The sequence below is a fragment of the Planococcus halocryophilus genome (assembly GCF_022489025.1).
GTDB classification, from domain to species: Bacteria; Bacillota; Bacilli; order Bacillales_A; family Planococcaceae; genus Planococcus; species Planococcus halocryophilus_A.
Genome location: NZ_JAKVTG010000003.1, coordinates 57,672 through 115,342 on the forward strand (window position 1 = coordinate 57,672; position 57,671 = coordinate 115,342).

A 57,671-nucleotide genomic window follows, 5' to 3' on the forward strand; every position below is an offset into this window, starting at 1 on the left:
TGAACCGAATTAACGTACTAGGTGTCAGCGAACCGGTTATTCAAATTGAAGGAGAAGACCGCATTCGCGTTCAATTAGCAGGCGTTGAGGATCAGTCTTCTGCGCGAGAATTGCTATCGACTGAAGCAAACTTAACGTTCCGTGATGCCGAAGACAATTTATTGCTTTCAGGGAATGACTTGAAGCAAGGAGGCGCAACTGGAACTTTCGATTCTAATGGTAACCCAATCGTGACATTAGAATTAAACGATCCGAGTAAATTTGCTGAAATCACAGAACAAGTTTCACAAATAGCGTCACCAAATAATGTACTAGTTATTTGGCTTGATTTTGAAGAAGGTGTCGATTCATACGCAGAAGAGCGGTTAAAGGCCGATTCAAAATTTGTTTCAGCTCCAAGTGTGAGTCAGCGAATTTCTTCGCCATCTGTTGAAATTTCAGGATCATTTACAGTAGAAGAAACTCAAAATCTTGCGGGTATTTTAAATGCTGGTGCGTTACCGGTTAGCTTAGAAGAAATTTATTCGACTTCTGTGGGTGCACAGTTTGGTGAACAAGCACTTGACCAAACAATGGTTGCAGCAGCAGTAGGTATTGCACTAGTGCTATTGTTCATGCTCGTATATTATCGTTTACCAGGTATGGTCGCGGTTGTTACGCTATCCGCTTATGTGTACTTGATTTTATTAGTATTTGAATGGATTGGCGGCGTACTAACTTTGCCAGGTATAGCAGCAATTATGCTTGGTGTCGGGATGGCAGTTGATGCCAATATCATCACATACGAACGTATTCGTGAAGAAATGCGTACCGGGAAATCGATTAAAGAGTCGTTCCGAGTAGGTGCACGTTCATCATTCTCGGCGATAATTGATGCCAACGTTACAACTTTATTAGCAGCAGCAGTGTTATTCTATTATGGAACTAGCTCTGTTAAAGGTTTTGCGACTTTACTTATTATTTCTATTTTAGTCAGTTTCTTAACAGCTGTTTGGGGATCGCGTTTACTGCTTGGCCTATGGGTCAACAGTGGTTTACTCGACAACAAGCCTGGCATGTTCGGATTAAAAAAATCAATCATTCATACAAAAGAAGAAGGTTTAGAAATTACGGATCTATCTACACGTTTTGATCGCTTTGATTTTGCACGTAATCGCAATAAGTTTTTCTTAGCTTCGATTGTGTTGATCGTTTCAGGAATGGCGGTTCTTGGTGTGTTCCGTCTAAATCTAGGAATCGACTTTTCAAGTGGTACGCGTGTGGAAATAGCTTCAGAAGCCGCGTTAACAAAAGAAGAAGTACAAACTTTCTTAGATGGTGCTGGATTTGAAACAGACGATATTGTTATTTCAGGTGACGATTCCAATATCGGTGTTGCTCGTTTTGCAGAAGAGTTTAGCCAAGAAGAAATTAATAACTTAAAAGCTGTAACGATGGATGAGTTTGGTGCAGAACCAAACGTCTCAACAGTATCACCGACAGTAGGACAAGAGTTAGCGAAAAATGCATTGTATGCATTATCTATTGCAGCTGTTGGTATTATCATCTATGTTGCATTCCGTTTTGAATGGCGAATGGGTGTCGCATCGATTGTTGCATTAATTCACGATGCATTCTTCATCGTTGCAGCTTTCAGTTTATTGCGTCTCGAAGTGGACATTACCTTTATCGCCGCTGTCTTAACAATTATCGGTTACTCGATCAATGATACAATCGTGACGTTTGACCGAATTCGTGAAAACATGAAGCGCATGAAGAAAATTGACACTGTCGAACAACTAGAAAAAGTGGTCAACGTATCACTTCGACAAACGCTAGGTCGTTCGGTTAACACAGTAATGACAGTGTTATTAGTGGTGATCGCCTTATTAATCTTTGGTGCACCATCAATCACAAACTTTTCGATCGCCTTACTAATCGGTTTAATCGCCGGTACCTATTCTTCGATCTTTATCGCCGCTCAGTTATGGCTGATTTTGAAAAAAGGTGAGTTGAATAAAAAAGGTCCGATTGATATCGAGAAAAAAGAACAAGAAAACAAATGGGGTTCTGACGAGCCGGTTGTTTAAGTTTGAAATAGAAATGGAACAGGGTATAGTTAGATTGACCCTGTTCTATTTTTTTAGTTGAAAGGAGAAATGACAATGAAATTACAATGGCTACTTTTAATTGGACTTGTTTTTGCAGTAATTATTGCCGTATTTGCCGTTGTCAACGTTGACGAAGTACCGGTCAATTATGTATTTGGAGAAGCCGAATGGCCGTTAATCTTGGTGATTTTAGCTTCTGCACTTCTTGGATTTTTACTCAGCAGTGTGTTGGCGATAATGCGCAACTACCAAATGCAACGCAAAGTTAAAGCGTTGCAAAAGGAAATTGCCGTTAAAGAAACATTGATCGCGACACAACAAAACGAAATTGGGGCTTACCAAAAAGCGGGCGTAGAACCGGAAGCTCAAATTGTAACAAGCGAAAAACCACCAGAAGAATCAACCGAAAATACAACTAAAGAGGAATTCTAAAAAATGAACCTTTCGATGGAGACATCGAAAGGTTTTTGTCTGTGATTTTTTACTGTATAATGAATCGGTGAGGAAGTGAATTCGATGATAGAATCTAAAAAAAGATGGCGTTTAACAACGCCAGATGAACAACAAGTCCAAGACATCCAGAACGAATTGAATATATCATCTGTGCTAGCTAAAATATTAGTGACGCGTGGTTTAAACACGGCTGAAGCAGCTCGCGCATTTATGAAAATGGACCTTAGCGGCATGCATGATCCTTATTTGATGAAAGATATGGACATTGCCGTTACGCGTATTCGCGAAGCAATTGACAAACAAGAGAAAATTGTTGTATACGGTGATTACGATGCGGATGGTGTCACGAGCACAACCGTTATGATGACTGCGTTGCAAGATTTAGGGGCCGATGTGTCCTTTATGATACCGAATCGTTTTAAACATGGGTATGGACCCAATACTGAATTGTTCCAACAAGCTTTTGACAACGGAACAAAATTAATCGTCACTGTCGATAACGGCATTTCAGGCATCGAGCAAGTTGATTTTGCTAATAACTTAGGAATGGATGTTATTATCAGTGACCACCATGATATTGGAGATCAATTACCAAATGCATTAGCGATTGTTCACCCGCGTCATCCCGAAGGACATTATCCTTTTGGCGAACTGGCTGGAGTCGGGGTCGCGTTTAAAATGGCTCACGCACTTTATGAAGAAGTTCCAGATCATTTAATCGAGTTGACAGCGATTGGTACTGTTGCCGATTTAGTGCCGCTTCACGGAGAAAACCGTTTGTTTGTAAAAGAAGGGTTGGCCGCATTAATTGATTCACCGAGTCCGGCGATTGGAGCTCTTTGTGAAGTAGCCGGCATCAAACAACAAGACATTACTGAAGAAACAATTGGCTTTATGTTTGGGCCGCGTATTAATGCTATTGGTCGCCTGCAAGATGCCGACCCAGCTGTTCAAATGTTCTTAACAGAAGACCCAGCAGAAGCGCGTTCATTAGCTTCCGGACTAGATGTGTTAAATAAAGAACGACAAGCAATTGTTAAACAAATAACAGAAGAAGCGATGCAACAAGTTGAACAACGTTATCCAGATGGTGTGCCACATGTTATCGTTGTCGCTCAAGAAGGTTGGAATCCTGGAGTAGTTGGGATTGTGGCATCAAAACTGACTGAGAAATTTTATCGTCCGTCGATAGTGTTGTCGCTCAATCCAGAGAATGGCAAAGCAAAAGGTTCAGCTCGAAGCATCGATGGCTTTCATTTGTATAACGAATTAGCCAAAAACAAAGATATTTTGCCGCATTTTGGAGGACATCCAATGGCAGCCGGTATGACCCTTGAAGCGAGTGATGTGGATGAGTTACGTGAGCGATTGATCAAGCAAGCAGAAATAAGTTTAACAGCAGAAGATTTGCTGCCTGTTGTGGACATTGATATTCCGCTTCGTTTAGATGAAATCGATATTACAGCAATTGAATCGATGCGTGCACTTGCGCCGTTTGGTATGGGCTTTGCAAAACCGAAGTTTTATCTTGAAGGTGTCCATGTGTCGTCAATCCGCAAAATTGGCGCTGCTTCAAACCACCTGAAAATAGAATTGACGCAACACGCTGCAACGCTGGATGCAGTAGGCTTTGGGCTCGGTTCTGTGGGGGATGAATTAACACCAGATGTTAAAATTGATGTGATTGGTGATTTGCAAGTGAATGAATGGAATGGACGCAAAAAGCCGCAACTAATGGTGGAAGATGTTCGTACAGACCAATGGCAATTATTCGATATTCGTGGCATTCGCCAAGTATCTCGTTGGTCAAAACTGATTCCGCAACAAAACCAAGTGTTTTTAGCTTTTAAAGAAGAAACACCTGCATTATTTCAATCATTTTTGCCACAGCCCATTTGTACAGTTGCTCAATTAGATGCTTTACCTGATAGCAAAGACCATTTAGTGCTGTTGGACTTACCAGAGTCTGAAGAACAATTGGCTGAAGTGCTATCGAAATTAAAACCAAAACGAATTTATGCACATTTTCATGCAAAGGATTCTCAGTATTTTGAGCAAATTCCGACGCGAGAACAATTTAAGTGGTTATTCGCTTTTATTAAAAAGCGGGGGTCATTTGATTTCAATAAACACTGTGACGAGTTAGCAAAACATAAAGGATGGACACGGGAATCATTATTTTTCATGCTGCAGGTGTTTTTTGAACTTGGTTTTGTTACACTTAACAATGGTATTACCGAGATCGCGCAATCGCCAAGCAAACAGGATTTATCAGAAGCTCCGATTTATAAACGTCGTGAGCAGCAGATTGCCTTAGAGCAAAAGCTTTTGTATGCATCTTTTAAAGATTTAAAAGAGTGGTTCGATACGAAAGTATCCGCCAAGGAGGAAGAAATATGGATTTAAAACAGTACATTACCATTGTTGAAGATTGGCCAAAACCAGGAATTCGTTTTAAAGACATCACGTCGTTGATGGACAACGGAACTGCCTATAAGTATGCAACAGACAAAATTGTTGAATACGCAAAAACAGTAAATGCTGAAATCATCGTAGGACCTGAAGCACGCGGATTTATCATCGGCTGCCCAGTAGCTTATGCACTTGAACTTGGCTTTGCTCCAGTGCGCAAAGAAGGCAAATTGCCACGTGAAGTGATCAAAGCCGAATACGGTCTTGAATACGGAACGGACATTTTAACGATGCATAAAGATGCCATCAAACCGGGTCAACGTGTATTGATCACGGATGATTTGCTTGCAACGGGTGGTACGATTGGTGCTACGATTAACTTGGTAGAACAGCTTGGCGGCATTGTCGTGGGCTGCGCATTTTTGATTGAATTGACTTACTTAGATGGTCGCAAAAACTTAGGCGGCTATGACGTCACGACATTAATGCAATATTAATATGAAATCTCTTTGCCTTTTGGTGAAGAGATTTTTTTCTAGCATCAAGGGTATAGATACTGTAATGATTAAAAAAGCGAGGTGTCTGGATGATGAAGTTGGAAAAAAATCACGATCCCCATTTAAATGCCGCATGGATTGACCAATTTTTGGACAATCGCACACCCCTAAAAGAAATAACCTACGAAACAGAACAATATTTTAATGCCATCAAAAAAGACTTTGCCACTAGCAAATATTCTCAGCAGAAAAAAACAATGGTGCAACGAATCTGGTCTTTATTTTCAGAGACATTTACGATAGAAGACGAACATCATTTCAAGAGCGTTGTTTCGGGGAACGAGCTTTTTCCGTCGTGGAAAGAGAGGCTAGACCAAGAATACCGAAAGCTGGAGTCGACCATTACAGATCGCGTTACTGTTACCGATTTCGGTGCAATGGGAGATGGAATGACCGATAGCACAGCTGCATTTTATAGAGCTTTTGGCAATGGAGCGGTGGAAGTAAAAGTTCCGGCAGGAGTTTATATAGTTAAAGGCTTGCGTATTCCATCTTGGACGCGTCTCGTTGGGGCAGGAAAAGGAAAGACAATCATAAAACTTCATCCAGATGCACCGCGCAGGGCACGGTTACTGACTAACCGCAATTACATAAAAGGTAACCGCAACATTTCTGTCGAGCATTTAACGTTAGACTGGCATGTAGAACGTCTGGGTGATAGGGAAAAAACGAGTACAGGCAATAATTACTCTAGTTGTTTAACTTACTCAAATCTTACGTATGGTTGGGTAAAAGATGTGGAAGCACTCAATCCAGGATTGCACTGTTTTGACATTACGGCCCCACTTTATAATTACGCAGGCGATGGTTTGCGAGGAAAAGGCGGTAGCCAATTTGTTTGGCTTGATGGCGTGAGTGGTTCAGGATTTGGTGACGACGGAGTGACGACGCATCATAGCGATTATATTTTTGTCTCAAACTCTCATTTTAGTGACCCGAGTGGACGAGCTCATAAAAAAGGGTTTTCAAATTCGAATGGATTTGAAGTTGACGACGGCTCGCGTCATGTTTGGCTTGTAAATAACTCTAGTGCACGTTGTTTTGGTGGTGTGGAAATAAAAGCCCATGCGGATTCTTCAGCAGCTACAGGTGTTCATATATCTGGCCATTTATCAGTTCACGATAATCGTTCGTTTAATTTTCGTCACATTGGTCATCATAAAAAAGACGATCCACAGTCGTTATCAGCCTTTAATATTCGTGCTCAAAAGTTAATATCAATTGAACCTACTGAAACAATTTTGTATAAATCTTCATCTCCCCGCTGTTTAGTGGTGTCAGGTTATCGTAATGTGGCCATCAACCGTTTTTTATTTATTGGCGATCCAAACTATGACTACAAAAACAAGCCGGCTATCGCTATTCAGTACCGGGCAACCTGTGTTTCATTGACCAATGGCGTTATTGAAAACTTTACGACTGCAAACGCTGATGTGTCCATTGCTGGTGGTGAACACAGTGCGAATAGTGTACGAGTGAAAAATATTTTAAGCATTGCTTCGGCGAAACAAACAGTGCTTGTTGGAGAAGGAAGCGGTTTAGTTCATTTAGAAGAAATTCGGAAACGAAGCAATCTTTTTCTTTAATCAATCGCTAATACTTGGTGTGTACAGAGCTAACTTTTAATCGCCTGTCGAAATTTGACGAAAAATTTCATTAAAGTCTTGTCAAACAGCTATCAAAGCTTTACATTTGACTACATTCCTTTTTATAATAGATAGATATACTTTTGGAAAAAATGAAAACAAGGTGGGCAATTATGTCTAAAGATCAAGTGAGAACAGCTGAAGATGTATTCGAAATGGTTGCGTCTTATATGAATGCCGATCATGTACAAACGATCAAGAAGGCATATCAAGTTGCGTATGATGCCCATATGGGACAATTCCGCAAATCGGGAGAACCATATATTGTGCATCCGGTTCAAGTAGCAGGGATTTTAGCAGATTTACAAATGGATCCCGCCACAGTAGCAGCAGGCTTTTTGCATGATGTAGTAGAAGACACGGAAGTTAGCCGTGAAGACATCGTCCATGATTTCGATGAAGAAGTAGCAATGCTGGTTGATGGTGTAACCAAGCTGAGCAAAATTAAATATTTATCAAAAGAAGAACAACAGGCGGAAAATCATCGGAAAATGTTTGTTGCTATGGCACAAGACATTCGTGTCATTTTGATCAAACTCGCCGACCGACTGCACAATCTTCGTACTTTAAAATACCAGACTGTCGAAAAACAACGCATCAAAGCAAATGAAACGCTGGAGATTTTTGCTCCGATTGCGCACCGTCTTGGAATCAATACCATTAAATGGGAACTAGAAGACACAGCGTTGCGTTATTTAAATCCGCAGCAGTATTACCGTATCGTCAATTTGATGAAAAAGAAACGGACCGAACGAGAAGATTATTTAAATAAGGTTATGGCAGAGGTTCGCGTACAACTCGATGAAGTCGAGATTAAAGCGGATCTATTTGGTCGGCCTAAACATATTTACAGCATTTACCGTAAGATGGCGATTCAAAACAAACAATTCAATGAAATTTATGATTTATTGGCCGTGCGTATTACGGTAGAAAGCATTAAAGATTGCTACGCTGTGCTTGGAATTATTCATTCAACATGGAAACCAATGCCGGGTCGTTTTAAAGATTATATCGCAATGCCAAAACAAAATTTGTACCAGTCGCTTCATACGACGGTTATTGGTCCGCAAGGCGACCCGCTTGAAGTGCAAATTCGTACAGAGGAAATGCACCGCATTGCTGAATACGGAGTAGCCGCACATTGGGCGTATAAAGAAGGCAAAATTATCGATAAACCGAAAAGTTCCGTCGATTCCCGTTTGTCGTGGTTCCGAGAAATCCTTGATTTCCAAAACGAATCCGATAATGCTGAAGAATTCATGGAATCATTGAAATACGATTTGTTTTCAGACATGGTTTATGTATTTTCACCAAAAGGCGATGTAATCGAAATGCCAGCAGGTTCTTGTTCGATTGATTTTGCATACCGAGTGCACTCGGAAATCGGCAATAAAACCATTGGCGCTAAAATAAACGGCAAGATGGCACCGCTCGATACGGAATTGCATACTGGAGATATTGTGGAAATTTTAACTTCCAAGCAGTCATTCGGCCCGAGTCGTGATTGGTTGAAAATTGCCAAATCAACACAAACCAAAAACAAGATCAAGCAATTTTTCAAAAAACAATTGCGTGAAGACAATGTGCAAAAAGGGCGCGAACTGATCGAAAAAGAAATTAAAGCACAAGAGTTTCCGTTGAAAGAAGTATTAACAAACGACAATATTAAACGTGTTTGCGAGAAGTTTAACTTCGCGGGCGAAGACGATATGTATGCGGCAGTTGGCTTTAACGGCATCACTGCCCAACAAGTCGTAAACCGTTTAGCTGAAAAAATGCGCAAAAAGCGTGAGCAAGAAGAAGCAATCGAAAAAATTACCGTTGAAATGAAATCCAACATCCCGAGAAAGCAAACAGAATCAGGCGTTATTGTTAGAGGAATTGACAATATGATGATTCGCTTGTCAAAATGTTGCAACCCGGTACCAGGAGATAACATTATTGGATTTATTACAAAAGGTCGCGGCGTATCTGTTCACCGGACCGATTGCCCGAACATTCACTCCAATGAAAACGATCGACTGATTCCAGTAGAGTGGGAAAATGAAGGCATACCTGACAATAAATCGTATCAAGTGGATATTGAAGTCCAAGCGTATGACCGCACTGGTTTGATCAATGAAGTGATGCATATGGTCAGTGAAGCGAAAACAACCATTACGGCAGTTAGTGGTCGAGCAGACAAAGATAAAATAGCTACCATCAATTTGTCGATTATGATCGCGCATATTACACATTTGAATCGCGTCACTGAAAAAATCAAATCAATTCCGGACGTCTATTCGGTTCAGCGCGTAACGAATTAAGGAGGCAATATGAGAGTAATTTTGCAACGCTCTAAACAAGCATCAGTGACAGTCGACGGCGAAACAACCGGTGCGATTAGCTCAGGTTACGTCTTGCTTGTTGGCATCACTCATGAAGATACAGAAAAAGATGCCGACTATTTGGCTGGGAAAATTGCACAACTTCGTTTGTTTGAAGACGAAGAAGGCAAAATGAATCGGTCTATTCTCGAAAATGGCGGCGAAATCTTATCAATTTCTCAATTCACATTATATGGTGACACTAAAAAAGGTCGACGCCCAAGCTTTGTCGCAGCGGCTCGCCCGGAAGTAGCCGAACCGCTTTGGCAGGCGTTTAACACAGCGCTTGAAAGTCACGGACTCGTTGTCGAAACTGGCGTTTTCGGTGCCATGATGGATGTTCAGTTAGTCAATGACGGCCCAGTGACAATAATGTTGGAGTCAAAATAGCCTATTTGGAGAGAAGTACAAGGTGAAGTTGCCTTGTGCTTCTTTTTTTGTTTGTTATGGAGAGAGGATATGCGCGGTTGGAGGTAGGATGCGCGCGGTCTGAGGGAAATACGCGCGGTGCTGAAGAAATACGCGCGCTCGCCAGAAAATACGCGCGGTACAAAAGAAATATGCGCGCTCGCCAGAAAATACGCGCGGTGCTGAAGAAATATGCACGGTCGCTAGAAAATACGCACGGTCGCCAGAAAATACGCGCGGTGCTGAAGAAATACGCACGTTCCGCGAGAAATACGCGCGCTAGCCAAAAAACGCACAAAAAAAGCACGGAGGAAGATTCCTCCGTGCCACATGTTTATTCGGCTAATTTAGCATCAAAATAATTGATAATACCCGTATAAAGACCAAGCGCTGCTTGTTCGCGGAATTGCTTGCTTGTTAAGACGCGTTCTTCATTAAAGTTGCTCAAGAAGCCAAGTTCAACCAAAACAGCGGGTTGCTTATTTTCGCGAAGTACGAGGTAATTACCTTGTTGAACGCCACGATCTTTTAAAGTGAGCTTTTTGCCAAGCTCTGAATTGAGGTACTCGGCTAATTCTTTTTGGTATTCGTGTTGATAATAAGAAGTGAATCCTGAAATGCTGCTGTCATCAGTAGCGTCGTAATGAATGCTAATAAAGGCATCCGCTCCAGCTTGATGACTACCAGAAACGCGTGTGCGTAGGTCGACATAAGTGTCAGATTGCCGTGTCATGACAACTTCTGCGCCGGCGGCATTAAGGTGATGAGACAAAATTTCAGCTGTTTTTAACGTTAGTTCTTTTTCTTGCGTTTTGCGGACGCCAACTGTGCCACCATCATTCCCGCCGTGGCCTGGATCGAGGACGATAGTTAAGCCGTTTAATGTACCTTTTTTGCGGACAGTCGTTTCGCTTTGTTGTTTAGCAAATGCATCTTCAGTCGATACAACCCATTCTGCGACAAAGGCAGTTTTGCCATCTGGCAATGTTACTTGATACCAATCATCTTGTTTTGCAAGTACGGCTAATTTATCACCTGCATTTGCGCGACTAGCTACTTCAGAAGAAGTGGTCGCTGCAGTTCGTAAGTTTGTACCATCTGTTAAAATGACGACGGATTCGTTTATGTCACTTTGTACCGTCTCAACCGTTTGATCAGACAATTGGCCATGAAACGCATAAACCCAGCCGATTTTGTCTTTAGTCAGTTCGATTTCTACCCAATTTCCTGCCATTGATAAGACGGGGAAGACTTGGCCTTTTTGCACAGTATCTTGAATTTTTGAGCTCAAGTCAGGTTTTGAGCGAACATTTAATGCATTTACCACTACTTCAAAAGAGGAGACTTTAGAAATAGCTGTTTTTTTCTCTTCTTCTGTTGACTCTGTTTCGATAGGTGCTACGGTCTCTTCAGCAAAACTAATGTATTGTTTTGAAACAAAACCGCGCGAATTCCGGAAGTTGATTTCAATCCATTCACCTGCTGTACTTACGACTTCCGCTCGGTCGCCTGCGTTCATTTTCGTTAAAACGGCAGCCGATAAATCGGGTTGTGAGCGAACGTTTAAGCCGTTAACCGAAGAAACGGCGGTTTGTCCAGTTGTTTTTTCCGCATCGCCACTTGTAGTCGTTAACCATGAAGCAATCCAGCCTTCTTGCCCATCAACTCGGACTTCCAGCCAATCGCCTTGTTTAGATACGACAGATGCCGTTTGCCCTTGTTCCAAGTCACCAGTCACGCTATAAGAAAGTCCAGGACCTGACCGAACATTAACCGTTGTGCCGGTAATTTCCACGGTGCCGGTGTCGGCAAATACGTGATTTTTATCCAACAACGGAAAGATGGCAGCTATAATTAAAATAAATGAAATAATTGCAAGTAATCCTTTGTGTTTCATGCCATACCCCCAATAAAAACTTCTCTTCAATAGTATCAAAAAACAAAGCGCTTGTGTCAAAAAGGTTGACAAGCTCTCAGTGAGTTATTAAGATTGATTTATTATACTTATATTATTTGCTGACGACGAAGAAAGTAATTGCATGAATTGGCTGAAAAGAGAGGGGAAGTCTCGGGCTGTAAACTTTCCTACAGACACCTGCGATGAAGAACACTTTCGAGGCTTTTTTCTGAAAGGCGCTTGCCGCTTAATAGGAAAAAACGGAACCGGCCGTTACCCGGAATGAGAGGATGCATCTTTTTGCATCAACTAGGGTGGAACCGCGGAAGCTAATACAAGCTCTCGTCCCTTGCGTAAAGCAAGGGGCGGGAGCTTTTTTGTATGGAAAAATAAAGGAGTGTTTCAAGAGATGAATATTCAAGCACCACGCGGCACGTATGATGTGCTGCCCGATCAATCAGCAAAATGGCAAGAAGTTGAACAAAAAATTAATGACTTGTGCAGACTTTACCAATACAAAGAAATTCGCACACCAATTTTCGAACACACGGAATTATTCCAACGCGGTGTAGGTGACACAACTGACATCGTTCAAAAAGAAATGTACACATTCCAAGACCGAGGCGATCGTTCATTAACACTACGTCCTGAAGGTACTGCATCCGTCGTTCGATCTTATGTAGAAAATAAATTATTTGGTATGCCCGATCAACCGGTCAAATTATTTTATACTGGCCCAATGTTCCGCTATGAGCGTCCGCAAGCAGGACGTATGCGTCAGTTTGTGCAATTTGGCGTGGAAGCAATCGGTTCAAAAGATCCGGCAATAGATGCTGAAGTTATTTCACTCGCGATGGAAGTTTATCGCTCTGTTGGACTTAAGCAGTTGCGTTTAGTGATCAATTCTCTTGGTGATACAGAAAGCCGCATTGCGCACAAAGAAGCATTGATCAAACACTTCGAACCGAGTATCAATGAATTTTGTAATGATTGCCAAACGCGTTTAGAGAAAAATCCATTGCGTATACTGGATTGCAAAGTAGACCGCAATCACCCGTTAATGGCAACCGCACCATCACTTACAGATTATTTGAATGAAGAATCACGTGCTTATTTTGAGGAAGTGCAATCATACCTTTCAAGCATGGATATTGAATTTGTCGTGGATCCGAATTTAGTGCGCGGCCTTGATTACTATAATCATACAGCTTTTGAAATTATGAGCGACGCTGAAGGATTTGGCGCGATTACTACTTTAGCTGGTGGGGGTCGTTATAACGGACTTGTCGAAGATTTAGGCGGGCCAGATTCACCAGGAATTGGATTTGCGATGAGTATCGAACGCCTATTATTGGCTCTTGAAATGGAAAAAGTCGTCATCGGACAATCAAATAACTTAGAAGTATACGTTGTTGCGATGGACGAAACGACTAAGAAAAAAGCCTTTGCAGTTGTTCGTGACTTACGCGTAAACGGCATTTCAGCAGATATGGATTTCACAGGGCGTAAAGTAAAAGCACAGATGAAATCTGCTGATCGCAAAGGAGCTGCATTTGTCATCGTCATCGGCGAAACAGAACTAGAAAGCGGCAAAGTGGCATTAAAAGAAATGGCGACGGGTGAGCAGCAGGAAATGTCATTCGACGAAATCGCAGCAAGCTTATTGAAAAAGAAATCACTGGAGGAATAAATATGTCAAGAACGCATTATTGTGGAGAAGTCAACGAAACGGCTATTGGACAACGTGTAACATTAAAAGGGTGGGTACAAAAACGCCGCGACCTTGGCGGATTAATCTTTGTGGATGTTCGCGACCGCTCTGGAATTGTACAAGTTGTGTTCAATCCGGAAATTTCAAAAGAAGCCGCTGCTATTGGTGAATCATTGCGCAATGAATTTGTAGTACACATTGACGGCCTGGTAGTAGAAAGAGCAACAGGTCAAATTAACGCAACGATGAAAACGGGGAAAATCGAAGTACAAGTTGATCATGCAAAAGTGATCAATGCTGCCAAAAACCCACCTTTCGCAATCGAAGACAACACTGATGTTAGCGAAGATTTGCGTTTAAAATACCGTTATTTAGACTTACGTCGCCCGGCGATGTACGAGACTTTCAAAATGCGTTCAGATGTCACCAAATCGATTCGCCGCTTTTTAGATGAAGAAGGATTTATCGAAGTGGAAACACCGATTTTGACAAAATCTACTCCAGAAGGCGCTCGCGATTATTTAGTACCAAGCCGTGTTCATGATGGTGAATTTTATGCATTGCCACAATCTCCTCAATTGTTTAAACAAATGTTGATGGTTTCTGGGTTTGATAAATATTACCAGATTGCACGCTGTTTCCGTGATGAAGATCTTCGCGCTGACCGTCAGCCAGAATTCACACAAATCGATATGGAAATGAGTTTCCAGTCAATGGAAGATATTATTGGCATGAACGAGCGCTTAATGGTTCAAATGATGAAAGATGTGAAAAAAATCGACATCGAACCAACTTTCCAGCGCATGAGTTATACAGAAGCAATGGATCGTTTTGGCTCAGACAAACCTGATGTGCGTTTTGGTCTAGAACTTGTGGATGTTTCAGATTTAGTGAAGGATTCAGCGTTCAAAGTATTTACTGGCGCAATTGAAAATGATGGTCAAGTAAAATTGATTAATATTAAAGGTCAAGCGGCAAATTATTCGCGTAAAGATATCGATGCATTAGGCGCATTTGCTGCTGTTTACGGAGCAAAAGGACTTGCTTGGTTGAAAGTGGAAGAAGAAGGCGTGAAAGGACCGATTGCTAAGTTCTTCGAAGGCGAAGCAGCAACTGCCTTAACAGACCGTGCACAAGCAGAAGCAGGCGACTTATTATTATTTGTTGCAGATAAAAAATCGGTAGTTGCAGATGCGCTTGGTGCACTTCGATTGAAATTTGGTAAAGAATTAGGGTTGATTGACAGCTCGGTTTATAAATTCTTATGGATTACGGATTGGCCACTACTTGAGTACGATGAAAAAGATGGTCGCTACTATGCAGCTCACCATCCGTTCACAATGCCGTTTGAAGAAGACTTAGACAAATTGGCAACAGATCCGCAAAGTGTTCGTGCACAAGCCTATGACTTAGTGTTAAACGGCTATGAACTAGGTGGAGGATCAGCACGGATTTACCGTCGTGAAATCCAAGAGCAAATGTTTGAAGTTCTAGGCTTTAGTAAAGAAGAAGCTAACGAACAATTTGGTTTCTTAATGGAAGCTTTTGAGTACGGAACTCCGCCACATGGCGGGATTGCATTCGGCTTAGACCGTTTAGTTATGTTGTTAGCAGGCCGCACGAATTTGCGTGACACCATCGCATTCCCTAAAACGGCGAGCGCTAGTGATTTGTTAACAGATGCACCAAGTACAGTGTCGGGTGCGCAGCTGGATGAATTAAGCTTATCGCTGAACATTCAGAATAATAAATAATATTAAACTAAAAGACTTGTCTAAATAAAAAAGCTGTGTTAATATACGGGTATAGAGAATCCTGATGTGTTCGTTTTAAGCAATTCGATTTTGACCCAACATTATGTCGTCGGGAGATCAAATTTCGCCATGGCTAACATGCCTTAACGGGAAGTTATAAGTGGTGAAGAGGTCACCCACCTGCTTTCAGCGGGTTCAAACGATGCGCAACAACAAAGACGGCACGATTGGGATTCTTAATAAAAAAATCATTTTTATCCCTTAGACAATTTATTGTTTAAGGGATTTTTTATGTGTATAATCCCTATTATGCGTATCAACTTTGAAAGGCAGTGGCTCTAATGTTACATCAGTTCTCAAGAAACGAGTTAGCAGTAGGAAAAGAAGGCATCGAGTTATTAAAAAATTCAACAGTGGCAATCCTCGGAATCGGAGGCGTAGGTTCATTCGCCGCTGAGGCATGTGCACGAAGTGGCGTAGGTACGATTATCCTTGTGGACAAGGACAACGTCGATATTACCAACATTAATCGCCAGCTTGTTGCCAATTTATCAACAGTTGGAAAATCTAAAGCAGGTGTGATGAAAGATCGCATCGCCGACATTAATACCGAATGTAACGTCATTTCGTTGCACATGTTCTATACAGAAGAAACATGTGAAGAATTTTTCAGTTACAATCCCGATTATGTTATTGATGCATCGGATACGATGATTTATAAAGTTCATTTAATGGAAGAGTGCTATAAACGTGGCATTAAAATTATTGCGAGCATGGGAGCGGCGAATAAAACCGATCCAACACGCTTTAAAATTGCGGATATTTCAAAAACACATACGGATCCATTAGCAAAAATTATTCGCAAGAAATTACGTCAATCTGGGATTCGTAAAGGTATTCCGGTTATTTTTTCAGACGAAAGCCCAATCATTGTTCGTGAAGATGTGGTGGAGAACGTTGGTAAGCCGGATGCAAGCATTCGTAAAGCGCAGATGCCGCCGTCCTCAAACGCATTTACACCTTCTGCAGTTGGTTTGATTGCTGCGAGCTGGGTAGTGAACGATATAACCAAATCCATTCCGATTACACGTGTTCGCATGAATTAATTAGCAGCCGGCTCTTTTCATGAGCCGGTTTTTCTCTGTTGTTTTAATGAAAATGAAAAAGCCATTTCCAATTCAGGAAACAGCTTTTGTCAAAGTGCATCTATAGTTTTTCATACTCTTTTTACTTTTTATTTTTCCGGAAGCTTTTTAGTTTTTCATAAATTCCGGCGAATTTCTTTTCTTCCCCAGCAATAACGGGTTTATAGAATTCAGCTTTAGTTACTTCTTTCGGTAAATAGTCTTGATCTGCCCAGCCACCAAACGAACCTACCGGCGTGTCGTGAGGATAGCGATAGCCTCCGTGACCGAGTTCTGCGCTTCCGGCATAATGCGTATCACGTAAATGCATCGGGATGTCACCGACTTCACCTTTGTTAATAGCACTAGTCGCTGCATCAATGGCTTTATAAGCAGAATTGGATTTTTCGGAAAGACACATTTCAGCCACTGCTTGTGCCAGCGGAATGCGGGCTTCTGGCAAACCGAGGCGATCAGCTGCTTGGCACGCTGCAAGAACGTGCCCTCCGACGGCTGGGTTGGCAAGTCCAATGTCTTCATAAGCCATAACGAGTAAACGCCTGGTTACTGCTGTTAAATCTCCATTTTCAAGCAAATGTGCCAAATAATACATTGCAGCGTTCACGTCGCTACCACGAACTGATTTTTGTAATGCAGAGAGCAAATTGAAAAAGTGAGATCCTTTTTTATCGCCAAACACACCAACACGTTTGATCATTTGTTCGACCATTTGATCTTCTACAATAAATTTCCCATCAATTTCATCAGATGCAATCACAATTGACTCTAGCATCGTCAACGCTTTTCGGGCATCGCCGTTTGTGCCATCTGCGATGCGCTCTACTTGTTTTTCAGAAATCTCGATTTGTTCGTTGCCAAGTCCTCGTTTTGGTTCGGTTAAAGCGGCGTTTAGGAGTTGAACGATGTCTTCGTGAGATAATCGTTTTAACTGTTTGATTTCACCGCAACGCGAACGAATCGCAGGATTAACATCGTGAAACGGGTTTTCAGTCGTCGCGCCTATCAAGACAATCGAGCCGCTTTCGACATGTGGTAACAATGCATCTTGTTGTAATTTATTAAAGCGATGGATTTCATCGAGAAATAACAACACTTTTCCAGTCATCCGAGCTTCGGTAACGACTTCTTCGACATCTTTCTTGCCAGAAGTTGTGGCATTCAAAGCGATAAAAGGTAAATTCGATGTCCCTGCGATAGCGTGAGCGATGGAAGTTTTACCGATTCCAGGTTCTCCGTAAAGTAGCATCGATGGTACATGACCATTGCTGATCATTTTATATAAGGCCGTATGCGGGCCAATCACATCTTTTTGTCCGACAACTTCGTCAATTGTTCGAGGACGCATGCGAAAAGCTAAAGGTTCATTGTGCATTAGAAAACTCCTTTCATGCATTCGTTCTATCAGTATAGCGTTTAGGATTTCAAAAGTCATTGCAAGTCCATTCGTGTCGAATTATGCTATACTGTTTTGAAGAATATACGCAGTTAAACCGGCGATTTTAAGATGTATTATTAGCATTATTCTGTTAATAAAACTAGTCGCACGTAGGGAATTATTCGAGAAGAGTAAATTCGATTTTTTATCGAGAATAATTTATTTATTTTAAACAAGTATTTATATAGTTAGCTATTTCTATTAAACAAGTATGGAGTAAACTAGCGGAGACTCCCGCGGTAAAGCGAGACAGTCAAGACCCTGCAGAAGCATAGCGACGAAGCGGCTTGGCGCTCGCCCGCAGGAAAGCGCAGCTAGTTTACGGAATACCAATCTTATGAAAATTATCAAACTTAGAGGTGTACTCATGAAAATTTCAACAAAAGGCCGTTATGGGCTTACGATTATGATCGATCTTGGAAAACATTACGGCGAAGGCCCGTTACCGCTACGTAAAATCGCAGCACAAAATGACCTTTCTGAAGCTTATTTAGAACAATTAGTCGGCCCGTTACGTAATTCGGGATTAGTTAAAAGTGTCCGTGGGGCATATGGTGGCTATATGTTAACTCGCCATCCAAAAGAAATTTCAGCTGGAGACGTCATTCGTGTTCTCGAAGGACCTATTCAGCCAGTTGAAGGCATCGAAGACGAAAAACAACCTCAGCGCGAACTGTGGGTACGCATACGTGATGCAGTGAAAAACGTTTTGGATACGACCACAATCGAAGATTTAGCAAATGCTGAAAACGATGATACTGAAAACTATATGTATTATATATAAGGAGTTTACAAATCATGAATCGAATTTATTTAGACCATGCGGCGACTTCGCCGATGCACCCGGAAGTAATCGCGACTTTTTCTGAAGCACTGGCTTCAGTTTATGGCAATCCGTCAAGCATTCATACGACTGGTAGAGCTGCACGTAAAGTGTTAGACGATGCGCGTAAATTATTAGCGAACAGTATTCACGCGGATGATAACGAAATCATTTTTACCAATGGTGGAACAGAAGCGGATAATTTAGCGATTTTCGGCACTGCTGCAAAAAAGACTGGAAAACATATTATTACAACAGTGATTGAACATCATGCGGTCTTGCATGCTTGTGAAAAGCTAGAGCACGAAGGCTATGACGTAACTTACTTAGCAGTTGGCGAAAATGGTTGCGTGCGAGCAGAAGACGTGAAAAATGCGCTTCGTGACGATACAATTCTAGTGTCGGTCATGTTGGGTAATAATGAAGTCGGAACAATCCAACCCATTGCCGAGATTGGTGAGTTGTTAAAAGATACAGCAGTGACATTCCACACTGACGCGGTTCAAGCATTTGGTATATTGCCGATTGATGTCAACTCGTTAAACGTTGATTTACTATCGGTTTCTGCGCATAAACTAAATGGACCTAAAGGTGTTGGTTTTTTATATCAACGAAAAGGAACGGCACTTTCTCCACTTCTTTACGGTGGAGAGCAAGAACGTAAACGTCGCGCGGGAACGGAAAACGTGCCGGCAATTTCAGCATTTGCTAAAGCAGCAGAACTTGCGTTAGCAACGATGGAAGAAAAAACGTCAACTTTTAAGCAATACAAAATGATTTTCAAAGACGTTTTAGATAAACAAAACGTTGAGTATAAAGAAAATGGCAGTAATTCTATGCCGCATATTTTAAATCTCAGCATTTCAGGCATTGAAATTGAGTCGTTTTTGATCAACTTGGATTTAGCGGGAATATCAGCTTCTAGCGGATCAGCATGCACAGCGGGATCAATCGATCCTTCTCATGTGCTCGTTGCCATGTATGGAGAAAAGGCTGTTGAAATTCGTAATTCCATTCGATTTAGCTTCGGCTTAGGACTAACGACTGAAACTATTGAACAAGCTGCTGAAAAGACAGCGAAAATCAGCCAACGTTTGGCATTAAAATGAAAAGGTGAATAAAATGACAAAAGCACCACAAGATACACGAGTTGTTGTCGGTATGTCCGGAGGGGTCGACTCTTCGGTTGCCGCTTATTTATTAAAAGAACAAGGCTATGACGTTATCGGTATTTTCATGAAAAACTGGGATGATACCGATGAAAATGGCGTATGTACCGCTACAGAAGATTATGAAGATGTCATTCGCGTATGTAACCAAATTGGCATTCCGTATTACGCTGTGAACTTTGAAAAGCAATATTGGGACAAAGTCTTCACGTATTTCTTAGAAGAATACAAAGCAGGCCGCACACCAAACCCAGATGTAATGTGCAATAAAGAAATTAAATTCAAAGCATTTCTAGAGCATGCATTAAGTTTAGGTGCTGATTATTTAGCGACGGGTCATTATGCACAAGTAGAGCACGCAGAAAATGGCGAAACAAAAATGTTGCGTGGTAAAGACAATAATAAAGACCAAACTTACTTTTTAAATCAGTTAGATCAACATCAATTGTCGAAAGTGATGTTCCCGATTGGTCACATGGAAAAGAAAAAAGTCCGTGAAATCGCTCTAGAAGCGGGACTTGCAACAGCCACTAAAAAAGATTCCACTGGTATTTGCTTTATTGGAGAACGTAATTTTAAAGAGTTTTTAGGTCAATATTTGCCAGCGCAACCGGGTCAAATGGAAACCTTAGAAGGCGTTAAAATGGGTTCGCATGACGGCTTAATGTATTATACAATCGGCCAACGTCAAGGTCTTGGCATCGGCGGGGCAGGAGATCCATGGTTTGTTATCGGTAAAGATTTAGAGAGAAATGTTTTGTATGTTGGGCAAAATATTCATCACGATGCTCTTTTCTCAGATAGCTTAACTGCGGTAAACTTAAGTTTCACATCAAATACAGCACCAACCGGTATTTTGGAATGCACAGCAAAATTCCGTTACCGTCAGCAAGATGTCGGCGTATCTGTGGAATTTAAAGGTGAAAGAGCAATCGTCACTTTTGCAGAACCAGTACGTGCGATTACACCTGGTCAAGCAGTGGTCTTTTATGACGGCGAAGAATGTTTAGGCGGCGGAACCATCGATCACGTTTTTAAAAACGGTGCACGATTGGAATATGTAGGCTAATGGGAGAGACAGCAATGAATTATAACGAAATTGGTATACAAGCCTTGCAAGAAGGCAATACAGAAGAAGCTATTAAAGCTTTTACGCAAGCAATCGAAGAAGAGCCGGAAAATCCGCTTGGCTATATTAATTTTGGTCATGTATTAACGTCGATGGACGAAACCGATCGTGCAGAGCGCTTTTTTCAAAAAGCCATTACGCTAGATGATACGTCTGCGACAGCTTTTTACGGCTTAGCTAACTTGTATTTCAATTCAGAGCGTTATTCAGAAGCATTAAAACTTTATGAAAAAGCGTTGCAATACGAAATTGAAGGCGCGGATGCGCATTTCATGATTGGCAAATGTTTTGAGAAAATGGAACAGCCAAAATTAGCGCTTCCTTATCTTCAACGTGCAGTCGAATTAGATGAAACAGATGTTCAAGCGCGGTTGAGTTATGGCGTTAGCTTAGCTTCAATGGAATTGTTTGAACTAGCAGAACCACAATTTTTAGAAGTGATCAGAAGAGATCCAAATCATTCGGATGCTCATTATAATTTAGGTGTTCTTTATGCAGTTTCGACAAATCGCAAAGAAGACGCTATGTATCACTTGAAACAAGCATATACGTTTGATGAGCGCAACGAAATGGCGCGCTATGCTTATGATATGATTGCAACAACATTGGAATAGCTATATGAAAAGGAGACGACAGACATGACTGGACAAATCGATTTATTTCAAGAAGAAAAACAATTTGTATTAGGGCGTCCTGTCGTCTCGATTTTTCATAACCCCCAAAATTTATTCTCCATCGCGAAAGTGAAAATCCAAGAAACTAACACCCCTTACACTGAAAAAGAAATCATTGTCTCTGGCTACTTTCCAATGTTGACACTTGAAGAACAATACCGTTTTACCGGAGTGGTGAAAAATCACCCGCGTTACGGTGTTCAATTTCAAGTAGAAACATTTACAAAAGAAGTGCCTGAAACTGAACAAGGCATTATCCATTATTTATCAAGTGATATGTTTAACGGAATTGGTCGGAAGACTGCCGAAACCATCGTTAAAAAACTAGGCAAAAATGCCATTAAAAAGATTTTAGAAGACCCGGATTCACTTGATAAAGTTCCGCGCTTATCTGATGACAAAAAAGATACAATCCGTGCAACGCTTCAAATGAACTTGGGGCTTGAACGGGTGATGATTCAATTAAATGATTGGGGCTTTGGTCCACAAATCGGGATGCGGATTTATCAAGCTTATCGAGAAGAAACCATTGATATTTTGACGAAAAACCCATTTCAATTGATTGAAGAAATCGAAGGAATTGGTTTTCAGCGTGCCGATGAATTGGGCATGAAGCTTGGTATTACAGGCAGTCACCCCGATCGTATTAAGGCATCCATTTTACATATACTCAACCAAGCTTCGTTATCAGATGGTCATGTTTATGTTGACGCGAAGACCTTAATCCCGATGGTCAAAGAAATGCTTGAAGCACGTCAACAAGCAGAAATTTCGATTGAAGCGATCTCAAAAGCCGCAATCGAGTTAAATGAAGAAGGCAAAGTGGCGGGTGAAGAAACTCGGCTTTATTTGCCTTCGCTTTACTATTCAGAAGTGGGCATTGCCACTAAACTAGAAACTTTGTTATTAGAGCAAGAATCGCGTGCGAAATTCCCAAGTTCAGAAGTTCGCAAAGCGCTTGGTGAAGCGGAAGAACGGCTCGGCGTTAATTATGCTGAAACGCAAATTGACGCAATCGAAAGTAGCATCAATTCATCGGTCATGATTTTAACAGGAGGACCGGGTACAGGGAAAACAACTGTCGTTCGTGGACTCGTAGAAATTTATGCCGAACTGCATGGATTGTCGCTCGATCCAAAAGAATATGCTAAAAAACAAGAGCCATTTCCAATCATTCTCGCAGCCCCAACAGGACGTGCAGCAAAACGTTTGAGTGAATCAACCGAGCTACCGGCCATGACAATTCACCGTTTACTCGGCTTTAACGGTCAAGAAAAAGACGAAGAAACCGAAAAAGAAATCGAAGGCAAATTGATCATCATCGACGAAATGTCGATGGTCGACACATGGCTTGCGCACCAATTGCTAAAAGCAGTACCAGAAGATGCACAATTGATTTTCGTTGGTGATCAAGATCAACTGCCACCGGTCGGACCAGGACAAGTATTGCGTGATTTACTCGAATCAAAACGGATTCCAACAGTAGAATTGACTGATATTTACAGACAATCATCAGGTTCATCGATTATTGAACTTGCACACCAAATGAAAAACGGCCAATTGCCAGAAGACATTACAGTGAAAACGGCAGATCGTTCTTTTATTAAAGCTGGTGCTGATCAAATTCCGTCTGTTGTTGAAAAAGTTGTAAAAAGTGCTTTGTCTAAAGGTCATTCCATTAAAGATATACAAGTTCTTGCGCCAATGTACAAAGGACCTGCAGGAATCGATGCCTTAAATCGACTCATTCAAGAAATGGTCAACCCAAATCCTGACGGCAAAAGAAAAGAGCTGGTGTTTGGGGACATCACCTACCGAATTGGCGATAAAATACTTCAACTTGTCAATCAACCTGAAAGCAATGTTTTTAACGGCGATATGGGCGAAGTTGTTGCCATCATGAAAGCAAAAGAAACCGTCGAAAAACAAGACATGTTAGTCGCTTCCTTTGATGGAATTGAAGTTACTTACGAACGTAGCGATTTAAACCAATTAACATTAGCTTACTGCTGTTCTATTCATAAGTCGCAAGGCTCTGAATTTTCAACAGTTATTATGCCAATTGTTCGAGGTTATATGAAAATGCTGCGCCGCAACTTGCTTTATACCGGCATCACACGAAGTAAAGACTTTCTAGTGCTGTGCGGGGACCCAGGTGCTTTCCGTTACGGCGTTGAACGGACAGACGATACGCAACGCATGACCACATTGCAAAGCCGTCTAGCAGTCTCAACAGAAGAACCGAAAACCGACCAACAAATAAAGCAACACGAAGAAACAAAGCAAAGCGGACCAGTAAGCTTAACAACCGAAAATGCCCACGCCATCCACCCAATGATCGGTATGGAAGGCGTCACCCCACAAAAGTTTATGGAAGCATAAAAGTTAGTTGTGAAGAAGATATTCCGCAAAATAGCTACGCTTTCTGCGGGCTTGCGCTGAACTAACTTGGGCTTGATGCCCGAGTGGATTTTAGCACTTCGCTTTCCCGCAGGAGTCTGCGCTATTTTGCTACATATCTTAAGATTTAACTTTTAGAAGAAAGAGCGTAAGGCGGCGACTCCTGGGGAGACAGCACGAGCTGAAGACCCTGGACTGAGCGCAGCGAGGGAAGCGGCTGAGGCCGTGCCCCCGGAAAGCGTCCGCCTGGAGCGATTTCTTCAAGTCACTATTGACATCACTCAAAGCTTTTTCTATAATTCAAATTAGAATGATAGACAAACACATTGATGGAGACAGTATAAAATCGCATTCGGACAGAAACGGGATCCTCGGCTGAAAGGTCCCGACGACATTCGATTTTAGAAAGCTACTCCGGAGTGCAGCTAATCCCTGCCGTTGAACCGCGTTAAGGTGTTCGAGAGACACAAAGCCACCAGCTTTGTGTAACTAGGGTGGTACCGCGAAATAAAGCCTTCGTCCCTTTTTTGGGATGGGGGCTTTTTATATTGTAGAGGAGGAAGAATAGATGAAAAACTTGAAAGCAGAAGACATTAGACAAATGTATATCGATTTCTTTAAAGAAAAAGGTCACGACCAGGAGCCAAGTGCGCCGCTAGTCCCTTTTGAAGATCCGTCTCTATTGTGGATCAACAGTGGAGTGGCTACATTAAAAAAATATTTTGATGGCCGTGTGATTCCAAACAACCCGCGTATCGTCAACGCACAAAAATCGATTCGTACAAACGATATTGAAAATGTTGGGAAAACGGCACGTCACCATACATTTTTCGAAATGTTAGGGAACTTCTCAATTGGTGAGTACTTTAAAACGGAAGCAATTCACTGGGCTTGGGAATTCTTAACAGACGACAAATGGATCGGTTTTGATGCTGATAAATTATCGGTAACGATTCACCCAGAGGACGAAGAAGCATACGCGATTTGGTTGAACGAAGTCGGCGTGCCAGCTGAACGTATTATTCGTTTAGAAGGGAATTTCTGGGATATCGGTGAAGGTCCAAGTGGTCCAAACTCAGAAATCTTCTACGATCGTGGCGAAAGCTATGGCAATGATATGAGCGACCCTGAATTATATCCAGGCGGAGAAAACGAACGTTATTTAGAAATCTGGAATTTGGTATTTTCGCAATTCAACCACAACCCAGATCATACGTATACGTTACTTCCAAAACAAAACATCGACACAGGAATGGGCTTAGAACGTATGGCTTGTGTTGCGCAAGATGTTCCAACTAACTACGATACCGATTTGTTTATTCCGATTATCGAAAAAACGGAAGAAATTTCTGGTAAGAAATACGGAGAAAACGCTGAAATGGACATGGCCTTCAAAGTAATTGCTGACCATATCCGTACCGTAGCATTTGCAATTGGTGACGGAGCACTGCCATCAAATGAAGGTCGTGGCTACGTATTGCGCCGATTGTTGCGTCGTGCTGTTCGGTACGCGAAAAAACTAGGTGTGGAACAACCATTTATGTATGATTTAGTCCCAGTTGTTGGAGACGTGATGAAGAGTTTTTACCCAGAAGTTAGCGACAAGCAAGATTTTATAATTCGTGTGATGAAATTGGAAGAACAACGTTTCCATGAAACACTTCACGACGGTTTAACTATTTTATCTTCTGTAATTGAAAAACAAAAAGCAGCTGGTCAAAGTGAAATTCCGGGTGAAGATGCTTTCCGTTTGTATGATACGTACGGCTTCCCGGTTGAATTAACTGAGGAATACGCAGAAGAAGAAGGCATGGCTGTTGATCACAAAGGATTCGAAACAGCGATGCAAGAACAACGTAATCGTGCACGAAATGCACGTCAAAACGTTAATTCAATGCAGTCTCAATCTGAAGTATTGGGGAATATTAAAGAAGCTAGTGAATTTATTGGCTATAGCCAAACGGTTTCAGACGCTAACGTATTATTCATCATTAAAGACGGTGAGGTTGTTGAGAGCGCACAAGAAGGCGAAGAAGTTGACGTTATATTAGATCAAACACCATTTTATGCAGAAAGTGGCGGTCAAATTGCCGATCGTGGAACATTGAGCAATGATTTAGTTCAAGTATCTGTGTTAAATGTTAAAAAAGCGCCTAACGGTCAAAACTTGCATTCTGTACGTATAGATACGGGAGAATTGACGAAATCGTCAGTGCTCGCACAGGTGGATGCTTCAGAACGTCGTCACACGGTGAAAAACCACACAGCGACACATTTATTGCATCAAGCGTTAAAAGATGTTTTAGGAACTCATGTAAATCAAGCAGGGTCATATGTTGGACCAGACCGTCTTCGTTTTGACTTTTCTCATTTTGGTCAAGTTACAAAAGAAGAACTTGAAACGATTGAACAAATCGTTAACGAAAAAGTATGGGACGGCATTGCGGTTCAAACAGGCTATCATAACTTGCAAGAAGCAAAAGAAATGGGCGCGATGGCATTGTTCGGTGAGAAATACGGAGATGTTGTACGTGTTGTAGAAATTGGTGGATTTTCTCTAGAATTATGTGGTGGCGTCCATGTATTAAATACATCTGAGATTGGCTTATTTAAAATCGTTTCTGAAGGCGGCATTGGCGCAGGTATTCGCAGAATCGAAGCAGTAACAGGTAAAGGTGCATATGAAAACTTAAAAGATAGTGAGAACGTCTTAGAAAGCGCAGCTGGATTATTAAAATCATCTCCAAGAGATATGGTTCAAAAAGTACAAACTGTTCAAGCAGAGATGAAATCATTACAGCGTGAAAATGAGTCCTTGCTTGCGAAAGTTTCTAATGCGCAATCGGCAGGAATTTTAGATGCAGCTCAAAAAGTTGGCGATATCACAGTTTTGTCGGTGAAGGTTGAAGCAAAAGACAATAACCAATTGCGTCAGATGATGGATGATTTGAAATCGAAAATGGACAAAGCGGTTATTGTACTTGGTGCGACAGATGGAGACAAAGTAATGCTGGCAGCTGGAGTTACAACAGACTTGGCTGGTGGAGATTATCATGCAGGACAAATCGTTAAACATGTGGCCGAGCAATGCGGCGGTAAAGGTGGCGGTCGTCCAGATATGGCGATGGCAGGCGCTAAAGATGCAAGTAAGTTAGACGAAGCACTAAAATCGGTTTACAGCTTAGTTAAATAGGTTTAATAAATCCACGCTATCGGTTATAATGAAAAACAGACAGCAGGAGCAATTATTTCTATTTAAAATCCGAAAGCGAGGTGCTTGTCGTGAGTTCATTTGATCGCACAATGAAATTCGATTCGTCTGATGAGTCGATGGAACAAGAAGTCAAGCAAGTAATGCTTCAGGTACATTCTGCACTTGAAGAAAAAGGCTATAACCCGATCAATCAGATTGTCGGCTATTTATTGTCAGGTGATCCGGCTTATATTCCTCGCCATCAAGATGCGCGAAATATGATTCGCAAACTGGAACGAGATGAAATTCTGGAAGAGCTTGTAAAGTTCTATATTAAAAAGAATAACGAGGAATAATGATGCGCATAATAGGACTTGATGTTGGTTCAAAAACAATCGGAGTAGCCATTAGTGATCCGATGGGGTGGACAGCCCAAGGAATTGAAACCATCAAAATAAATGAAGCAATTGAAGAATTCGGAATGCAACGCCTTGGTGAACTGATAAAGCAATATGAAGTGACCGAAGCCGTTGTTGGCTATCCGAAAAACATGAACAATTCAATTGGACCACGTGCTGAAGCATCCGAAAGATTTGCAGCTTTACTAAAAGAAGCGTATAATATACCGGTGGTGCTTTGGGACGAGCGGCTAACGACGTCGGCAGCAGAGAAGATGTTGATCTCCGCAGATGTCAGCCGTAAAAACCGTAAAAAAGTGATCGACAAGATGGCAGCAGTAATGATATTGCAAGGTTATCTTGATTTTAAAAAATAATGAGGTGACGTAAATGGAACACGGACAAGAACACATTACAGTCGTTGATGAAAACGGCAACGAGCAATTATTTGAAGTACTATTTACATTTGAGTCAGCAGACTTTGGAAAATCATATGTTTTGTATTTCCCAGTTGGCGCTGAAGAAGATGAAGAAGGCGAAATTGAAATCCATGCATCTTCTTTCACTGAAAACCCTGAATCAGATGAAACTACAGTAGGTGGCGGAGAGCTTCGCCCGGTAGAAACTGACGAAGAATGGGACATGATTGAAGAAATGTTAAACACGTTCCTTGACGAAGAAGAAGAAAACGAAGAGCTTTAAAATGTGAAGGACGGAATTGATTGTTGATTCCGTCTTTTTCTTTTGCGCACTTTTCTTGTATACTAGTAGAAGTTGTACAAAAATAGTCCGACTTCTGTAGAACAGAAAAGCTGGGGGGAAAACCCGTGGAAAAACAGACAAAGAAAGATATCATGTTTGAACGCATGAAAGAAAAGAAAAAGGAAGTGAGAGTCGTCCGACGCATTGTATTTATTATTGCGCTAGTCCTATTAATAATTATAGGAATTGCAGGCTTTCAAACTTATAATTACATCTCCAATGCATTAGAACCGGTTGATCCGGATTCTGAAGAAATCATTACGGTGGAAGTACCAATTGGTTCGAGTTTGGACGGCATTGCGGCATTACTTGAAGAAAATGGTGTAATAACCGATGCCCGGATTTACAAATACTATGTTAAGTTTAAAAACGAATCCGAGTTTCAAGCAGGCACGTATGACTTAGTGCAGTCAATGACATTGGATGAAATTACAGAGAGTTTGAAAACCGGTAAAGTTTACCACGAACCTCTCTATACCATCAATGTTCCAGAAGGCTTAACAGTAGAAGAAATTGCAGAAAATGTTATCGCTAAAAAAACCGACTATACGGCGGAAGAATTTTTAGAGAAAATTAAAGATCCTGCATATATTGAAGAATTAATGATTAAGTTTCCTGATTTGTTAACAGATGAAATACTGGGTGAAAATATTCGTTATGCACTTGAGGGGTATTTATTTCCTGCCACTTATCCTGTGTACGAAGAAAATCCACCTCTAACAGTACTCATTGAACAAATGCTTGATACGACACAAGCAAATGTGATGCAATATCAACCTATATTAGAAGAAATGGAGCGGTCTCCACATTGGTTGTTAACGTTTTCTTCACTATTAGAAGAAGAAGCAACAGCACAATCGGATCGTCAAACCATCGCGAGCGTCTTTTATAATCGTTTAGAAATCGATATGCCGTTGCAAACAGATCCAACAGTACTTTATGCAATGGGTGAACACAAAGATCGTTTGTTTAATACTGATTATGAATTTGAGCATCCTTATAGCACTTATCAAAATAAAGGGCTACCACCGGGGCCAATCGCAAATGCTGGATTATCTTCAATTGATGCAGTGCTCGACCCTGCTGAAACCGAATATTTTTATTTCTTGGCTGATAAAGAAGGCAAAAACCATTTTGCTAAAACTTATGAACAACATTTGGCTAACCGAGATAAATATATTGGCAATTAAGAACCACGAGAAGGAAGCGTCCTCGCTTTCCTTCTCTTTTTATGATAATATTTGAATTGATTTTTGCGTAGTCGAAAAGGAGCTTTCTTGTATGGTGAACAATCAATTATCTACAACGCTACAAGCGATTCAGGACTATGCCATTGCGCATCATGTACCAATCATGGAAAATCAAGGTATTGAGGAACTTGTCGAACTTCTAAAAGCTCAACAGCCTGAAAAAATTCTTGAAATTGGTGCGGCGATCGGATTTTCCGCGATTAAAATGACTGAAGCTTTGCCAACCTGTACAGTAGATACAGTTGAACGCGACGATTCTCGCTATCAAAAAGCGCTAGAATTTATCGAGCAATCAGGTTTTGGAGACCGCATACGCATTTTTCATGCAGATGCATTAGAACTCTCACTTGCTGATTTGAAGCCGGAGTATGATGCGATTTTTATAGATGCAGCAAAAGGTCAGTATGAGCGATTTTTTGATAAGTATGAAGCTTTGTTGGCAAAGGACGGCATCATATATTGTGATAATATGGCTATGCATGGCCTTTCAGATATACCACTATCGGAAGTGCCAAGAAGAAAGCGGACAATGATCCGTAATCTGGCGACTTTTAAAGAACATATGCTGAATGACGCTCGTTATGATACGGAATTATTATCATCGGGTGACGGCATTATGATTTGCAGAAAAAAATAAGCACATTAAAAAGATGTTTGCAGGGAGCTAAATGATATGTCTAAGAAACGGCCGGTCGTTATTGGAATCGCAGGGGGTTCGGGCTCGGGAAAAACGAGTGTAACGAATTCAATCTATGAAGTGTTTAAAGAAAACTCAGTTGTAGTAATCGAGCAAGACTATTACTATAAGGATCAAAGCCATTTGGCTTTTGAAGAACGTTTAGAGACGAATTATGACCATCCATTGGCATTTGATACTGACTTGCTAATCGAGCATATTAATGACTTGCTTGAACGCCGCCCAATCGAAAAACCTATTTATAATTACGCACTTCATACTCGTGCAGAAGAAACCGTAATTATTGAACCAAAAGATGTCATTATTCTAGAAGGCATATTAGTGCTTGAAGATTTACGCTTACGTGAATTAATGGACATCAAGCTGTTCGTAGATACAGATGGCGACCTTCGCATAATCCGTCGTTTATTGCGTGATATCAATGAACGTGGTCGGACAATTGATTCTGTCATTGAACAATATTTGACGGTTGTTCGTCCGATGCATAACCAATTTATAGAACCAACAAAACGTTATGCAGATGTAATTATTCCTGAAGGTGGACAAAATGAAGTAGCGATTGATTTAATGGTTACAAAAATTAAAACTATTCTTGAATAGATTGTAAAACTATAATATGATGATACGAGACTGACGGATGCAGGCATCCAGGTCAGCAGTTGAAGGAGTGGGAAGAATGGCTAACGAAAAACAATTTCCAATGACAGCTGCAGGAAAGCAGAAGTTGGAAGATGAATTAGACTTTTTGAAAACGATTAAACGTAAAGAAGTGGTAGAACGTATTAAAATCGCGCGTGACTTTGGTGATTTGTCTGAGAACGCTGAATACGATTCAGCAAAAGAAGATCAGGCTTTTGTAGAAGGTCGCATTTCAACACTGGAATCGATGATTCGCAACGCGGTTATCATAAATGAAAACGAATCAAACAAAGATATCGTGCGTTTAGGAACAACTGTTACATTTATCGAAGTTCCAGATGGCGATCAAGAATCATATACTATTGTAGGTTCAGCAGAAGCAGATCCATTAGAAGGTCGTATTTCAAATGATTCTCCAATTGCGAAAAGCATGATCGGCCGCACAATCGGTGAGCGCGTCAAAGTGTTAACACCAGGCGGAGAAATGGAAATCAAGATTCTGTCAATCATGTAAAAAAAAAGCGGCCATTCTATAAAAGGAATGGCTGTTTCTCATTAACAAAACTTTAGTTGAAACGAAATTATGGTTGAAACGTCAAATTTGTCATACGGATTTAATGGTAAACTATTTAAGAAAGGGGGACATCTAATGTCTAACGAAGAAAAGCCGTATCCCTCTCGTTTGAAGAAAAAGAAAAATCGGTCAAACACGATTTTAAATATTATGATCGGTTTGGTATTCGCATTGATTCTTATTATTGGCGTATCGATGCTATTTAGTGGAGGAAATGATCAGGCCAAAGATCCTGAAGCCGTAGTAATTTCACCTGAAACCGATGAACAAACGAGTGATTCAGGAGATAGCGAAGACGATAACGAAGAACAAGCTGAACCTACAGATGAAGAAAAAGAAGCAGCTAAAAAAGCTGATGAAGAAAAAGAAAAAGAAGAGGCTATCAAAGGTGGGACCATCACTCGTGAAGACTCAAGCGATCCAATCGTAGAAGAAACAGTGATTAACACGAGCTGGGAAGCGATAGGCACCGAGCAAAAAGGTGATCATGTTTCAGTTTATCAAAAAGATTCACAAGACTGGAATGAAAAAGTCAAAGCAGTTTCTTATGCGACAGGATTAGACGCTAATAATATGTACGTTATGATGATAAAAAATGGCGGAGGTCCACAAAAGTCAGTCGCTACTGTGCAGTCTAAAGACGAATCAGAAAAATACCGTGTCCACCTAGAATGGGTTGACGGCGAAGGCTGGAAACCAGTGAAAATGGACGTCTTAAACACCTTGAAAGGCGCCTACTAATCAGGCGTCTTTTTTTATGATTTCTACAACCAACACGTGAACAGGAAAATTCGAGAGAGATGAGGAATGGTCAAATGAAAATCGGCGTAATTGGTGCGATGGAAGAGGAAGTTCAATTATTGAGAAGTAAGTTAGAAGATGCACGATCGGAAGAAATTGCAAAATGTGAATTTACGTTAGGTACATATGATGGGCAAGAAATTGTCTTATTAAAGAGCGGCATTGGTAAAGTTAATGCTGCTATGTCAACAACAATTCTTCTTCAACAATATCAGCCGGACATTGTCATCAACATTGGTTCAGCAGGTGGATTTGATGAGGAGCTTGAAGTAGGAGCAGTAGTCATTTCAGATGAGGTTCGCCACCACGATGTAGATGTTACGGTGTTTGGTTATGAAATGGGGCAAGTGCCACAAATGCCTGCAGCTTTTACTTCTAATGAAGAATTGATAGAACTAGCGATAAAAGCGGTAAAAGATATGGGACAACATGAATATGCAGTCGGTTTAATTGCGACAGGCGATTCGTTTATGAACGACCCGGAACGCGTTGCAAAAGTACGTGAAAACTTTCCAACGATGAAAGCAGCTGAAATGGAAGCGGCTGCCGTTGCGCAAGTTTGTTATCAGTTTGACGTAGCGTTTGTGGTAATTCGTGCATTATCAGATATTGCAGGGAAAGAATCTTCTGTGTCGTTTGATGAATTTTTGCCTAAAGCTGCAAAGCATTCAACTGAAATCGTCTTTAACGTCATTAGTCAATTAGCTTCACGTATTTAATCTAGTGCATGGAATTGGCAAAAAAAAGCTGAGGACGTTTTCTCAACGTCTTCAGCTTTTTAAACTTTTTTCAATGTAAATGTACTGACCATTAATAAAGCGCAGATGATAAACAAGAACATGTATACAACTGGTGAAAACATTGAAATTCCGAAATAAGATAAAGTTACAACGGTTCCTGCGGCTGTAATTGGCAATCCTGTGAAATACCCAGTGGATTCTGAGATATTGAAGCGCGCCAAACGGAAAGCGCCGGCAGAAATATAAAACACCGTAAATACCATTCCGACAAAGCCAAAGTCCGACAACACGAGCTGGTAAATTAAAATTGCGGGTGCGACACCAAAAGATAGAATATCGCTCATTGAGTCGAGTTGTTTTCCTAAATCTGATTCTTGATTAAATTTTCTTGCCACCATACCGTCAAAGCGGTCCAAAAAAGCCGCAATAAATATAAATAGCACACTATAGCTATAAGATCCATTTAAAGTTGCCATAAGAGAAGCTCCGCCAAACAGCATATTGCCCACTGTAATAGTATTTGCGGTTTGCGACCTTAGCTTTTTTATGGTGTGATCCATTCTTTCTGTTATTAACAATGGAAAACACTCCTTCTTTTTTGAAAACTTGTTCACTCTATTATACTGTGAAAGGTAAAAAAATGGTAGACTATTTTAGCAACGGAGGCATCTCTATGAAAAAATACTTGTACCAACGTTCAATTGAACTAACGAACGGCGCTTTCACTTCAAATCTAATTCGTCAATTTGCGAAGTCCCCTAAAAGCCGCCGGTTTATTCCAGGTTATATAAAGACTTATCAAATCTCAACACAAGATATAGAAGAACCATTAGATAGCTTTCCGACTCTCCATGATTTTTTTGTGCGCAAATTAAAGATAGCCGGTCGTCCGATTTCTGAGAGTGCAGTGGTATCTCCTGTAGATGGGAAAATTGAAATTGCTGGAGATTTGCAAGAAGGCACGAAGTTTCTGGTAAAAGGCCAGCATTATTCATTGGCAGACTTGGTAGGCGATCAAGCGTTGGCTGAACAATACCAAAATGGGAAATATGCAGTTCTTTATTTGTCGCCTGCTGATTATCATCGTATTCACAGTCCGGTAAACGGCAACGTGAAAAAACAATTTGTATGTGGGAAAAAATCATATCCGGTAAATGCAGCTGGCCTGCAGTATGGAAAATCTCCACTTAGTGGAAATTACCGGATGATTACCGAATTAGAAACCGAATTTGGCAACATGCTAGTGGTTAAAGTTGGTGCGATGTTTGTTAATTCCATTAAACTTACAGAAACAGGGAACGTCTGGCAAAAAGGCAGTGAAGTAGGCTATTTTAGTTTTGGATCTACGGTTGTGCTATTTTTTGAAGAGAATTCCATCAAATTTGTCGAAGATATGTCTAATGGACAAAGGATCAAGGTGGGAGAAACGTTAGCAAATATGGTATAATCAATAGAATTAAGTTCGGGAAACAGGAGTGAGTAGCATTGTATCAAAAATTTGTACCAAGTGAGTATGTAAAAGAAGTTTTTGACATTAAGCCAGAAACTTTAGTTGAAAAGAACATTAAAGGCATCATTACGGATTTGGATAACACGCTTGTTGAGTGGGATCGTCCGGATGCAACGCCGAAATTAATTGACTGGTTGAAATCGATGAAAGATGCCGGTATTCAAGTAGTGATCGTTTCCAACAATAACGAATTGCGCGTCAAGTCGTTTGCGGATCCATTAGGTATCCCGTTTATATACCAAGCGCGTAAACCGATGGGACGTGCTTTTCGAAAAGCGCTTCGCATTATGGAAGCGAAACGCGAACAAGTGGTGGTCATTGGAGATCAAATGCTGACAGATATTTTCGGAGGCAATTTGAATAAGATGCATACTATTCTTGTATTGCCAGTAGCGCAGTCGGACGGCTTTTTTACCCGTTTTAATCGGAAAGTCGAACGCAAAATTATGAAGAAATTGAAAGAAAAAGGACAATTGATGTGGGAGGAAAAAAATTGAGTGAAATGCCAACTTGCATCGGATGCGGTGTACAGATTCAAACTGAAAACAAAGAAGAGGTAGGATACGCTCCGCCGTCTTCATTAGAAAAAGATGAAATTATTTGTCAGCGTTGTTTCCGTCTGAAAAATTACAATGAGCTTCAACCGGTATCGTTGACGGATGATGACTTTTTACGGATTTTAAATGGGCTAGGTGAACGTGATGGCCTTATCGTGAAAATAGTTGATATTTTCGACTTTAACGGTAGCTGGCTTCCGGGTCTTCACCGTTTTGTTGGGAACAATGACATTTTATTGATTGCCAATAAAGCCGATTTATTACCGAAATCAGTTAAACAACATAAATTGATTCATTGGATGAAGCAAGAAGCGAGAAAATTAGGTTTGCAACCAATTGATGTTTTGACGGTCAGTGCTCATAGAGGAACTGGAGTTCCAGAAGCGATGGAAGCAATCGAAAAATATCGCAAAGGCAAAGATGTCTATGTAGTCGGCTGTACAAATGTAGGGAAATCAACCTTTATCAACCGTGTCATTAAACAAGCAACAGGACAATCTGATGTCATTACGACATCTCATTTCCCAGGAACGACATTAGATATGATTGAAATTCCGTTAGATGATAAACGTTCATTATTTGACACACCAGGAATCATCAATCATCATCAATTAGCTCACCACTTGAAAACAGCGGATTTAAAGCAAATTATGCCGAAGAAAGAAATTAAACCGCGCGTTTTCCAGTTGAATGCAGAACAAACTTTATTTGTAGGCGGATTGGCGCGTTTTGACTTTATTAAAGGAGAGCGCTCTTCATTCACTGTTCATATCGCGAATGATTTACCCATTCATCGTACGAAATTAGACAATGCTGATGCTTTATATGCGCAGCATTTGGGCGATATGCTAGCTCCGCCTTCAGCTGAATACAAAGACGATTTCCCAGAATTGGTACGTCACGAATTTAGCATTAAAGATGCAAAAACCGATATTGTGTTTTCCGGACTTGGTTGGATCACGATCCAACATGGCAACGCGGTTGTAGCAGCTCACGCTCCTAAAGGGGTAGAAGTATTGTTACGTCCATCGTTAATCTAGGAGGTTTTCAGATGAAGAAATGGTATGCGGTAATCGGTGACCCGATATCCCATTCTCTATCCCCGTTCATGCACGAAACATGGTTTGCTGAACACGGCATTGATGCAGCTTATTTACCGATTCATGTCGAACCGTCTCAGCTAGAAAAATCATTTGCGGCGATGAAAACTTTGGGGATTAGTGGATTTAATATCACGCTCCCACATAAGCAATCCATCGTTCCCTTACTTGGGAAGCTGGAAGAAAATGCGATGCAAATGAATGCTGTTAATACGGTGAATTTGGTTGGAGCGGAATATACGGGGTCGAATACGGATGGTGACGGTTTTGTTCGTTCGTTGCTTGTTCATTCTGTCGATAAAGCTGCTAAAGTGTTATTAATTGGAGCAGGTGGTGCGGCAAGAGGTATCGCATTTGCTTTGAAACGAGCGGGGTTTACGGATGTTACCATTACGAACCGGACATACCGTCGAGCAGAAGAGCTGGCCGCTGATACAAATGCTTCGGCTATCACACTAATCGAATCAGAAGAACGTTTAGCTGACTTTGCGATTTTAATTCAAACGACATCAGTTGGTTTAGCTACTGGCGAAGCTTTGCCGATATCTTTAGAACGAGTCAAGGCAGGAACGATGGTCGCGGATATCATATACAATCCACTTGAAACACCTTTTTTGAAAAAAGCAGAAGAAAAAAATTGTATCACAGTAAATGGTGTCGGCATGTTTGTTTATCAAGGTGCAATTGCATTTGAAAAATGGACAGGCATAAAACCTAATACGGAAAAAATGATTCAATTGATTACAGAAAAACTAGGAGGCACTTATGTTAACAACTAAACAAAAAAGCTTTTTGAAAAGCGAAGCACATCATCTAGCACCCATTTTTCAGGTAGGTAAAGGCGGCGTTAGCGATGCAATGCTCGTTCAAATCAAAGAAGCATTAGAAAAGCGTGAATTAGTAAAAATCAGCATTCTTCAAAATAATGAAGATGGCAAAGATGAAGTAGCAAAAGCTCTTGCAAAAGGCACAAAATCACAATTGGTTCAATTAATTGGCCACACAGTCGTTCTTTACAAACAATCGGTTCACAACAAACGAATCGAGTTACCGGTTAAAAGATGAAAAAAGTAGGGATTTTGGGCGGAACATTTAATCCACCTCATCTCGGCCACTTAATTATGGCGAATGAAGCGCTTTTTGAAGCGGGATTAGATGAAGTTCGCTTTATGCCCAATTATATTGCACCTCATAAAGAAGTTGCAGGTGCTAGCGCTGAGCAACGGCTAGAAATGACCAAGTTGGCGACTTCGGATCATGCCCATTTTAAAGTGGAAGATTTCGAGATTAAACACGGTGGCGTTTCTTATTCGTTTGATACATTGACCAAGCTTATCGAAAAAGAACCTGATGTGGAATTTTATTTTATTATCGGGGGAGATATGATAGAGGGTTTATCGACTTGGCACCGTATTGATGAGCTGGTGAAGTTGATTCGCTTTATCGGAGTTAATCGGCCGGGTTATAATACGGAGACACCTTATCCGGTATTGATGATTCGTTCACCAGAGTTGTTGTTATCATCTACGATGTTGAGAGAGCGCGCCGCTGCCAATCGGTCACTTTTATATTTAGTGCCAGAAAAAGTGGAAGCTTATATTCGAAAGGAGCGTTTATATGGATCACAACCAAATGCTTCAGACAGTTAAAGAACGGCTTCCTGAAAAACGATATCTACATGTATTAGGTGTAGTAGACACGGCTGTTGACTTAGCTAAAGAATTTTCTGTTTCCGAGTCAAAAGCAAAAACTGCTGCGATACTGCATGATGTAGCGAAATTTTCAGATCGAGACTGGATGAAATCCATTATTGTTTCTGAAAACATGGATCCTTTATTACTCGAATATCATGCAGAACTTTGGCATGCTCCTGTAGGTGCTTATTTAGCAAAAACTGAATTTGGTGTCGAAGATGAAGATGTATTAAATGCTATCCGTTATCACACAACGGGGCGAGAAAATATGTCTGATTTGGAAAAAGTCGTCTATATTGCTGACTTAGTCGAACCAAGCCGTAAATTTTCAGGTGTTGAAGAATTGCGACAATTAAAAGAACAAGGATTGGATGTTATGATGGAAGCCTCGGTCAAACATTCCATCGAATTTTTAGAATCGAAAAATCAACCGGTATTTCCGGATTCACTGAAGTGTTTTAAGTACTTCGTGCAACAGAAAGGGAAAGTGAAAGAATGACAAAAGAAACTTTACTACAAGTAGCGGTTAACGCAGCAGAAGATAAAAAAGCAGAAGATATCGTGGTTTTGAACATGGAAGGAATTTCATTGCTAGCTGACTATTTTGTCATCTGCACAGGGAATTCTGATCGTCAAGTTCAATCAATCGCAAAAGAAATTATGGACAAAGCGCATGAAGAAGGCCACGAAGTGAAAAGTGTCGAAGGATTTGACTCTGCTCGTTGGGTCTTAGTAGATCTTGGTGACGTTGTTGCTCATGTTTTCCATAAAGATGAACGCTCGTATTATAACCTTGAACGTCTGTGGAGAGAAGCTCCGCAAATGGAAATATGAACTACGGAAAATTTGCCTCAGTCTATGATGGACTGATGGAAGATATTCCTTACGAAGAGTATGTGGAGTGGGTCGCTTCCCACGTTACGTCTGGCAAATTGCTGGATGTGGCGTGTGGAACTGGCACATTGTCACAGCTTTTTGCTGAAATGGGCTTTGTCGTAACCGCCAGTGACTTGTCTGAAGACATGCTGACGGTGGCCAATCAACGGTTCCAAAAGGCAAATCAGGCGATTCCAGTGCTGCAATTGTCTATGGATAATTTAGAGGGGTTATCTGGTTTTGATATTGTCACGATTGCAATAGACTCTCTTAATTATTTACAGAGCGAAGAACAAGTTCAGCAAACGTTTAAAGAAATTTATGACGCATTAAATCCTGGAGGTCATTTTTTCTTTGATGTCCACTCTGTTTTTAAAGTCGATGCAGTTTTTATGGACAGCCCGTTTGTTTATGATGCTGAAGAAATAGCGTATATTTGGCATACAGAGCCAGGTCAAGCGTCGCATAGCGTCATTCACGATATGACTTTTTTTGTGCGTCAAAATGACTTGTTCGAGCGCTTTGAAGAAACGCACGAACAACGTACTTTCCCCGTCGAGATATACAAAAAATGGCTAGAAGCTGCTGGATTTTCTGTAGAATCTGTTACGGCTGATTTTACAAGCCAGTCTCCTGATGACGAAAGTGAACGTGTTTTCTTTCATGCCAAAAAATGAGCTCACCATCTGCATCTTGCAGGTGGTTTTTTGTTTGTTAAAAAATAGACAAGCGTATTTCAATTATTATATAATTCAAACAGCTTCTATTTAATTGCCTTCTGAAGAAACGAGGAATGCGAGTGAAAATTTCCGAGCTTCAGAACAAGCCTGCATGGTTGCTGATCCCCGCAGTTGCCATTGTGCTGCTTTTGATTTATTTATTTTTTCCTCAACAACAGCCGGAGTCATCTTCAGCTACTGCTTTCGAATTAATCAACGCTGAATCCCCTCAGCAGACAGAAACCCCAATAAAGGAAATACCCGAAACAGCTGCACCTTTAATGATTGATGTAAAAGGCCAAGTGAATAAGCCAGGTGTCTATGAGCTAAAAGCAGGGTCCCGCATGCAAGACGCCATTCAAGCAGCTGGAGGATTTACATCCGAAGCGGATAGTCGCGCAATTAATTTAGCGTTAATTGTCGTGGACGAAACGAGTCTTTATGTACCAGCGGCTGGAGAAGAAATTGTTGTTTCAACATCGCCACAGACTGACACAGCTAGTGGTGGAGGCTTGATAAATATAAATCAAGCTACGGAAACTGAATTGATGGAACTCCCTGGCATAGGCCCTTCTAAAGCCGCTGCGATTCTTGCTTATAGAGATGAGGTAGGGAAATTTAATGCGCCTGAACAATTAACGGAAGTAACGGGCATTGGTGACAAGACATTTGAACAACTAAAAGATTTAATAGTCGCGAAATAACAAGAACGTGATAAAAGGCAGTTGACGAAAATGCCTCCTCTGCTACACTTATTTTAACTAAACAAGCAGGAGGCAATTAAATGAAGCGAATAACTTGGGATCAATTTTTTATGGCACAAAGCCATTTACTCGCACTTAGAAGCACTTGTACACGTCTTGCTGTTGGTGCAACGATTGTACGCGATCGGAGAATTATGGCTGGAGGCTATAACGGATCTATTTCAGGAGGAGACCATTGCATCGATAAAGGCTGTTACGTTGTTGATGGACATTGCGTTCGAACAATCCACGCGGAAATGAATGCGTTATTGCAATGTTCAAAGTACGGCGTCAGTGTCAATGGAGCTGATATGTATGTTAGTCATTTTCCTTGCCTGCAATGCACCAAGTCAATTATCCAATCAGGAATTGCCCGACTCTATTATGCCACTGATTACAAAAACCACGAGTATGCTATCGAATTATTTGAACAAGCTGGGGTAGAAGTGGTACAAGTAATGTTTGATGAGCGAAAGATTGACTTTTTAAGTGTCGAAAAATCAGCTCTTTATATCGAATTGCTTGATAAATTGCGTGAAAAAGGTGGAAGTGAAGAAGAATTGGCCCATTATAGTGAACGGGTGAATGAATTATTCGGAGAAATCGAAGTATAACAACAAGTCCTCTTCTCTACGTAGCAGTAGCTACGATAATGGCTACATATGCAGCGCATGAAACAGCGGTTCAACTCGTGTTCATGGCGCTGCTTTTTAGTTTGATGTATTGGAAAAGAGAAAAATGGACATTTATTGTGCTCATTCTTTTATTTGGTAGTGTTGTTTATATCGTACAAGATTTGCGTAGTGAGGATTTCACGGATTATTCACAGCCTTATTCAGGAGAACTCATTTTTCATGCGGGTACGGTAATCGATGGCGATAGTCTCAGAGGATTTGCTACATTACAAGACGGTACGATTGTTTATGCGCGTTTTCGATTAACTTCGAAAGAGCAAAAACTTCATATGGAGCGGTTAGTAGATGACTCTAAATTCCTAGTGACTGGTGTTTTTGAAGCCGCTTCACTACCTTCACATCGTTACTCTTTTAATATGAATCATTATTTACGTCATAATGGAGCAGCTTCACTACTGAAAATTGAATCGATCAATGGCGTGATGGAAAATAAAACGTGGATAAATCGTTTGTTAAAAAGAAGAGACCTCTTCAAAACTCATATTCGTGAACATTTTCCGGAAACTTTGGCAGCAGAAGCGGAAGCATTATTAATTGGCGAACGAGAGAATATGGACCCGGAAGATCAACGCATGTACCAAACGCTCGGCATTTCGCATTTGTTTGCGATTTCAGGATTGCATGTCGGCATTGCATCAGGATTGTTATATGTTCTTCTCATACGATTGCATATCCGAAAAGAGTTAGCTCTAGTCATTTTACTACTCGTTTTGCCTTTGTATGCAGTGATTGCAGGTGGAGCTCCGTCTGTTTGGCGAGCTGCTAGTATGGTAGTTGTTGTCGCAAGTGGGAAACTACTCAACATTAAGATACCACTTGCAAATATTATGTTAACTAGTATAGTAATTTTTGTTTTATGGAATCCATATGCTATGTATAAAATTGGTTTTCAGTTGTCGTATGGAGCAACATTCGGCATTATTTATTCAATGAACATGTTGCGTGCGATTAAATCACCACTTAAAGCAGGATTTGTTATTACGTTTATCTCCCAAGTGACATTGTATCCATTATTGCTGTTTCATTTTTATGAATTGTCCTTGTCTGCTTTTGTTGTGAATAGCTTATTTGTTCCGCTCTTTACTTTGCTTATTTTACCGGCAAATTTCTTACTGTTGTTTTTGACAGCTGTTTTTCCGCCAGTAGCAAACTTTGTTTTTTACTTTTATGAGCCGTTGCGAGAACATATTGACCAGCTGATGATTGCAGTAGCGAGCTTACCGTATCAATTATGGGTGCCAGGAAAACCAGGAATTGGAGCATTCGTATTGTTGATGAGCAGTGTGTACCTTTTTTATTGTGCAGTTGAACGTAAGTTTCGTTGGTGGCACCTACTGATTCTATTCGTACCGGCGATTTTGTTTACGTCACTGCCGTATATGGACCCTCGCTTAAAAGTGACTTTTTTAGATGTTGGACAAGGCGACAGTGCGGTTATTGAAATGCCTTACCGCCAAGCTGTTTATTTAGTAGATAGCGGAGGTGTTCTTCGTTTTGAGGTAGAAACTTTTAAAGAAAAAAAGCGACCATATGAAATCGGTCGGCAAGTTGTGGCACCTTACTTGAGAGGAAGAGGCATTTCATCGCTCGATGCTATGATTCTTTCTCATCCGGACGCAGATCATGCTGAAGGAGCAGAAGAAATTTTCGAAATGTTTTCAGTGAAAGAGCTGCATTTAACACCGGGATCAGCGTCAAATGCCTTAATGTTAGAGCTTGCACCGTTCGCCGCAGAAGCAAAAGTGGTATTTCCTGCTGCGGGATCAAATTGGCGTGTCGGGGAAACCGACTTTATTTATTTGTCACCAAGTGAAGCGAAATATGAAGGCAATAATGATTCGCTTGTACTTTTGATGAAGACTGGGGACTACCGAATTTTGTTTACTGGGGATTTAGAAGCTGAAGGAGAAAAAGGTTTATTAGATTCCTACGGTGGAGAACTGGCGGGACTAACAGTGCTAAAAGTGGGGCATCACGGCAGTAAAACGTCTAGCAGTGAAGAATTTTTAACAGCGCTAGCACCGAAGTTGTCGATTTTCTCTACAGGAAAAGACAATCGTTATGGTCACCCTAGTCCAGAAGTAGTCGAGCGATTTAACGAATTAGAACTAAAAACTTTAAACACTGCAGAGAACGGCACTATTACATTGCTTTATGATGAAAATGGAATTCAACTTGAAAAGATGCGCTAGGACAAAAGAAAAGCGGAAGCGCACGTGTAGCTCTGACGGGCATAAGACAGACCGGCGAAGTGGCGTTCTGTGCCGCCCAGCAGGGTTGGCTTATGACCCAAAGGGCTGTGCGCTGGAGTCTAGACAAGAAAAGTGGAAGCGCACGTGTAGCTCTGACGGGCATAAGACAGACCGGCGAAGCGGCGTTCTGTGCCGCACAGCAGGGTTGGCTTATGACCCAAAGAGCTGTGCGCTGGAGTCTAGACAAGAAAAGCGGAAGCGCCCATGTAGCTCTGACGGGCATAAGCAAGACCGGCGAAGTGGCGTTCTGTGCCGCACAGCAGGGTTGGCTTATGACCCGAAGAGCTGTGCGCTGGAGTCTAGACAAAGAAAAGCGGAAGTGCCCATGTAGCTCTAACGGGCATAAGACAGACCGGCGAAGTGGCGTTCTGTGCCGCCCAGCGTAAACGACCGAATTCACTTCAAAATAAAAAAAGGTCCTGACTATAAAAGCCGGAACCTTTTTTGTTTAATTACCGCGCAGCGAACTGTACAAGTCCAGCGATGATAAAGATAAGGGCGAAAAATCCAAAGGATACGACGAAGCCCATTCCCGCGTCGATAGCATCGTTACGTTTGGATTGTACATTCTGTTCAAATTCATTCATTGAAATCCCTCCTAATTCCTTATAATTATAAGCGAAGACTCACCAAAAATCTAGATTGAAGTAAACTTATACGGATGAATTTTCGCACCGACACATAACTGTCAAATACCCAAAGCGGTGAAAATCCGATATAGTAGAGAAAGGGGAGGCTGATAAGATGATTACTTCCGTGTGGAAATCCATACGCAGCGGACAAATAGACCCTGTTTATCTCATCGTAGGAACAGAAAGCTATTTTATTGAAAAAACCTTGGACTTGTTAAAAGATAAATTGACGGTCGGTGGCGAACTGGAGCTGACGTTTTTTGATTTAGATGAAGTGCCGGTAGAACACGTAATTGATGAAGCAGATACATTTCCGTTTTTCAGCGACCGTAAGCTGATTATTGCTCGAAATGCATCGTTTTTAAAAGCGGCAGAACGTGGCAAGGAAAAAATCAACCACGATTTAAAAGCTTTAGAGGCATGGCTTGAACATCCGCCAAGTAGTTCGGTGACGATTTTTGTAGCACCATACGAAAAACTAGATGAGCGAAAAAAAGTAACCAAGCAAATGAAACAGCATACCGTATTGATCGAAGCGAAATCGTTGCAAGCAAATGATTTGGAAACGTGGCTAATGCACGAAGCGAAAAATTTTGGCAAAGGCATTGGGATAAAAGCAGCGCAACGGTTAGTGGAGATGGCAGGGACGAATTTAACGTTACTTTCTTCAGAAATCGAAAAGATGTCTTTATACCTCGGCTCATCTGATGAAGATATTACGGTAGAGCTTGTGGAACAAATGACTGCGCGAACACTTGAACAAGATGCATTTAAAATGTTGCAAGCGTATTTAGATGGCAATGTTAGCGAGGCGCTTAGCGTGTATTATGATTTATTGCGTCAAAAAGAAGAACCGGTGGCGCTAACGGCATTACTAGCATCTCAAATTCGTTTTATGATTCAAGTTTATTATTTGCAAAAAAAAGGTTACCACGCGCAACAAATTTCTAAACAATTAAAAGCGCATCCATACCGGGTGAAGTTATTGGTAGAAAAGCGTCAGCAAATTTCAGAGAAACGATTGCTACAAGTATTAGGCGATTTAGCAGATATCGATTTGCAGCTAAAAACACTAAGTGGCAACCGCAATCGCATACTGGAATTTTTCTTAATGAAACGTGCAGGCCAGAAAAAGCCTTAATAATGAATAGCAAAAAGCCGGCTCCTCTAAAGGAACCGGCTTTTTAATGTGTTACGCTTGTTGTTTCATCAAGCGAGATTTTTTACGAGCTGCAGTGTTTTTATGGATCAAGCCTTTAGAAGATGCTTTTTCCACCTGTTGGATCGCCACTTTTACAGTATCGTTAGCGTTATCGTCTTTGTTAGTCAAAGCTGATTCAGCTTTCTTAATAGAAGAACGCATTGCTGATTTTACATGTGAGTTTTGAGCGTTTTTAGTTTCGTTCGTGCGCACACGTTTGATTGCAGATTTAATGTTTGGCATATATTTCACCTCCTAGACAATATGGAAGAGCGGATAAAATCCTAACTCTTTAATGTCTCTATACAACATGAGTTATTTTATCAAATCAACGACAGGAATGCAATAGTTACGTGCAAAGAAGTTTGCCTTGACAGTGAAATGATTTCACGGGCTTTCATTGCTCAATGCTAGCTGTACTGCTATAATTCATAGTAGTTTATATAGGAGTGAAGAGAATGAACAATGAGGAAAGATTATCCCGCCAAAGTAAAATCCGCAACTTCTCGATTATTGCGCATATCGATCATGGTAAATCGACACTTGCAGATCGGATTTTAGAAATGACTGAAGCATTAACTTCCCGAGAAATGAAAGCACAGTCTCTAGATTCGATGGATCTTGAACGAGAACGTGGCATTACGATTAAATTAAATGCTGTCCAGCTTAACTATAAAGCCAAAGACGGAGAAACGTATATTATGCATTTGATCGATACACCGGGCCATGTCGATTTTACCTACGAAGTTTCACGTAGTTTAGCGGCTTGTGAAGGAGCTGTACTGGTTGTTGATGCTGCACAAGGAATTGAAGCGCAAACATTGGCTAACGTTTATTTGGCATTAGATAACGACTTGGAAATCCTTCCGGTTATCAATAAAATCGATTTACCTGCCGCTGACCCAGAGCGCGTCCGTCAAGAAATTGAAGACGTAATCGGATTAGATGCTTCTGAAGCCGTATTAGCTTCAGCAAAAGCAGGTATTGGCATTGAAGATATTCTTGAACAAGTAGTCGCAAAAGTACCAGCTCCAGTTGGCGATCCTGAAGCACCACTTCAGGCACTGATTTTCGATTCGATTTATGATCCTTACCGCGGTGTAGTGGCGTATATTCGGATTGTTCAAGGAAGACTAAAACCAGGCGATCGCATTCAAATGATGGCTTCTGGTAAGGAATTTGAAATAATTGAAGCAGGCGTCTTTACACCACACGCAACTCTTCGTGAAGAATTGACAGTAGGGGATGTAGGCTTTTTAACAGCTGGGATTAAAAATGTGGGTGATTCAACAGTGGGTGATACCATTACATTAGCTAATAACCCTGCTGATAAAGCATTACCTGGTTACCGCCGATTAAATCCGATGGTTTATTGCGGACTTTACCCGATTGATACATCAAAATACAATGATTTGCGTGATGCTTTAGAGAAATTAGAGTTAAATGACGCAGCTTTGCAGTTTGAGCCTGAATCTTCTCAAGCACTTGGCTTTGGTTACCGCTGTGGTTTCCTAGGCTTATTGCACATGGAAATTATTCAAGAGCGTATCGAACGTGAATTTAAAATCGACTTGATCACGACAGCGCCAAGCGTAATTTACGATGTTCACATGACAGACGGAGAAGTTTTGAAAATCGATAACCCGGCGATGATGCCAGACGCTCAAAAAATCGATGTGGTTGAAGAGCCTTATGTCAAAGCGACAGTAATGGTACCCAATGAATACGTTGGTGCGGTTATGGAAATTTGTCAGCGCAAACGTGGGAACTTCTTGACGATGGATTATGTGGATGACATTCGTGTGAGCATTATTTATGAACTGCCACTAGCTGAAATTGTTTATGATTTCTTCGATCAGTTAAAATCAGGAACAAAAGGTTATGCTTCTTTTGACTATGAGTTGATTGGTTACAAAGAGTCTAAGCTTGTAAAGATGGACATCTTGTTGAATTCTGAACAAGTAGATGCATTGAGCTTTATCGTTCACCGTGACTTTGCTTATGAGCGCGGAAAAGTAATTGTTGATAAGTTGAAAAATTTAATCCCTCGCCAACAATTTGAAGTACCGATTCAAGCAGCCATCGGTCAAAAAATTGTTGCCCGACAGACCATTAGTGCGATACGTAAAAACGTTCTTGCTAAATGCTATGGCGGCGATATTTCCCGTAAACGGAAACTTCTCGACAAGCAAAAAGAAGGTAAAAAGCGTATGAAGCAAGTTGGATCTGTTGAAGTTCCACAAGAAGCATTCATGGCAATCCTGAAAATGGATGACCAATCAAAATAAAACGAAAAAAAGGAGGCGGAATTTCAGCCTCCTTTTCTTATTAGAAAAGAGGAAATAAAATGGTAAAGGGATTGTACATCCACATTCCATTCTGTCACCAAATTTGTTTTTACTGTGATTTCAATAAAGTGTATTTTAAAGACCAACCAGTCGATGCTTATATCGATTCGTTAGGTAAAGAACTAGCTCTTTGGAAAGAACAAGGTGCTTTGGATAAGCCACTAGAGACAATTTTTTTAGGAGGCGGAACACCGACATCGTTGACACCCCTACAATTGGAGAAATTGCTAGCGTATATTCATCGCTATGTGCCAATGGCTGAGAATTTGGAATGGACGTCTGAAGCCAATCCGGACGAACTAACAAAAGACAAAATGCAAGTATTGTTTGATGGTGGAGTAAACCGGTTAAGTATGGGGGTTCAGTCTTTTGATGAAGACTTACTAAAACGACTAGGTCGTACGCATAACAACTCGGACGTAAAACGAGCGGTTGATTCTGCCCGACAAGTCGGCTTTGAAAACTTAAGTTTTGACTTAATGTATGGGTTACCCGGTCAAACTATGCAGCAATGGGACGATACACTTGAACAAGCATTCGCATTCGACATGCCGCATTTTTCAGCGTATTCGTTAATCATTGAACCGAAAACGGTGTTCTATAACTTAATGACAAAAGGCAAGTTGAACACAGTGACAGAAGATTTAGAGGCAGATATGTATGAAAAGTTGATGAATGAAATGGATAAGCGTGGATTAAAGCAATACGAAATTTCTAACTTTGCCCGTCCAGGACAGGAATCACATCATAATTTATTGTATTGGGACAATGTCGAGTATATTGGTGTTGGCGCGGGTGCACATGGTTATGTGGATGGTGTTCGCTATTCAAATGCTGGACCTTTAAAAAAATACATGTCTCCATTAGATGAAGGCGAGCGTCCAATTTTAAGTACGCACGAAGTGCCGCCTCATGAAAAAATGGAAGAAGAAATGTTTTTAGGTTTACGAAAAACAGCTGGCGTTTCTTTGAATCACTTTCAAACTAAATTTCAAAAACCGATGCAAGATGTCTATGGTTCGATTTTGGATAAAGAAATTGCGCAAGGAAATTTAGAGATAGTGAGCGGTTTTATTAGGTTAACAAGAAAAGGACGATTTGTTGGCAACGAGGTTTTTCAACAATTTTTATTAGCTTAAAGCTCTTGCGTTGACATTGGTCTTTTTATTTGTTAATTTAAATGTAGTATTAGCACTCGAACACATAGAGTGCTAACAGAGGTGATGATCATGTTAACAGAACGGCAACTGCTCATTTTAAAAGTGACAGTAGATGATTATATTCAATCAGCTCAGCCGGTAGGATCGAACCAACTCTCCAAAAAGCTTGAAACTCCTTTCAGTCCCGCAACAATTCGTAACGAATTAGCGGAGTTGGAAAGAATGGGATTTTTGGAAAAAACACATACGTCTTCCGGACGCATTCCTTCTGAAAAAGGATACCGTTATTACGTCGATCATTTGTTGACGCCAAGACCGTTGCCGAAAGAGGACATTGTGCAATTGCGCTCGATTTTCGAAGAAAAACTGACAGAAACGGAAGAAGTCATCAAGCGATCTGCAATGATTCTTTCAGAACTGACCAATTACACGTCTATCTTACTCGGACCTGATGTGCGCAGACATATCGTTAAAAAGTTGTCGATTGTTCCGTTGAGCCAAGACACAGCAGTGGCGATTATCGTCACCAACACCGGACATGTAGAAAATCGCGTATTTTCGATTCCGTCAGGATTAAACCCATCGGATATTGAAAAAATGACGAATATTCTTAATGAACGGCTAGTAGGTGTGGCGCTAAACAACCTGCATCTGCGGTTGGAACAAGAAACTTTATCGATATTAAAGCAGCATGTTGAGCGCTACGGCGAGCTATTCCATACGTTTAGACAAGCAGTTTTATTGCCACATGAAGATGAAAATATCTATTACGGTGGTAAATTGAACATCTTGAAACAGCCTGATTTTCACGATCTTCAAAAAATCAGAAATTTGATGGATGTTATGGAAGAAGCAAAGCACATTCCGATGATTTTGCCTGTTGGAAGTCAAGGCCTCCACATTCGCATTGGCTCGGAAAATACGCTTACAGCAATGGAAGATTGCAGTGTCATTACGGTATCGTATGATACTGGGAAAGAACAGACGGGTACAATCGCCATAATCGGCCCGAAACGAATGGATTATAAACGAATCGTTTCGATCTTAGATTTACTAAGTGGTGACTTATCGAAAGAACTTAACCGGATGTTTAAAGGAACGTGAACAAAGGAGGAACAAAATTGCCAAAAAAAAATGCATCATTAAAAACAGAAGAACAGGTAATAGCTGAAGACGTGAAAGTAAAAGCGGCTGAAGCGGAAGAACAGTCAGAAGTGACGGCTACAGAAACGCCAGAAACTGACCTGCCTGTTGAAGAAGAGGTAGAACCAGTAAACGAAGTTGAAGAGCTCCGTGAGCAACTTGAAGCAGAGCAAAACAAATATTTGCGCCTGTTAGCCGATTATGATAATTTCAAAAGGCGCACTCAAAAAGACAAAGAAATTGCCAATAAATTCCGTTCACAATCGTTGCTAGCAGACCTCTTGCCGGTCTTGGACAATTTTGAACGTGCAATGTCGGTACCAACGAAAAGTGAAGAATCCGCTTCATTGATAAAAGGCATTGAAATGGTGCAGAAATCTTTACATGAAGCAGTAAATCGTGAAGGCTTGGAAGAGATTAAATCGGTCGGCGAACAATTTGACCCAAATTTCCATCAAGCAGTTATGCAAGAAAAAGATGATTCTGCAGAGCCGGGAGTGGTTTTACAGGAATTGCAAAAAGGCTATATCCTGAAAGATCGAGTTCTACGTCCTGCAATGGTAAAAGTAAACGAATAAAAATTAATGGAGGAATTCAAAAATGAGCAAAATTATCGGTATTGACTTAGGTACAACAAACTCAGCAGTCGCAGTATTAGAAGGCGGCGAACCAAAAATTATTCCAAATCCAGAAGGTAACCGTACAACTCCTTCTGTTGTAGCTTTCAAAAACGGCGAACGCCAAGTCGGCGAAGTAGCAAAACGCCAATCAATCACAAACCCAAACACAATTCAATCGATTAAACGTTTAATGGGTACAGAAGAAAAAGTAACTGCAGAAGGCAAAGAGTATACAGCTCAAGAAGTTTCTGCAATGATCTTACAATACATTAAAGGATACGCTGAAGAATACTTAGGCGAAAAAGTATCAAGAGCTGTTATTACGGTTCCTGCTTACTTTAACGATGCAGAACGTCAAGCAACTAAAGACGCTGGACGCATTGCAGGCCTTGAAGTAGAACGTATTATTAACGAGCCAACTGCTGCAGCTTTAGCATATGGTCTTGATAAAACAGATACAGACGAAACAATTCTTGTTTATGATCTTGGTGGCGGTACGTTCGACGTATCAATCCTTGAACTTGGCGATGGTGTATTCGAAGTAAAATCAACTGCCGGCGATAACCGTCTTGGTGGCGATGACTTTGATAAATTGATCATCGATTATTTAGTACAAGAATTTAAAAAAGAAAATGGCGTAGACTTATCGAAAGACAAAATGGCTACTCAGCGCTTGAAAGATGCTGCTGAAAAAGCGAAAAAAGACTTGTCAGGCGTTTCTTCAACACAAATTTCATTGCCATTTATCACAGCTGGAGCAGAAGGACCGCTTCACTTGGAAATTACAATGAGCCGTGCGAAATTTGACGAATTAACTTCTTCATTAGTAGAACGTACTATGGGACCTACTCGTCAAGCATTAAAAGATGCTGGAATTTCAGCTTCAGAACTTGACCGCGTAATCTTAGTTGGAGGATCTACTCGTATTCCTGCTGTACAAGAAGCAGTTAAAAAAGAAACTGGTAAAGATCCGCATAAAGGCGTGAACCCTGATGAAGTTGTAGCAATGGGTGCAGCTGTACAAGGTGGCGTTTTAACTGGAGACGTTAAAGACGTTGTCTTATTAGACGTAACTCCATTATCTCTTGGTATTGAAACAATGGGCGGTGTGTTCACGAAACTAATCGAGCGCAACACAACAATCCCAACTTCAAAATCACAAACATTCTCAACTGCTGCTGATAACCAGCCAGCTGTAGATATTCATGTATTACAAGGTGAGCGTCCAATGGCGGCAGCTAACAAAACGCTTGGTCGTTTCCAATTAGCTGATATTCCACCAGCACCGCGTGGCGTTCCACAAATCGAAGTAAGCTTTGATATCGATAAAAACGGTATTGTAAGTGTTAAAGCGAAAGATCTTGGAACACAAAAAGAACAAACGATCACAATTCAATCGAACTCATCATTATCAGATGATGAAATCGAACGCATGATCAAAGAAGCAGAAGAAAACGCTGAAGCAGATGCGAAAGTGAAAGAAGAAGTAGAACTTCGCAACGAAGCCGATCAAGCTGTTTTCCAAACTGATAAAACAATCACGGATCTTGGTGAAGTGGTTACTGAAGAAGAGAAAAAACAAGCGGAAGATGCTCGCGATGAACTAAAAGCGGCATTAGAGTCTGATAACACTGAAGATATCCGTGAGAAAAAAGATAAACTTCAAGAACTCTTGCAAGGTCTTTCTATGAAAGCTTATGAGCAAGCAGCAGCAGCTCAACAAGCTGGACAAGACGAAAATGCAACAGCTGATAACGACGATGTAGTCGACGCAGAGTTTGAAGAAGTAAACGACGACAATAAGTAATACCTTGAAAAGTCAAAGCAAAGCAACATGCTTTGGCTTTTTCAATGTCTTTGCAACGAGGATTTAAACCGTGTACAATTACTATTGATTGCTAAGGGAGAGTGACTTATGAACAAGCGAGATTATTATGAAGTGCTGGGTGTATCCAAGTCTGCTTCCAAAGAAGAGATTAAAAAAGCATACCGGACTTTATCGAAAAAATTCCACCCAGATATTAATAAAGATGCAGATGCATCTGAGAAATTCCAAGAAGTAAAAGATGCCTATGAAGTATTAAGTGACGATCAAAAACGTGCACAATACGATCAATTTGGGCATCAAGATCCGAACCAAGGCTTTGGTGGCGGAGCAGAAGGATTTGGTTTCGACGATATTTTCAGTACTTTCTTTGGTGGCGGTGCAAGACGTCGCGACCCGAACGCGCCGCGTAAAGGTGACGATTTGCAGTATTCGATGACAATCGACTTTATGGATGCTGTATTTGGTAAAGAAGCTGAAGTTGAAATTCCTAAAGATGAAACATGTGGCACGTGCGATGGCTCTGGAGCTAAACCGGGGACGAAGAAAAAAACGTGTCCATATTGCGAAGGTTCGGGTCAAACCAATGTAACCCAGGACACGCCTTTTGGTCGCATGGTCAATCGTCGTACTTGTCAACATTGTGAAGGTTCAGGACAAATTATTGAAGAGAAATGTACAACTTGTCGCGGCCAAGGAAAAGTCCGCAAAGTAAACAAAATCAAAGTCACGATTCCGGCAGGCGTTGACGATGGTCAGCAATTGCGTGTGACAGGTCAAGGTGGACCAGGTATTAACGGAGGACCGGCAGGAGATCTATACGTTGTATTCCGCGTAAAACCGCATAAGGAATTTCAACGTGAAGGCGATGATATTTATTTAGAAATATCGCTCACGTATCCGCAAGCAGCATTAGGTGATGAGATTGAAGTGCCAACAATTTCAGGGAAAGTGAAATTGAAAATTCCAGCTGGTACACAAAGTGGAGCACGATTCCGTTTGAAGGGCAAAGGAGTTAAAAATGTCCACGGCTACGGAACAGGTGATCAACATATTATTGTTCGCATAAAAACACAAACAAAACTTAGCGAGAAACAAAAACAGCTATTACGTGAATTTGCTGAAATTAGCGGAGATATTCCGGAAGAACATAGCAGTTCTCTTTTTGCAAAAATCAAACGCACAATTAAAGGCGACTCATAATAGTTGAAATGATGGACGCTCTTTTATTCATCGGCAGCTAAAGCAATTCAATTTTACAGGCAGAAGGCTCTTGCGATTTGCGAGAGTCTTACTGACTGTATAAGCGGAAAAGGAGCTGGGCACTATTGAAATGGTCAGAACTGTCGATTCATACGACAAACGAAGCAATTGAAGCAGTTTCCAATATCATGCACGAAGCAGGCGCAAGCGGTGTTGTCATTGAAGACTCAGAAGATTTAACAAAAGAACGAGAAGATCGTTTTGGTGAAATTTATTCGTTAGATCCTGAAGATTTCCCAGTAGATGGCGTTATTTTAAAAGCATATCTTCCTGTTAATAGCTTTTTAGGGGAAACTGTAGAGGCGATTAAATTGGCGATCAATAACTTAGTGACATTCGACATTAACTTGGGCAAAAACGAAGTAACCATTAGCGAAGTAAATGAAGAAGAATGGGCTACAGCTTGGAAAAAATATTATCACCCTGTGAAAATATCTAAACGGTTTACAATTGTTCCCACATGGGAAACGTATAACCCGGTTTCGAGCGACGAGTTAATCATTGAATTGGATCCTGGAATGGCTTTTGGTACAGGAACTCACCCAACAACTGTGATGAGCCTTCAAGCATTAGAGAAAATGGTCAAACCAGCTGATCGTGTTATTGATATCGGGACCGGTTCTGGTGTATTAGCAATTGGAGCAGCTTTACTGTCCGCTAAAGAAGTGTATGCACTGGATTTAGATGAAGTTGCAGTCAGGTCTGCGAATATCAACGTCAAACTAAATAAAGTTCAAGATGTTGTGACGGTAGAAGAAGGCAATTTGACGGATAAAATTGATCAACCTGGTGATGTAGTGGTTGCTAATATTTTGGCGGAAGTCATTATGTCATTTACAGATGACGCATTTAAGATTGTTAAGCCAGGTGGAGTTTATATTACATCAGGTATCATCTCGGCGAAGAAAAATGATGTAAAAGCGGCTCTTGAAGCATCTGGCTTTGTTATTGAAGATGTCATGATGATGGAAGACTGGGTTACCATCATTTCAAAAAAACCGGAATAACGGGGTGCCACGATGCAACGATATTTTATAGAAGGTAAAATTCCTGAAAATCGAATAGTGGCAATAACTGGCGATGATGCAAAGCACATCGCCAAAGTTATGCGTCAAACTGTTGGGGGCAACTTGATTGTTGTTATCGAAGACCAAGCGTACCAAGCGGAAATTGTATCAGCAGATTTTGATGTAGAAGTTGAAATTAGAAACAGAATAGAAGCACAAGTAGAGCTTCCAAAAAAAGTGACGATTGCTTGTGGGTTACCTAAAGGAGATAAGCTTGATTTAATTACTCAAAAAGCGACGGAACTTGGTATGTATGCGCTTTTGCCGTTTTCAGCAGAACGTTCGATTGTAAAATGGGACAATGCGAAAAGTGGTAAGAAAATCGGCCGTCTTCAAAAAATTGCAAAAGAAGCGGCTGAGCAATCTCATCGAACACATATTCCTGAAATACACAACATCCATAGCTTTAAGCAATTGTTAAGCAAAGCGGAAGCCTATGACGCAGTCATTGTAGCTTATGAAGAAGAGGCAAGACAGGGCGACAGAACACGGTTTGCCGAAATTATAAAATCATTGTATGATAAAGATTCAGTGTTACTTGTTTTTGGTCCTGAAGGTGGAATTTCGGATGCCGAAGTCCAGGCGCTGAAAAACTTTGGCGCAATTTTTACTTCTCTCGGTCCACGGATTCTACGGACCGAAACCGCGCCTTTATATGCACTGTCAGCTATTTCCTACGAGTTCGAATAGGTTATCAGTAGGGAATGAGTTGGGAAAACAAACGACTTCTATATAGAATGGGGATTTTTTAAAAATGACGAACATTGCATCTTATATCGACCATACTTTATTAAAGCCTGAATCAACTGAAAGCCAAGTTGTTCAGTTATGCAAAGAAGCAGCAGAATACAATTTCGCTTCTGTTTGTGTAAATCCAACTTGGGTTGAAAAAGCAGCTGCAGAATTAACAAATAGTGAAGTGAAAGTTTGTACAGTTATAGGTTTCCCTTTAGGTGCTTCTACGCCTGAGACAAAAGCTTTTGAAACAACGGACGCTATTTCTAAAGGTGCTGGGGAAATTGATATGGTATTAAATATTGGCGCATTAAAGAGCGGCAATACAGATCATGTGAAAAAAGATATTGAAGCAGTTGTCAATGCAGCTAAAGGCAAAGCAATCGTCAAAGTAATTCTTGAGACGTGCTTGTTAACGGACGAAGAAAAAGTAACCGCTTCCCAATTATCTAAAGAAGCTGGAGCAGATTTTGTTAAAACTTCTACTGGCTTTTCAACAGGTGGAGCGACAATTGAAGATGTGAAATTGATGCGTCAAACAGTTGGTCCTGATATGGGTGTTAAAGCATCAGGTGGCGTACGCAGTTTAGAAGATGTAGAAGCAATGATCAAAGCAGGAGCTACGCGTATTGGCGCAAGTTCTGGCGTTAAAATCATGCAAGGCTTAACTTCTGATTCAGATTATTAACTATTGACCTTTCATCTAGAATACGATATAATTTTTGAGTATATAACACTTGTTGCTCTTCGCTTCAACGTGTGTTCGGAGGGAGGGAAAAAGAGATGTCAAAAACTACAGTTCGTAAAAACGAATCGATTGAAGATGCTCTTCGCCGCTTCAAACGCACTGTTTCTAAATCTGGAACAATGCAAGAGGTAAGAAAGCGCGAGTACTATGATAAGCCGAGCGTGAAACGTAAACTAAAATCAGAAGCTGCGCGTAAACGTAAATTTTAATTGACTTATAAGAAGCATATAGACTTTTAAAAAATATGAACGACCAGCGAAAACCGCCAACACAATCTTGTGTTGGCGGTTTTTCTAATTGTCACATAAGTAAGCGCATTCTTTCGTTATTGCAGAAGATTTCCTCTATAATAGAAGTATAGTAAATTGAAACTTCTTCACAGTTCAACCGTATATATGGTGCAGAAGAAATTTGAAATGCGAAAGGAGAGATCCTGTTGAGCAAAGTCAAAGTCTTTATGGGTTTTGGACTTTTGCTATTATCGTTTCTACTTGTGCTCCCAGCTATCCAAGCGGATACTTCGACGGTTTACGTTATCCCAATCGAAGATGAAGTTGAAAGAGGATTGCAAGCTTTTATCGAACGGGGGATTGAAGAGGCGGAAGATGCTGGAGCCGAAGCCATCATATTTGAAATCGATACACCGGGTGGATTTGTAGATGCAGCAGATGGCATTGCTCGTCTGTTAAACAAAACAGATTTAGATACACTGGCTTTTGTTAATCAAGACGCTTTGTCTGCTGGTGCGTTTCTTGCTTTGCATAATGATGAAATTTACATGCATCCTAACGGGCGCATGGGAGCGGCACAAGTAATAAATCAGTCAGGGAATGCAGCGGCTGATAAAGCAAATAGCGCTTGGTTGTCATCTATGAAAAGTGCGGCACAAACGGCTGATCGAGATCCTCAGTATGCCTTAGCCATGGCTGATGCATCAATCGATCTTCCAGAAGTAGGCGCAGCTAAAGGGAAATTATTAACTTTAGATGCGAAAGAAGCAGAGCAAGTAGGATATTCAGAAGGAACCGTTAGTTCGTTAAGTGAGCTTTTAGCGTTAAAAGGTTTTGAGAACGCAACGGTTGTTACAATTGATGAAACGTTTTCAGAAAGCTTGGCTCGCTTTTTAACAAACCCTTTTGTCGTGCCGATTCTTTTATCATTTGCAGGACTTGGCTTATTACTTGAGCTATTCACGCCAGGAGTCGGAGTTCCAGGGTTTATCGGAATGGTATTTTTACTGTTGTTTTTTTATGGTCACTTAGTGGCCGGCTTAGCAGGATACGAATCCATCATTTTATTGATTATTGGTTTCGGACTTTTAGTAGCTGAGTTTATCATACCGGGTGGTGTGGCTGGATTTCTAGGAGTAGCAGCCATTCTCGGTAGTATCTTATTGGCGGGAGGAGACTTGAAAACCACCGCCATAGCAGTACTTATAGCAATGATAGTAGCGACAGTAGGGATGGTGATTGTAGTGAAATTTTTTGGTAAGCGACTTAGTTTGTTCAAACGTATTATCTTGACGGACGCCACCGATACAGCAAGTGGTTATGTATCGACTACAAACCGTCCAGAACTTGTCGGTAAAATTGCTCAAACACTGACGGCACTCCGTCCATCCGGTACGATTCAGTTGGATGATGAGCGGATTGATGCTGTC

Annotated in this window: 54 protein-coding genes, 1 other RNA gene and 2 other annotated features (2 of these 57 cut by a window edge); of the genes, 50 read left to right on the forward strand and 5 right to left on the reverse strand. The window is 41.0% G+C overall.

Going from position 1 to position 57,671, the window contains the following annotated elements; genetic code table 11:
• The 7 genes from secDF to dtd all read left to right on the forward strand — a co-directional run.
• Nucleotides 1-2,069: the 3' portion of a protein translocase subunit SecDF gene (secDF, locus tag MLE13_RS04900; RefSeq protein WP_240748327.1), read on the forward strand. It extends 208 nt beyond the left edge of the window; 2,069 of the gene's 2,277 nt are visible here — the last part of the coding sequence; the start codon falls outside the window, past its left edge; its stop codon occupies nt 2,067-2,069.
• 75 nt (nt 2,070-2,144) lie between these two features.
• Nucleotides 2,145-2,522, forward strand: a complete 378-nt coding sequence (locus MLE13_RS04905) for a LapA family protein (RefSeq protein WP_240748328.1) — start codon at nt 2,145-2,147, stop codon at nt 2,520-2,522.
• An 84-nt stretch (nt 2,523-2,606) separates the two neighbouring features.
• Entirely contained in the window at nt 2,607-4,949 is a 2,343-nt protein-coding gene (gene recJ / locus MLE13_RS04910; RefSeq protein WP_240748329.1) for a single-stranded-DNA-specific exonuclease RecJ, read from the forward strand.
• Nucleotides 4,940-5,452, forward strand: a complete 513-nt coding sequence (locus tag MLE13_RS04915; RefSeq protein ID WP_240748330.1) for an adenine phosphoribosyltransferase — start codon at nt 4,940-4,942, stop codon at nt 5,450-5,452. The genes recJ and MLE13_RS04915 overlap by 10 nt, the downstream gene beginning before the upstream one ends.
• 92 nt (nt 5,453-5,544) lie before the next feature.
• Nucleotides 5,545-7,098 (forward strand): glycoside hydrolase family 55 protein, encoded by a 1,554-nt coding sequence (locus MLE13_RS04920; RefSeq protein WP_240748331.1) that lies wholly within the window; start codon nt 5,545-5,547, stop codon nt 7,096-7,098.
• Between the two features lie 173 nt (nt 7,099-7,271).
• On the forward strand, nt 7,272-9,464 hold the full coding sequence (locus MLE13_RS04925; protein ID WP_240748332.1) for a RelA/SpoT family protein: 2,193 nt from the start codon (nt 7,272-7,274) through the stop codon (nt 9,462-9,464).
• Between the two features lie 9 nt (nt 9,465-9,473).
• The gene (gene dtd, locus MLE13_RS04930; protein ID WP_240748333.1) at nt 9,474-9,914 is read left to right on the forward strand and encodes a D-aminoacyl-tRNA deacylase; all 441 of its coding nucleotides are present in this window, start codon (nt 9,474-9,476) and stop codon (nt 9,912-9,914) included.
• A 352-nt stretch (nt 9,915-10,266) separates the two neighbouring features.
• Here the strand turns inward: dtd and MLE13_RS04935 are convergent, their stop codons facing one another.
• Nucleotides 10,267-11,829 carry an SH3 domain-containing protein gene (locus MLE13_RS04935; RefSeq protein WP_240748334.1) on the reverse strand — a complete coding sequence of 521 codons (1,563 nt, stop codon included), beginning with the start codon at nt 11,827-11,829 and terminating at the stop codon, nt 10,267-10,269.
• Nucleotides 11,830-11,942: 113 nt separating this feature from the next.
• Nucleotides 11,943-12,182, forward strand: a binding site (T-box leader).
• Nucleotides 12,183-12,238: 56 nt separating this feature from the next.
• Here MLE13_RS04935 and hisS point away from each other — a divergent pair.
• The 4 genes from hisS (at nt 12,239) to MLE13_RS04955 (ending at nt 16,400) form a co-directional block, all read left to right on the forward strand.
• Nucleotides 12,239-13,519 (forward strand): histidine--tRNA ligase, encoded by a 1,281-nt coding sequence (hisS, locus tag MLE13_RS04940; RefSeq protein ID WP_240748335.1) that lies wholly within the window; start codon nt 12,239-12,241, stop codon nt 13,517-13,519.
• Between the two features lie 2 nt (nt 13,520-13,521).
• Nucleotides 13,522-15,294 (forward strand): aspartate--tRNA ligase, encoded by a 1,773-nt coding sequence (gene aspS, locus MLE13_RS04945; RefSeq protein WP_240748336.1) that lies wholly within the window; start codon nt 13,522-13,524, stop codon nt 15,292-15,294.
• Nucleotides 15,295-15,349: 55 nt separating this feature from the next.
• Nucleotides 15,350-15,532, forward strand: a non-coding RNA gene (gene ssrS / locus MLE13_RS04950) — 6S RNA.
• Between the two features lie 103 nt (nt 15,533-15,635).
• Nucleotides 15,636-16,400 (forward strand): tRNA threonylcarbamoyladenosine dehydratase, encoded by a 765-nt coding sequence (locus tag MLE13_RS04955; protein ID WP_240748337.1) that lies wholly within the window; start codon nt 15,636-15,638, stop codon nt 16,398-16,400.
• A gap of 121 nt (nt 16,401-16,521) precedes the next feature.
• Here the strand turns inward: MLE13_RS04955 and MLE13_RS04960 are convergent, their stop codons facing one another.
• Nucleotides 16,522-17,811 carry a replication-associated recombination protein A gene (locus MLE13_RS04960; RefSeq protein ID WP_240748338.1) on the reverse strand — a complete coding sequence of 430 codons (1,290 nt, stop codon included), beginning with the start codon at nt 17,809-17,811 and terminating at the stop codon, nt 16,522-16,524.
• 430 nt (nt 17,812-18,241) lie between these two features.
• On the opposite strand from MLE13_RS04960, the gene cymR reads away from it, so the two are divergent.
• From cymR to mtnN, 15 genes are all read left to right on the forward strand, one after another.
• Entirely contained in the window at nt 18,242-18,658 is a 417-nt protein-coding gene (gene cymR / locus MLE13_RS04965) for a cysteine metabolism transcriptional regulator CymR (protein WP_240748339.1), read from the forward strand.
• 14 nt (nt 18,659-18,672) lie between these two features.
• Nucleotides 18,673-19,806, forward strand: coding sequence for a cysteine desulfurase family protein (locus MLE13_RS04970; RefSeq protein WP_240748340.1), 1,134 nt, complete (start codon nt 18,673-18,675; stop codon nt 19,804-19,806).
• A gap of 13 nt (nt 19,807-19,819) precedes the next feature.
• On the forward strand, nt 19,820-20,935 hold the full coding sequence (gene mnmA / locus MLE13_RS04975) for a tRNA 2-thiouridine(34) synthase MnmA (RefSeq protein ID WP_240748341.1): 1,116 nt from the start codon (nt 19,820-19,822) through the stop codon (nt 20,933-20,935).
• 14 nt (nt 20,936-20,949) lie between these two features.
• Complete coding sequence (locus MLE13_RS04980; RefSeq protein ID WP_240748342.1) at nt 20,950-21,609, forward strand: tetratricopeptide repeat protein; 660 nt, start codon at nt 20,950-20,952, stop codon at nt 21,607-21,609.
• A 24-nt stretch (nt 21,610-21,633) separates the two neighbouring features.
• Nucleotides 21,634-24,051 carry an SF1B family DNA helicase RecD2 gene (recD2, locus tag MLE13_RS04985; RefSeq protein WP_240748343.1) on the forward strand — a complete coding sequence of 806 codons (2,418 nt, stop codon included), beginning with the start codon at nt 21,634-21,636 and terminating at the stop codon, nt 24,049-24,051.
• Between the two features lie 335 nt (nt 24,052-24,386).
• Nucleotides 24,387-24,596, forward strand: a binding site (T-box leader).
• Nucleotides 24,597-24,637: 41 nt separating this feature from the next.
• The gene (alaS, locus tag MLE13_RS04990; RefSeq protein WP_240748344.1) at nt 24,638-27,262 is read left to right on the forward strand and encodes an alanine--tRNA ligase; all 2,625 of its coding nucleotides are present in this window, start codon (nt 24,638-24,640) and stop codon (nt 27,260-27,262) included.
• A gap of 89 nt (nt 27,263-27,351) precedes the next feature.
• Complete coding sequence (locus MLE13_RS04995; RefSeq protein WP_006828732.1) at nt 27,352-27,618, forward strand: IreB family regulatory phosphoprotein; 267 nt, start codon at nt 27,352-27,354, stop codon at nt 27,616-27,618.
• Nucleotides 27,619-27,620: 2 nt separating this feature from the next.
• A complete protein-coding gene (ruvX, locus tag MLE13_RS05000) occupies nt 27,621-28,037 on the forward strand; it encodes a Holliday junction resolvase RuvX (protein WP_040851237.1) in 417 nt (138 codons plus the stop codon).
• 13 nt (nt 28,038-28,050) lie between these two features.
• A complete protein-coding gene (locus MLE13_RS05005) occupies nt 28,051-28,362 on the forward strand; it encodes a DUF1292 domain-containing protein (RefSeq protein ID WP_008498957.1) in 312 nt (103 codons plus the stop codon).
• Between the two features lie 125 nt (nt 28,363-28,487).
• Nucleotides 28,488-29,612, forward strand: a complete 1,125-nt coding sequence (gene mltG / locus MLE13_RS05010; protein WP_240748345.1) for an endolytic transglycosylase MltG — start codon at nt 28,488-28,490, stop codon at nt 29,610-29,612.
• 91 nt (nt 29,613-29,703) lie between these two features.
• Nucleotides 29,704-30,309, forward strand: a complete 606-nt coding sequence (locus MLE13_RS05015; RefSeq protein ID WP_240748346.1) for an O-methyltransferase — start codon at nt 29,704-29,706, stop codon at nt 30,307-30,309.
• 36 nt (nt 30,310-30,345) lie between these two features.
• Entirely contained in the window at nt 30,346-30,969 is a 624-nt protein-coding gene (udk, locus tag MLE13_RS05020) for a uridine kinase (RefSeq protein ID WP_240748347.1), read from the forward strand.
• A gap of 76 nt (nt 30,970-31,045) precedes the next feature.
• On the forward strand, nt 31,046-31,522 hold the full coding sequence (greA, locus tag MLE13_RS05025; protein ID WP_240748348.1) for a transcription elongation factor GreA: 477 nt from the start codon (nt 31,046-31,048) through the stop codon (nt 31,520-31,522).
• A 135-nt stretch (nt 31,523-31,657) separates the two neighbouring features.
• Nucleotides 31,658-32,323, forward strand: coding sequence for a DUF1510 family protein (locus MLE13_RS05030; protein ID WP_240748349.1), 666 nt, complete (start codon nt 31,658-31,660; stop codon nt 32,321-32,323).
• A gap of 74 nt (nt 32,324-32,397) precedes the next feature.
• A complete protein-coding gene (mtnN, locus tag MLE13_RS05035) occupies nt 32,398-33,102 on the forward strand; it encodes a 5'-methylthioadenosine/S-adenosylhomocysteine nucleosidase (RefSeq protein WP_240748350.1) in 705 nt (234 codons plus the stop codon).
• A gap of 59 nt (nt 33,103-33,161) precedes the next feature.
• Here mtnN and pssA read toward each other — a convergent pair whose 3' ends face one another.
• A complete protein-coding gene (gene pssA, locus MLE13_RS05040) occupies nt 33,162-33,701 on the reverse strand; it encodes a CDP-diacylglycerol--serine O-phosphatidyltransferase (protein ID WP_240748351.1) in 540 nt (179 codons plus the stop codon).
• A gap of 95 nt (nt 33,702-33,796) precedes the next feature.
• On the opposite strand from pssA, the gene MLE13_RS05045 reads away from it, so the two are divergent.
• The 12 genes from MLE13_RS05045 (at nt 33,797) to MLE13_RS05100 (ending at nt 43,209) form a co-directional block, all read left to right on the forward strand.
• On the forward strand, nt 33,797-34,570 hold the full coding sequence (locus MLE13_RS05045; protein WP_240748352.1) for a phosphatidylserine decarboxylase: 774 nt from the start codon (nt 33,797-33,799) through the stop codon (nt 34,568-34,570).
• A 38-nt stretch (nt 34,571-34,608) separates the two neighbouring features.
• Nucleotides 34,609-35,130, forward strand: a complete 522-nt coding sequence (locus tag MLE13_RS05050) for a YqeG family HAD IIIA-type phosphatase (protein WP_008431570.1) — start codon at nt 34,609-34,611, stop codon at nt 35,128-35,130.
• Entirely contained in the window at nt 35,127-36,230 is a 1,104-nt protein-coding gene (yqeH, locus tag MLE13_RS05055; protein WP_240748353.1) for a ribosome biogenesis GTPase YqeH, read from the forward strand. Before MLE13_RS05050 ends, yqeH begins: the two co-directional genes overlap by 4 nt.
• Nucleotides 36,231-36,241: 11 nt before the next feature.
• Nucleotides 36,242-37,069, forward strand: a complete 828-nt coding sequence (gene aroE, locus MLE13_RS05060; RefSeq protein ID WP_240748354.1) for a shikimate dehydrogenase — start codon at nt 36,242-36,244, stop codon at nt 37,067-37,069.
• A complete protein-coding gene (gene yhbY, locus MLE13_RS05065; protein WP_240748355.1) occupies nt 37,056-37,355 on the forward strand; it encodes a ribosome assembly RNA-binding protein YhbY in 300 nt (99 codons plus the stop codon). The genes aroE and yhbY overlap by 14 nt, the downstream gene beginning before the upstream one ends.
• Nucleotides 37,352-37,939: a nicotinate-nucleotide adenylyltransferase gene (locus MLE13_RS05070; RefSeq protein WP_240748356.1), complete on the forward strand. Its 588-nt coding sequence runs from the start codon at nt 37,352-37,354 to the stop codon at nt 37,937-37,939. The genes yhbY and MLE13_RS05070 overlap by 4 nt, the downstream gene beginning before the upstream one ends.
• Nucleotides 37,908-38,483: a bis(5'-nucleosyl)-tetraphosphatase (symmetrical) YqeK gene (yqeK, locus tag MLE13_RS05075; RefSeq protein WP_240748357.1), complete on the forward strand. Its 576-nt coding sequence runs from the start codon at nt 37,908-37,910 to the stop codon at nt 38,481-38,483. The genes MLE13_RS05070 and yqeK overlap by 32 nt, the downstream gene beginning before the upstream one ends.
• A complete protein-coding gene (rsfS, locus tag MLE13_RS05080) occupies nt 38,480-38,818 on the forward strand; it encodes a ribosome silencing factor (protein WP_240748358.1) in 339 nt (112 codons plus the stop codon). The genes yqeK and rsfS overlap by 4 nt, the downstream gene beginning before the upstream one ends.
• Nucleotides 38,815-39,537, forward strand: coding sequence for a class I SAM-dependent DNA methyltransferase (locus tag MLE13_RS05085; RefSeq protein ID WP_240748359.1), 723 nt, complete (start codon nt 38,815-38,817; stop codon nt 39,535-39,537). Before rsfS ends, MLE13_RS05085 begins: the two co-directional genes overlap by 4 nt.
• 116 nt (nt 39,538-39,653) lie before the next feature.
• The gene (locus MLE13_RS05090; RefSeq protein ID WP_240748360.1) at nt 39,654-40,283 is read left to right on the forward strand and encodes a helix-hairpin-helix domain-containing protein; all 630 of its coding nucleotides are present in this window, start codon (nt 39,654-39,656) and stop codon (nt 40,281-40,283) included.
• 80 nt (nt 40,284-40,363) lie between these two features.
• Complete coding sequence (locus MLE13_RS05095; protein WP_240748361.1) at nt 40,364-40,936, forward strand: ComE operon protein 2; 573 nt, start codon at nt 40,364-40,366, stop codon at nt 40,934-40,936.
• A gap of 38 nt (nt 40,937-40,974) precedes the next feature.
• Nucleotides 40,975-43,209: a DNA internalization-related competence protein ComEC/Rec2 gene (locus MLE13_RS05100; RefSeq protein WP_240748362.1), complete on the forward strand. Its 2,235-nt coding sequence runs from the start codon at nt 40,975-40,977 to the stop codon at nt 43,207-43,209.
• A gap of 512 nt (nt 43,210-43,721) precedes the next feature.
• Here the strand turns inward: MLE13_RS05100 and MLE13_RS05105 are convergent.
• On the reverse strand, nt 43,722-43,856 hold the full coding sequence (locus MLE13_RS05105) for a YqzM family protein (protein ID WP_008431587.1): 135 nt from the start codon (nt 43,854-43,856) through the stop codon (nt 43,722-43,724).
• A 157-nt stretch (nt 43,857-44,013) separates the two neighbouring features.
• Between MLE13_RS05105 and holA the strand changes: the two genes are divergently transcribed.
• Nucleotides 44,014-45,042, forward strand: a complete 1,029-nt coding sequence (gene holA, locus MLE13_RS05110) for a DNA polymerase III subunit delta (protein ID WP_240748363.1) — start codon at nt 44,014-44,016, stop codon at nt 45,040-45,042.
• A gap of 51 nt (nt 45,043-45,093) precedes the next feature.
• On the opposite strand, the gene rpsT is transcribed toward holA, so the two are convergent.
• Nucleotides 45,094-45,345 (reverse strand): 30S ribosomal protein S20, encoded by a 252-nt coding sequence (gene rpsT, locus MLE13_RS05115; protein WP_008498982.1) that lies wholly within the window; start codon nt 45,343-45,345, stop codon nt 45,094-45,096.
• A 215-nt stretch (nt 45,346-45,560) separates the two neighbouring features.
• On the opposite strand from rpsT, the gene lepA reads away from it, so the two are divergent.
• The 11 genes from lepA to MLE13_RS05170 form a co-directional block, all read left to right on the forward strand.
• On the forward strand, nt 45,561-47,390 hold the full coding sequence (gene lepA / locus MLE13_RS05120; protein WP_240748364.1) for a translation elongation factor 4: 1,830 nt from the start codon (nt 45,561-45,563) through the stop codon (nt 47,388-47,390).
• Between the two features lie 59 nt (nt 47,391-47,449).
• Complete coding sequence (gene hemW / locus MLE13_RS05125; RefSeq protein WP_240748365.1) at nt 47,450-48,589, forward strand: radical SAM family heme chaperone HemW; 1,140 nt, start codon at nt 47,450-47,452, stop codon at nt 48,587-48,589.
• A gap of 90 nt (nt 48,590-48,679) precedes the next feature.
• Nucleotides 48,680-49,714 carry a heat-inducible transcriptional repressor HrcA gene (hrcA, locus tag MLE13_RS05130; protein WP_240748366.1) on the forward strand — a complete coding sequence of 345 codons (1,035 nt, stop codon included), beginning with the start codon at nt 48,680-48,682 and terminating at the stop codon, nt 49,712-49,714.
• A 17-nt stretch (nt 49,715-49,731) separates the two neighbouring features.
• Nucleotides 49,732-50,331 carry a nucleotide exchange factor GrpE gene (gene grpE, locus MLE13_RS05135; protein WP_240748367.1) on the forward strand — a complete coding sequence of 200 codons (600 nt, stop codon included), beginning with the start codon at nt 49,732-49,734 and terminating at the stop codon, nt 50,329-50,331.
• 22 nt (nt 50,332-50,353) lie between these two features.
• Nucleotides 50,354-52,180: a molecular chaperone DnaK gene (gene dnaK / locus MLE13_RS05140; RefSeq protein WP_240748368.1), complete on the forward strand. Its 1,827-nt coding sequence runs from the start codon at nt 50,354-50,356 to the stop codon at nt 52,178-52,180.
• Nucleotides 52,181-52,288: 108 nt separating this feature from the next.
• Nucleotides 52,289-53,401 carry a molecular chaperone DnaJ gene (dnaJ, locus tag MLE13_RS05145; protein ID WP_240748369.1) on the forward strand — a complete coding sequence of 371 codons (1,113 nt, stop codon included), beginning with the start codon at nt 52,289-52,291 and terminating at the stop codon, nt 53,399-53,401.
• Between the two features lie 125 nt (nt 53,402-53,526).
• Entirely contained in the window at nt 53,527-54,468 is a 942-nt protein-coding gene (gene prmA / locus MLE13_RS05150) for a 50S ribosomal protein L11 methyltransferase (RefSeq protein ID WP_240748370.1), read from the forward strand.
• 12 nt (nt 54,469-54,480) lie between these two features.
• On the forward strand, nt 54,481-55,218 hold the full coding sequence (locus MLE13_RS05155) for a 16S rRNA (uracil(1498)-N(3))-methyltransferase (RefSeq protein ID WP_240748371.1): 738 nt from the start codon (nt 54,481-54,483) through the stop codon (nt 55,216-55,218).
• A 64-nt stretch (nt 55,219-55,282) separates the two neighbouring features.
• On the forward strand, nt 55,283-55,951 hold the full coding sequence (gene deoC / locus MLE13_RS05160; protein ID WP_240748372.1) for a deoxyribose-phosphate aldolase: 669 nt from the start codon (nt 55,283-55,285) through the stop codon (nt 55,949-55,951).
• Nucleotides 55,952-56,046: 95 nt separating this feature from the next.
• On the forward strand, nt 56,047-56,220 hold the full coding sequence (rpsU, locus tag MLE13_RS05165; protein WP_006828698.1) for a 30S ribosomal protein S21: 174 nt from the start codon (nt 56,047-56,049) through the stop codon (nt 56,218-56,220).
• Between the two features lie 227 nt (nt 56,221-56,447).
• Nucleotides 56,448-57,671, forward strand: the 5' portion of a protein-coding gene (locus MLE13_RS05170; protein ID WP_240748373.1) for an NfeD family protein. The gene runs 102 nt beyond the window's last position; 1,224 of the gene's 1,326 nt are visible here — the first part of the coding sequence; it begins with the start codon at nt 56,448-56,450; its stop codon lies beyond the right edge, outside the window.

Coding starts and splice junctions, on each gene's coding strand:
- mnmA (WP_240748341.1), top strand. CDS start 19,820: ATGACAAAAGCACCACAAGATACACGAGTTGTTGTCGGTATGTCCGGA.
- dnaJ (WP_240748369.1), top strand. CDS start 52,289: ATGAACAAGCGAGATTATTATGAAGTGCTGGGTGTATCCAAGTCTGCT.
- lepA (WP_240748364.1), top strand. CDS start 45,561: ATGAACAATGAGGAAAGATTATCCCGCCAAAGTAAAATCCGCAACTTC.
- MLE13_RS04970 (WP_240748340.1), top strand. CDS start 18,673: ATGAATCGAATTTATTTAGACCATGCGGCGACTTCGCCGATGCACCCG.
- MLE13_RS04920 (WP_240748331.1), top strand. CDS start 5,545: ATGAAGTTGGAAAAAAATCACGATCCCCATTTAAATGCCGCATGGATT.
- rpsT (WP_008498982.1), bottom strand. CDS start 45,345: ATGCCAAACATTAAATCTGCAATCAAACGTGTGCGCACGAACGAAACT.
- MLE13_RS04905 (WP_240748328.1), top strand. CDS start 2,145: ATGAAATTACAATGGCTACTTTTAATTGGACTTGTTTTTGCAGTAATT.
- alaS (WP_240748344.1), top strand. CDS start 24,638: ATGAAAAACTTGAAAGCAGAAGACATTAGACAAATGTATATCGATTTC.
- recD2 (WP_240748343.1), top strand. CDS start 21,634: ATGACTGGACAAATCGATTTATTTCAAGAAGAAAAACAATTTGTATTA.
- aspS (WP_240748336.1), top strand. CDS start 13,522: ATGTCAAGAACGCATTATTGTGGAGAAGTCAACGAAACGGCTATTGGA.
- MLE13_RS05030 (WP_240748349.1), top strand. CDS start 31,658: ATGTCTAACGAAGAAAAGCCGTATCCCTCTCGTTTGAAGAAAAAGAAA.
- MLE13_RS04915 (WP_240748330.1), top strand. CDS start 4,940: ATGGATTTAAAACAGTACATTACCATTGTTGAAGATTGGCCAAAACCA.
- hrcA (WP_240748366.1), top strand. CDS start 48,680: ATGTTAACAGAACGGCAACTGCTCATTTTAAAAGTGACAGTAGATGAT.
- dnaK (WP_240748368.1), top strand. CDS start 50,354: ATGAGCAAAATTATCGGTATTGACTTAGGTACAACAAACTCAGCAGTC.
- yqeK (WP_240748357.1), top strand. CDS start 37,908: ATGGATCACAACCAAATGCTTCAGACAGTTAAAGAACGGCTTCCTGAA.
- MLE13_RS05100 (WP_240748362.1), top strand. CDS start 40,975: ATGGCTACATATGCAGCGCATGAAACAGCGGTTCAACTCGTGTTCATG.
- MLE13_RS04955 (WP_240748337.1), top strand. CDS start 15,636: ATGTTACATCAGTTCTCAAGAAACGAGTTAGCAGTAGGAAAAGAAGGC.
- MLE13_RS05105 (WP_008431587.1), bottom strand. CDS start 43,856: ATGAATGAATTTGAACAGAATGTACAATCCAAACGTAACGATGCTATC.
- recJ (WP_240748329.1), top strand. CDS start 2,607: ATGATAGAATCTAAAAAAAGATGGCGTTTAACAACGCCAGATGAACAA.
- greA (WP_240748348.1), top strand. CDS start 31,046: ATGGCTAACGAAAAACAATTTCCAATGACAGCTGCAGGAAAGCAGAAG.
- holA (WP_240748363.1), top strand. CDS start 44,014: ATGATTACTTCCGTGTGGAAATCCATACGCAGCGGACAAATAGACCCT.
- dtd (WP_240748333.1), top strand. CDS start 9,474: ATGAGAGTAATTTTGCAACGCTCTAAACAAGCATCAGTGACAGTCGAC.
- MLE13_RS05070 (WP_240748356.1), top strand. CDS start 37,352: ATGAAAAAAGTAGGGATTTTGGGCGGAACATTTAATCCACCTCATCTC.
- rpsU (WP_006828698.1), top strand. CDS start 56,047: ATGTCAAAAACTACAGTTCGTAAAAACGAATCGATTGAAGATGCTCTT.
- mtnN (WP_240748350.1), top strand. CDS start 32,398: ATGAAAATCGGCGTAATTGGTGCGATGGAAGAGGAAGTTCAATTATTG.
- MLE13_RS05090 (WP_240748360.1), top strand. CDS start 39,654: ATGCGAGTGAAAATTTCCGAGCTTCAGAACAAGCCTGCATGGTTGCTG.
- MLE13_RS05015 (WP_240748346.1), top strand. CDS start 29,704: ATGGTGAACAATCAATTATCTACAACGCTACAAGCGATTCAGGACTAT.
- rsfS (WP_240748358.1), top strand. CDS start 38,480: ATGACAAAAGAAACTTTACTACAAGTAGCGGTTAACGCAGCAGAAGAT.
- MLE13_RS05155 (WP_240748371.1), top strand. CDS start 54,481: ATGCAACGATATTTTATAGAAGGTAAAATTCCTGAAAATCGAATAGTG.
- cymR (WP_240748339.1), top strand. CDS start 18,242: ATGAAAATTTCAACAAAAGGCCGTTATGGGCTTACGATTATGATCGAT.
- udk (WP_240748347.1), top strand. CDS start 30,346: ATGTCTAAGAAACGGCCGGTCGTTATTGGAATCGCAGGGGGTTCGGGC.
- ruvX (WP_040851237.1), top strand. CDS start 27,621: ATGCGCATAATAGGACTTGATGTTGGTTCAAAAACAATCGGAGTAGCC.
- MLE13_RS05005 (WP_008498957.1), top strand. CDS start 28,051: ATGGAACACGGACAAGAACACATTACAGTCGTTGATGAAAACGGCAAC.
- hemW (WP_240748365.1), top strand. CDS start 47,450: ATGGTAAAGGGATTGTACATCCACATTCCATTCTGTCACCAAATTTGT.
- aroE (WP_240748354.1), top strand. CDS start 36,242: ATGAAGAAATGGTATGCGGTAATCGGTGACCCGATATCCCATTCTCTA.
- deoC (WP_240748372.1), top strand. CDS start 55,283: ATGACGAACATTGCATCTTATATCGACCATACTTTATTAAAGCCTGAA.
- MLE13_RS04925 (WP_240748332.1), top strand. CDS start 7,272: ATGTCTAAAGATCAAGTGAGAACAGCTGAAGATGTATTCGAAATGGTT.
- MLE13_RS04980 (WP_240748342.1), top strand. CDS start 20,950: ATGAATTATAACGAAATTGGTATACAAGCCTTGCAAGAAGGCAATACA.
- MLE13_RS05095 (WP_240748361.1), top strand. CDS start 40,364: ATGAAGCGAATAACTTGGGATCAATTTTTTATGGCACAAAGCCATTTA.
- yhbY (WP_240748355.1), top strand. CDS start 37,056: ATGTTAACAACTAAACAAAAAAGCTTTTTGAAAAGCGAAGCACATCAT.
- MLE13_RS04935 (WP_240748334.1), bottom strand. CDS start 11,829: ATGAAACACAAAGGATTACTTGCAATTATTTCATTTATTTTAATTATA.
- hisS (WP_240748335.1), top strand. CDS start 12,239: ATGAATATTCAAGCACCACGCGGCACGTATGATGTGCTGCCCGATCAA.
- MLE13_RS04960 (WP_240748338.1), bottom strand. CDS start 17,811: ATGCACAATGAACCTTTAGCTTTTCGCATGCGTCCTCGAACAATTGAC.
- MLE13_RS05045 (WP_240748352.1), top strand. CDS start 33,797: ATGAAAAAATACTTGTACCAACGTTCAATTGAACTAACGAACGGCGCT.
- MLE13_RS05085 (WP_240748359.1), top strand. CDS start 38,815: ATGAACTACGGAAAATTTGCCTCAGTCTATGATGGACTGATGGAAGAT.